The following is a 44,787-nucleotide window of genomic DNA, read 5'->3' on the forward strand; positions in this document are numbered from 1 at the left end:
TCGCTTCCTCCTGACTCCAGCACCGCTGAAGCCAGGATGATCACGAGACCACCGACCGGCCCGCTTTTGATCCGCTACCCGTGGCCCTCATTTCAACCGTCGCCGACAGCGGTGGCCGGCGGCAGCTCCTTGCCCGAGCCTGCCCACTCGGCAGCACTCGGGAGGCAGCGCTTGACCGGGGCCATCGAGACCCCGTCGATCGCGTGGGCAGCCTCCGATAACGGGATCTGCCCCCGGCGTGCCTGTCGGCCTCGCGCGTACAGCAGCGTGATCAAATGGGGCATGGCATCGTCCTGGACCGGCAATCGGGTACGCCTGCGCGCCGTCGAGCCCGACGACTGGACGGCATTCGCGCGTTTCGCCGACGATGACGGGCCGCGAGGGGGCCGGCTGGATCTGCCGAGGTCTGCCGAGAGCTACCGCGCTTGGGCGAAGGAGCAGGCCGTCGCCGAGTGCGATGACGACCGCTTCCGGTTGGCGGTCGAAGCGACGGCCACGAGAGAGCTGGTCGGTACAGTCGGCTCACATCGCACCGGCCCTCGCTCGGGCTGGTTCGAGTTCGATATCACCATCAGCGTCGGTCACCGGCGCAAGGGGTACGCGACGGAAGCCGTAGTGCTCCTGATGCGCTTCATGTTCGCCGAGCGGCGCTATCACAAATGCCTGGCGGCGGTTTTGGCCCACAACGAGGCCTCGCTGGCACTTTTCCGGGGGCTCGGCTTCACCGAGGAGGGGCGCTTGCGGGAACACGTTTTCTTCGCCGGCCAACACCACGACCTCGTCATGATGGGCATGCTGCACAACGAGTTCGACCGGCGACACACAATGAGCGAACCATGAGCCGGTGATCCGAGTGCGCGTCGAAGGGCACTCGGACTTGATCGAACTTCGTTGTTCGCCGGTGGAGGCGGCCTGCCACCGTAAGCAGGACTTCCCTCAGCCGCGCAAGGTCGCACGCAGGTGCAGGCCGGCGGTTGCGAGGCCTTCGAAGGTGGTGACCCGGTAGCCGGGTTCCGTGCCGGGCGGCTCGCTCAAGTGGTAGCGGCGGGCTGTCTGCGCGGTCATGAGAGTGAGCATGGCCATGGCCAGGGCGGCTCCCTCGCAGCCATGCGGCCCGGTACCGAAGCCGAGGAAGACCCCGGGATTCGCCGACGAGCCCGAATCGTCGAGCCAGCGTTCGGGCCTGAACCGGTCCGGTTCGGTGTGTTCCCGTGCATCGCGGTGGGCGGTGTAGGGGCAGACGAGAACGGTGGATCCGGCGTCGATGGTGTAGTCGGCGAGCTCAGTCTGTCGCGGGGCGCGCCGGGTGAGCAGCCAGCTCGGGGGGTGCAGCCGGAGCACTTCGCGTACCAGCGCCTGGGTGTACTGCAGGTTGTCGAGGTGGGTGCTGGTCGTCGTGGCCGGGTCGTCGGGCAGCAAGGCGGCTTCGGCCGCTACGCGGTCCGCGGCCTGGACGTATCGGGCCAGGTGGAGCAGGATCCATCCAGCCGCCCGGGAGGGTGTCTCGAAGGTGGCGACGGTGATTCCGGGGAGGGTGTCGAGGATGACTTCTTCCGACAGCAGGCCGTAGCGGGACGAGGGCCGGAGCATCTGTCCCAGCACGTCATCACCGAGCCGGCCCGAGGAACGGCGCCGGCGGACGATGGGCCGCAAAGCGTTGGTGAAGGCGACTTGCCGCCGTGTGCGGAACCGCCGTGCCGGTGTGGGGACCCAGCGCGGCAACACCCAGCGAGAGGGGCGTACGAGCACCTCCCGGGCCACGAAGAGCTGCCAAGCCAAAGGCAGCAGGGCGGGAGCGTCCTCGGAGAAGAGGTAGCGCACGCCGATCTCTGCCAGGACGGGCCGGACCAGGGGCAGAATCTCGACGTCCCGGCCCACGGGCCACTGGTCGGCAAATCGAGCGGTCCCGGGCGCGATCTCACCGATCCGGGCCGCAACCGCCTGCGGGCGCAGTCCGCGCATGCGGCAGGCGCGAGCGTGCACCCGCTCCTCGGGAGTCGGCGCTCCGCCGGCCCGCTTCAACGGCGGGAAGAGGGGGGAGGACGGCTTGGGGAAATCCTGCGCGCGGCGCAGGACCGCTTCGCACACCCGCGCCGTAGCGGCTACGTAGACACCCGGCTCCAGCTGCCAGACGTCCCCGCACTCGTCAGCACCACGGCACACCAGTCCGAGCCGGTCGCGGCTCCAGGCCGCGAAGCTTCCTCCGGGCAGCCGTGGCGGCTCATTCGCTCGGCCCATGGGGTCGCCCCTGACTTCTCGTACCAGCCAGGCCGATTTCGTCGGCAGCATGACCAGGAGCCGGCGGGAGCCCGGGGCGCCCGCCGACCTGGAGGTCACACCCTGTCATCGACGGTGTGCGTGCCCCAGTCGTGGGCCCCGTACGCACCGTAGTTCCGGGTGAAAGACAACTTGGCGAGCAGCTTGGCGATCATGAGGCACTCCTCTCGCTTGCCTTCCAACTCCCTCTACCATACGTCCAACTTCTTCGTATATGGCACGTGGATGAACGGCGCGTGCTTGAGGCCCGGACCAGCCTGCAGCCTGCCGGCATCGCCCCCGGTGCCGGCGGTCCGACCCGCCCCCGCGGGGCGCGAGGTGTGGCGGCGCCGAGCACCTCAAGACCGGTCGCACAAAGCCCCGAAGGAGCGACTCCTCGCCCTGACCGCCGCCATCTGACACAACCACCATGCGAGCCAGCCAACCCTGCGCTCGCTGACCGCCTACACCACTGACCCTTGGAATCGATCACCTAGTAGGGGTACTCGGCCGACCCGTTGGTGACAGTGCTGGCCGGTGCTTGATCAGGCAGGTCCTCCGGGCGTAGTGGAGATTGCCGTCTTCACTCACTTCGTAGGTCCTGGTGGCCCACGCTAACGCCCGGCTGACCTTCCACGGCAGGTGCCTGCTCGTGCGTCGTGTCGTCCTCGACGGGCGGCCGTTTGCGCACGTGGCGACGGAGATGGGGGGGGGTCTCCCGGCAGTGTGCTCATTGCTGGGTCAACCGCTTCCGGGCCGAGGTCTGGGCCGGACTCCACGACTGCAGCAGCCGCCCTCACCAGTGCCCGCGTCGCACACCCGTGGCGGCCTGGCAGCAGGATGGCTCCGATCGGTCGCCGGGGCTTCCTGCTGGGTTCTCGCGGAGGCCTGGGGCGTGTGTGGGCTGGTCGGGGGGTTTGGGCGGCCGCGCGCGTGGGGTGGGCACCCGTGTGGGGGCCTTGGGGTGCCGATCAGGGAGGCGCCTGGTTTTGGTCAGCGGCGCTGCTCGCCGCAGGGGCACGGGCAGACGGTCGCCATCAGCGGGGGCTCGCCCGGCTTGGCGCTGGGGAGGGTCACGATCTCGACGCCGCGGCAGTTGCGGTGCTCGCTGCTGTAGGTGTCGGGCAGTTGTTTGGCCAGGGCGCAGAACTCACACAGCCGGGGTGAGGGGCGTTTCATGTGCTGAGTGGTTTGCGTTGCTGGCGCACCGCGGGTCGGCAGGGAGGGCAGGCGTACAGGACGAAGCCGCCGCCGGACTGGCCGTAGGCCTCGCGTACGGGGGTAGGTTCGGTGGTGAAGGTCTGGCAGCGGCAGCAGTATTGGCCTTGGACCTCGGCGTCCGGGGTGCCGTCGTCGGCGCGCTTCACGTGCTCGGGCAGGGCCTCCCACTCGCGGCCGCCGGTCTCGGGGCGCAGTTGGAAGTAGGGCCCGACGTGTCCCATCAGGATGCCGTTCCGCTGGCGGAAGGTGTCCCGTACGAGGGTGCCCGGCGCGATGGCCGGGATCTGGGTGCGCATGAGGCCTCCGGGGACCACGGGCGCGTGCCCTGTGCCAGCGCCCTGTCGTCTTGCAGACGACGGTAGGAACGGGCCGGAGGCGCCCGCCACGACCTTGCACAGGCTTGCACGGGTTCACCCGAGAGCGGCTATGGCTCCTGCGATCAGGACCCGGGCTTCGGTGCCGTAGACGGCGAGGGTCTGCAGCTGGCCGAAGGCCTTCAGGTAGGTGGCGATCTCGCCGGGGGCGGTGACGTTGACGAATGCGCTCAGCAGCTCGACCTGCACCGATGCGTCGTCGAAGATCATGAAGGTTTCCTGCGGCCACATGCCGCGTTGGGCGGTGAAGGGGATCACGCCCAGGGAGACGGACGGCAGGGACATCACTTCCAGCAGGTAGCCGAGCTGGCCGGCCATCACCGAGGGCGAGGCGATCCGGTAGCGCAGGACGGACTCCTCCACCAGCAGGGCGAACCGGTGTTCTCCCTCGCGGATCACGCGGGATCGGTTCACCCGCGCTGTCACAGCCTCGGCGACGTCGTCGGGGGTGCCCTGGAACGCGGTGATCGTCGACAGGAGAGCGGTGGCGTAGCCGGAGGTCTGCAGCAGGCCGGGAATGACGTTGGAGCAGTAGACGCGGAACAGGCGGGTCCGTTCGTACAGCGGCAGGTAGGACTCCTGGCTGCGGCGCATGCCGCTGCGATGGATCCGGCGCCACTCGACGTACAGGGAGTCAGCGGCACGGTTCGCGGCGATTAGGTCAGCGACCTGGTCGACGGCGTCGCAGGCCTGGCACCAGGCCCGGATATCCGCGTCCGAGGCCGGCGTCCGGGCGTGCTCGATCCGGGACGACTTGGATTCGCTCCAGCCGCACCTGGCAGCCAGCTCGCGCCCGGTTAGGCCGGCGTCCCGGCGCAGCTCGCCCAGGCGTGCGGCGAGGGCCTGACGGGCGGCCTGGGCGGCGGAGGATGGGGATGCGGGCATGGGCTGGCTGTCCGGTGTCGCAGGGATCAGACGGTGTAGTCGGCGTGCGGCGTCGCACGTTCCCAGACGGCGTCAAAGGCGTCGGCGCACAGCTTGGTCACGGCCGGGTCCTCGGAGTATGTGGGGTCGACGACCGCGCCATCTCCGGAGAACAGGTTGAAGCGTACGGCTCGGCCATCGATGAGCCAGAAGTCGGCGCCGGGAAGCGCGAGGTCGACGGCCCGGCGGCGCGGCAGCCAGCGCACGTCCTCGCCGGCACGCAGGTTCCACGCGGTGATCGCGTGCTCGAAGCGGATGTAGTCCGTGACGGGTTCGGAGACGATCCGGGCCCGGCGGACGACGACGCCGCGGGCGACGATCTCGCCGACCAGGTCCAGCCAGGGCTTCCAGTTGGCCTCCGCGCGCTCGCCGGTCCAGGGCCGGCCAGTGCGCAGGAAGTGCCCCACTTCCTCAGCCTCCTCGGCGACGCCGTACGCGTCCCGCATCTCCAGGTGCAGGGCCGAGCGCGTGGCCGAGCGCAGCAACTCAGGGAAGTCAGGCACCGGGGCGGACTGCATCCGCGGCCTCCTTCAGGATCGCCGCCATGCGGGCCGGGATACGGACGACGGTCTCGTGGCCTGGCAGCGGCCCGGTCTCCAGGACCTGCGCATGCGTCGCCTCGTCGACGACCTTCCAGCCTCGGATGACGACCTCGCCTCGTTCCTCGTCGACCCAGACTGTCGGACAGTTCCCTTGTCCTGTGTCGGGGTCAATGCCAATGAACCGTAGCGCCATCAATACCTCCTGTGCCGACAGGCTTGCTCCACCTTGCACGGAGGGGCCTTGGAGGGTCAGAGGGCAGGCATGATTGTGACAGTCGCGGGGGCTCTCGAAGACGCCTACGAGCCTATAGTCGAATGCGTGTACGATCTGCCGCCGGATGTGCCGCGCCTGTGCCGGCCCAGCCCGATCCGCCGGTTTGACTCGGGATGGCCGGCACTCTGAGCGCAGAACAGCGCCAGGTAACGGCGAACAGGCCGGCCACCACCGAGGAGGGAACTACGTGCGGGAACCGTGTCTTGAGGAGAGGTGTCTCAGCGACGTGAACGTCTGGGCTACTTCTCCTCGTGCGACTCGCCAGGGGAAGCTGCTTACCTGACTGCTCTCTTACGCCAGTGGCTGAGGTTTCCACGAGTTGCGGTGGTGCGGGGGTGGGCCAGCCCCAGAGCGCGAATGTGATCGTCCAGGAGCAGTTCGAAGGCTGTAACCGCCCCACGAGCGTCTCCAGCCTCGCCCTGCCAGTGCGCAAGATTCCCTCGAATGTGCAGGGTTTCCAGATGATCTGGGCCCAGTATCTGGCGGGCGTCCGCCAGCAGCTTTTCGAACTCCGCGGGACCGATGCCTGGTTCGTGGACACCACCGGCGACGTAGTCGTCACAGCCTCCTATCGTCAAGACGGGCATCAGTTGCCGGAGCCAGCCGGGCGCCGTGGGTCAGGAAGCGCCGTACTGGGCCGTCACCGACGCCGATGGACGCGATGTACACCGCTTCGAGTCAAGTGATCCGCTCGAGGCCATCAAGGAGTACCAACAGCACCCCGCCGTGCAGTCAGCGAAGCCCAACCTGCGCCGCATCAGCCTGCGCCGCCTGAGCACCGATGAGCTGGCCTTCCGGTCCTGCCGCCGGCGATGCTCAGCTCCCGGACCCTGGTCTTCTCCTCGCTGGTCGGGTCCTTCGCCAACGCCGCGATCGTGGGCATCGTCCTCGCTCTCTTCCTCAAGCCGGCACCGAAGACCGGTGAGGGCGCCGGTATACCCGACACCGCCAACGACGCCGTCCCGGCTCGGCGAGTAGCGTCAGGCCTCGCCTGCGGACGCCGGAACCGCGGCTTATCCGGGTCGGTGCGTCGACCCGGACGCCGTGCTCCGGTGGTGGCTCAGGCGAGTACCGGATTCAGAAACGTGAGTACGCCCGCGTCCGCGTCGAGCCTGGCCGGGGTGCCGATGGGGAACGTCTGCTGCGGTACGCCGTGACCGATGTCCGCGCCCACCAGGACCGGGATGCCGAGATCGCCGAGCCGGTCGTGCAGCAGTTCGTCGACTCGCTCGCGTGTGCCGCAGTCCGTGAAGGTGCCGCAGACGATGCCGGCGGCGCCGTCGAAGTATCCACTGCGCCGTAGCTGGGTGAGGAACCGGTCGAGCCGGAACGTCTCCTCGTCCACGTCCTCCAGCAGGACGATTCCGCCGCGCGCGGGCAACGAGGTGTCGGTGCCCAGGGAACAGGCGAGCAGGGTGACCGTGCCCCCGAGCGTGACACCCTCCGCCGTGCCGCCGGCCAGGGGGCGGGAGTCGGGGAAGCGCAGCTCGTTGACGGACGCCGGATCGGTGAGCAGCGCGGCAAGCCCGTCGAAGTCGGCGCGACCCGGCCGGAAGCCACGGATGGCGGGCATCGGCCCGAACAGCCCCGTCCAGCCCAGCTTCACCGCTACCGCTTCCAGCAGCGCCGTGACGTCGGAGAAGCCGATGACGGTACGTGGGGTGGGCGTGCCGACGGCGTCCCAGTCGACCAGCTCGAGGGTGCGCTGGGCGCCGTAGCCGCCTGCCGCGCAGAAGACGGCCGCGAACGCCGGGTCCGTGAGTGCCGCGGTCAGGTCGCGGGCGCGCAGCGCGTCGTCACCGGCGAGGTACTCGCCGCCCGCTTGGGCGGAGGCGAACACCTCGGGCTGGAGGCCGAGCCCGCGCAAGGACTCGAGGCCGACCTTCAGGTTCTCCTGGTTGGGCGGCCCGCTGGCGGCGATGACGGCGACGCGGTCACCGGGCTTGGGCGCTGCGGGGCGGATGAGCCCCCCGACGGGCAGGGTGGGCATGTGGCTCCTTGGAAGAGGGTGGGCGTGCGGAGTCGAGGCCGGCGGACGATGTTCGACGTCAGCCGTCGCACCGGACGCCGGAACGGCGGTCAGTGGGCGTCGAGGAAGGCGGCGATCAGGGCCGCTCTTTCCAAGAGGGAGGACAGCGAGGCGTGTTCGTCCTCGCCGTGGGCGCCGGCGCCCGCTGGTCCCAGACCGTCGACCGTCGGGATGCCGAGCGCGCCGGTGAGGTTGGTGTCGCCCGCGCCGCCGGAGGAACCGAGGGGAAGATCCATGCCCAGCGTGGTGGCGAGCACGATCAGTTCCGCCGCGAGGGGGTTTTCGGGGTCCATCGCCCAGGCCGGGCGGTGGGAGAGCATCTCTGCGGACAGGATGGCCCGCTCGCGCACCGCGGTCGGTTGCAACAGGGCATGGAGCAGCGCTTGTTCGGTCTCGGGCGTCGCATAGCGCAGGCCGATCTCCGCCTCGGCGCGGTCGGCGACCACGTTGGCGCGTGTGCCACCCGTGATCGTGCCGACGTTCAGTGCGGCGTCGGGGAGGGAGGCGGCTGTTGCCCGCAATACGGCCAGTTGGTCGACGAGTTCGTCGATCGCCGAGACGCCGAGGGCGGCGTCGAGACCCGCGTGGGCGCTGACCCCGCGCACGCTCAGCCGTACCCGGGCGACCCCGCGCCGGCCGGTCTTCAACGCGCCGCCAGGCAGCGGCGGTTCGAGACCGAGGACGGCATGTGCGCCCTCGGCGTGCCGGGCCACGAGGCGGCTGCCGTCGGGGCTGCCGATCTCCTCGTCGTTGACCACCACCAGGCGTACCGGACGCCTGGGCGTGGCGCCCGTACGGGACATCAGGTCCATGGCCAGCTCGACGGCCACCAGGGAGCCCTTCATGTCGAAGACCCCGGGGCCGGTGACCGTGTCGCCGTCCTCGGCGAGGGTGAACGGGCGTCGGGTGATCGTCCCGGCCGGGAAGACGGTGTCGCTGTGGGCCACGAGCAGCGTGTGTCCCGGGGCCCGGCCGTCTCCCTCGTCGTCCTTCGTCTCGCGGCCGTTCCAGTACGCCACGAGGTGGGCGCCGTCCGGGCCCGGCGGGTGCCGGACGCTGTCGGCGGTGGCGGCGAGACCCGCGGCGAGCCGCTCGCCGAACACGGCCGCACGCCCGGCGTCGCCGGACGGGGTCTCCAGCGCGACCAGGGTCTGCCAGCGTTCCAGGACCGGGTCGGCCATCGTGCGGGCCAGGGCGAGGAGTTCGCGGGGCTCAGCCATAGCAGTTCTCCACGGCCGACGTGACCACCCGGGTCAGGGCGCGGAAGCAGCGGACCGCCTCGTACATCGTCGGCAGGTTGAACCGTACGGTCAGCGGGTCGGTCTGGACGACGCCGGGGATGTAGCTCGCGGCGGGCGCCAGGTGGGCGGCGTCGAAGGACACCTCGTAGGTGTAGCCCGTAGTGGGCGGGGACGTCGGCCGGGTGCCGGCGGGCAGGGAAGAGAGGCCCTCGCGCGCGGCATCGGTGATCCGGGGGCCGCTCACCTCGGGCGGCAGGCAGATCGCGGAGTAGCGGTCCACGCAGGTCTTCACCACGGCGTGGGCGGCGTGCGGCGCCCAGTCCCGGGCGTCCTCGCAGCACAGGTCGTCGCCGGTGACCAGGACCACCGGGACGCCGTACTCGTCGGCGAGCAGCGCGTTCATGCGGCCCTCTGAGGCCGGCTCGCCGTTGATCCGCACCGCGGTGATGGTGTTGGGCAGATAGGTGTGCGCGAGGACGCCCGGCTGGCCGGCACCGGTGTGGTAGCCGACGAAGGCCACCGCGTCCGGGGAGCGGTCGATGCCCTCCATCATGCCGAGCGGCTTGTGCGTGCCGATCAGCAGCGTGGCCCGTTTGTCGAGCCGGTCGAGGAGCAGGTTGCGCTGGTCGGCATGGGCCTCGTTGACGAGGATCTCGGTGGCGCCGGCGGCGGCGAAACCGGCGATCGCGGCGTTGACGTCCGCGGTGAGGAACTGCCGGTTGTACTCCCATCGGGCGTGGCCGGGCTCGCAGTCGTCGGGGAAGGTGACGCCGGTGACGCCCTCCATGTCGGCGGAGATCAGGACCTTCATGCTGCCTTCTCCTCAGAGGTGGTGAGACGGGCGCGGGGACGGATGGTCCAAGTGCGCATGGTGTACCGGCCCAGCTGGTCGAGGTCCACGTCGAGGCCGATGCCGGGCCGGGACCGGGGCACGGGGACCATGCCGTCCACGGCGCGGATCGGCGGCGTGACGATGTCCTGCCGGTAGTACTTGTCGGAGCCGGAGACGTCCGAGGGCAGGGTGAAGCCGGGCAGTCCGGCGAGCGCGAGGTTGGCGGCCCTGCCGATGCCGAACTCGTGCATTCCGCCGCACCACACCGGCACCCCGGCGTCCAGGCACAGGTCGTGCACGATCTTCGACGGGCCGAGCCCGCCCAGCCGGGACACCTTGATGTTGACGACGTCGGCCGCTCCCAAGTTGAGCGCGGTGCGCAGCACGTCCGGGGTGGTGATCGATTCGTCCAGGCAGACCGGGGTGTCCAGAAGGGCGGCGAGCCGGGCGTGGGAGAGCAGGTCCGTCGCTGCGTACGGCTGCTCGATCATGAGCAGCCCGCGTCCGTCCAGTTCCGCCAGGACCGCTTCCTGCTCGGGCAGGTACGCGGTGTTGGCGTCGACCTGGAGGGCGACGCCGGGGAAGGCGTCCTGGACGGCGCGGACCGGCTCGAGGTCCCAGCCGGGGCGGATCTTCAGCTTGACGCGGCGGTAGCCGTCGGCCACGTGCCGGGAGACCTGGGCGAGCAGCGCGTCGATCGTCGGCTCGATGCCGAGGCTGACCCCGGCGGGCACGGTGCGGGCGCCGGCGCCGAGCAGGTCCGCCAGGGGCTCTCCCCGTCGCTGGCCGTACAGGTCCCAGCAGGCCATGTCGAGACCGGCTCGGGCGAAGTGGTTGCCGCTGACCTTCGCGGTGAGGCGGGCGGCGTCGTCGGGGTGGTCCCAGGGGCGGCCGAGCAGCATCGGGGCGAAGTACTCGCCCAGCACCTGCCAGCAGCTCCAGGTGGACTCGCCGCAGTAGTACGGGTCGGTCGGAGAGGCGCACTCGCCCCAGCCGACGCTGCCGTCCTCGGCAGTCGCGCGGACCACGATGTGCTCCAGGTACGACTTGCGGTGCGAACTGGTCTCGAAGGAGTGGACGAGATCGAGTCGGACCAGCGCCAGCTCGATCTCGGTAAGGGTGACGGTCATGTGTGCGGTCGTCCTACCGTGCGGGGCCCCGGTCAGGGGCGAGGGTCCGTGCCGTGTGCGGCGGCACGGGAGATGAAGCGATAAGCGGCGAGCCCGCCCGGCAGGCGTACGCACGAGACGACCGTGCGGTCGGCGAGCAGCCGGGCGAACGCGTCGGTCAGGCGGCCGCGCAGCCGGGCCGCGTGCTCCGGCCCGGCTTCGGCGCGCAGCCGGGGCCAGTCGTCGGGCAGCACCACGATCCGGTCATCGCCCTCGTCGTACACCCCGCCGACGCTCCAGCCGTCCGGCGGCGGCACGGGACGGGGCGCGGCGGGCCGTGCCGGGGTGTTCAGGTGCCAGGAGACGATGAAGCGGTCGGTGGACTCGCCGGTGGCGGCGCCGAAGCCCGATGTGCCGTACATCGCGGGCTTGAAGGCGTCCACCACCGCGCCCAGCACGTCCAGGTTGAAGTGTGCGTTGCGGGTCTGCATCGGGTCGTACGCCCAGCGGATCAGCGTCGTCCCCTCGGCGAGGCAGCGGTCGCGCTGGCCGAGCTTGAGCAGGCGTCCGATGCCCAGCCCCTGGCGTTCCTGCGCCACCACGGCCAGCTGCGAGTACTGGTACAGGCGCGGGGCCTGCCCGTCGGCGCCCCGCTCCCGGGCGAGGAAGCTGTAGGTGAAGCCCACCAGCGCGTCCCCGAGATAGGCGCCGACGACCAGGCCGCTGTTGTCCTGCAGGGCCGTCAACAGACGCGGATTGAGGCTGCCGTCGTCGCGGCGCAGCCCCATGACCTGCTCGTACAGCGCGACGCAGTCCGCCATTTCCAGCGGGCCGTCCACGTCGCGCACGACCAGTGGCGGACCTTGCCGGGCGGTGGCGGCGGACCTCGGTGTCGCGGTCGAGTTCACGACGCGCCCGTGAGATGGCACGCGGCCTGACCGCCGGCCGGAGCCTGCGGGGGGAGGACCGGCAGCGTCCGCCGGTCGCAGCCCGCCTCCGCGCGGCCCGCCGTGTCGAGGCCGGCCCAGACGGGGCAGCGCGGGTGGAACCGGCACCCCCCGGGTACGGCGGTCGGGTCCGGTGGCTCGCCAAGGAGGAGCTGGGGCCGCTCACCGCGCCCGCCCTCCGCCGACACCACCGACAGCAGCGCCTTGGTGTACGGGTGCTTCGGCGCCAGCAGGACCTCCTCGACGGTGCCCACCTCGACGATGCGCCCGAGGTACATCACGGCCACCCGGTCGGCGATGTTCCAGGCCAGGCCCAGGTCGTGACTGACCACCAGGGAGGAGAGGCCGAGATCGCGGCGCAGGTCGAGGACGAGCTTGAGGATCTCGCCGCGTACGGAGGCGTCCAGCGATGCCACTGGTTCGTCGGCGACGATCACCGAGGGTTCCAGCGCCAGCGCGCCCGCGATCACCACGCGCTGCTGCTGACCGCCGGACATCTCGTGCGGGAAGCGCGAGAGGAACTGCTCCGGTGGGCGCAGACCGGCCTTGGACAGGGCGGAGTGCACGCGCTCTTCGAGGCCGTCCTTCATCCGGTGCAGCCGGGGACCCTCGGCGACCGCGTCGAAGACGTTCTGGCGCGGGTTCAGGGCGCCGCCGGGGTCCTGGAGGACGAACTGGACCTCGCGGCGGTGCGCCTTGATCGCGGCGCTCGTGTAGCGCAGCGGCACGCCGTCGCACAACACCTCGCCGGACGTGGGCTTCACCAGTCCGGTCAGGGCCCGTGCCAGGGTGGACTTGCCGCAGCCGGACTCGCCGATCAGGGCGAGGATCTCGCCGCGGCCCAGTTGGAGGTCGACGCCGTCCACCGCCCGGGCGGGGCGGCGGCCGGCTCGGGGCGGGTAGGTGATGTGCAGGTCGCGGACCTCCAGGGCGGGCGCCGCGGTCGGTCCGGTGACCCTGCCGGTGGTGGCGGTCATGAGCGGGCTCCTTCCGTGGACGGTCCGGTGGGGTCCGAGGCCGTGGAGACGGTCGGGAACCCGGGCAGCACCCGCAGGCACGCCGACTGCCGTCCGGGGCCGGCCGGCCACAGCGCGACGGGGGAGCTGTCGCAGACCTCGTGCACTTCGGGGCAGCGGGCGGCGAAGGGGCAGCCCGGTCCGAGTGCGGCCGGGTCGGGCGGGTCCCCGGGCAGCCCTGCCGGCGCCATGCGGGACGCGGGGTCGCCGATGGTGGGGAAGGCGCGGGACAGCGCCCGGGTGTAGGGGTGCCCCGGGTCGTCCAGGAGCAGGCGTGAGGGCCCGGACTCGACCAGCTCACCGGCGTACATCACCGCCAGCCGGTCGCACATCTGGCCGAGGACGGACAGGTCGTGGCTGATCATGATGACGCCGATGCCCTCCTCGCGGACCAGGTCCGTCAGCAGGTCCAGGATCTGGGCCTGCACCATCACGTCCAGCGCCGTCGTCGGCTCGTCCGCGATGATCAGGTTCGGGCGGCAGGCCAGCGCCATGGCGATCATGATGCGCTGGCGCTGGCCGCCGGAGAACTCGTGCGGGTAGTTGCGCATCCGCCGCGCCGGGACGCCCACCGACTCCAGCAGCTCGGCAGCACGGGCGCGGGCCTGCTTCTCGGTGATCCGGCCGCCCCCCTCGCCGACCCGCCGGCCGTGCAGCAGGATCGGCTCGATCACCTGGTCGCCGATCGAGTGCACCGGATTGAGGGCGGTCATCGCGCCCTGGAAGACCACGGAGGCTTCCGCCCAGCGCACCGCCCGCATCCGGCTCCACTTGGCGGTGAGCAGGTCCTCGCCCTGGTACAGCACCTGGCCCGTGACCTCGGCGGTGGCCGGCAGCAGCCGCAGCAGGCTCATCGCCAGGGTGGACTTGCCCGAGCCGGACTCACCGGCCAGGCCGAGCGTCTGCCCGGCGTCCAGGGTGAGGTCCACCCCGCGCACGGCGGGCACCGTGCGCCCGCCGCCTCGGTAGGTGACCTTGAGGTCCCTGACCTCCAGCATCGCGTTCAACGTGTCTTCACCGACCTCGGGTTGAGAATGGTCTCCACGGCGCGGCCGGTCAGGGTGAAGCCGAGGACGACGATCAGGATGGCGACGCCCGGCGGATACAGGTACCACCAGGCGCCGGAGGTGACGGCACCGCCGCTCAGCGCCGAATTCAGCATCGCGCCCCACGAGATGCCGGTCGGGTCGCCGAGACCGAGGAAGGTCAGGGTCGCCTCGGACAGGATCGCCGAGGCGACGGTCAGCGTGGAGGAGACCAGGATCAGGGGGGTGACGTTCGGCAGGACGTGCCGCAGCATCACCTGCGGCCCGCCCGCTCCCAGTGCCCTTGCCCGTTCGATGAACGGCTTCGCCTCCACGGCGAGGGTCTGCGCCCTCACCAGGCGGGCCGTGGACGACCAGCTGGTGACCGCGATGGCGATGGTGATGGAGGCGGTTCCCTGCCCGATCACGGCCGACAGCGAGATCGCGAGGGGCAGGCTGGGCAGCGCGATGAACCAGTCGGTGAGGTGCATCAGCGCCTTGCCGATCCAGCCGCCGTAGTGCCCGGCGATCAGGCCGACGGCGCTGCCGAGCGCCACCGTCAGCACGGTCGCCATCAGTCCGATGGACAGCGAGGAGCGGGCTCCCCAGATGACCAGCAGCAGGATGGAGCGCCCCTCCTGGTCGGTGCCGAGTGGGTAGCCGTCGGTGGGGGAGTGCAGGGAGGGCCCGTCCACCTTGATGACGTCCAGGTCGTCGCCGGAGATGAACAGCGGTGCGCACAGGGCGAGCAGGCCGAATACGAGCAGGATGCCGAGGCCCGCCACACCGGACCGGATGCGCACGAAGGACCGTGCGAAACCGGCGAATCCGTTGCGGCGCGGCTTCGCCGCGACCGGTGCGACCGGCACGACCGGGCCGGCGCCCGCCTGCGGCGGCACGGCGACCGCTGCGTCGGCCTTGGTGAGGGGTTCGTGGTCGGTCACTGGGCACGCACCCGGGGGTCGAGGAAGCGGTAGATCACGTCGGCGAGGAGGTTCATGAGGATCACCGATGCGCTGAACACGATGAACGTTCCCTGCAGCAGCGGCAGATCGGGGACCTTGAGGGCCTGGTAGCTGAGCTGGCCCAGGCCCGGCCAGGAGTAGACGGTCTCCACGGTGATGGCACCGCCGAGCACGGTCCCCAGGTGCATGAAGATCATGGTGACCGAGGGGAGCAGGGCGTTGGGCACGGCGTGCCTGCGCCGTACGTCGTCGTCGCGCAGTCCCTTGGCGCGCGCCGTGAGCAGGTAGGGGCTGCCCAGCTCGTCGATGATCGACGAGCGCATGACGGCCACGTACTGGGCGAAGACCACCAGGACCATGGTGAGGCAGGGCAGGATCAGGTGTTCGGCCACGTCGAGGACGTGGTCCAGGCCGCCGGTGATCGCGGGGTCGGTCATGCCGCCTGCCGGCAGGAAGCCGGGGAAGGGGCCGATGCCGACGCTGAAGGTGATCAGCAGGATCATGCCGAGCCAGAAGGTGGGGACCGACCACAGCGTCAGCGAGGCTCCGGTGGCGATCCGGTCCAGCCAGCTACCCTGCCGCCAGCCCGACCTGACGCCCAGCCAGAGGCCGAGGAGCACGGAGATCACGGTGGCGGTGCCCATCAGCAGCAGGGTCGGCCACAGCCGGTCCCCGATGAGCGAGCTGACCGGCTGCTGGAACTCCCAGGAGGTGCCGAGGCGGCCGGTCAGGGTGTCGGTGACGAAATGGAAGAAGCGTTCCGGCACCGACTGGTCGAGGCCGAGTTGATGGCGCAGCCGGGCCATCTGCGCGTCGCTGGTGGGACGGCCCCGGGTGATGGACTGGACGGGGTCGGCCGGCATCAGGCTGAACAGGACGAAGCCGATGACGAGCGTGGCCAGGAAGCTGATCGCCGCCGCCGTCAGCTTCGTGACCAGGTAGCGCCCGAAGCCGGAGCCGCTCCGGTGCCCGTCGCCCGGGGCGCCGTCGGGCTTGGCCGCGACGGCGCCGGTGACGTCGATGGTGTCTGACACGGCCTACTCGCGGTCGTCGGAGGAGGAGCGGCGGCGCGCCAGGAACACGCCGCCGGCGGCCAGGACGACGACCACGGCCGCGGACACGCCGATCACCGTGCCGGAGTTGCCGCCGGAAGAGGACGCCGAGGCCTTCACCGGGGCCGCGTTCAGGTACTGGGCGAAGGAGACCTGCGCGGGGAAGGCTCCCGCGGAGTTCGCCTTGCCCGTCACGATGCCGTCCACCCGGTCGGTGCGGTACGCGCCGAGGCCACTGGCGTTGTAGATCATGATGTTCTCATTGGCCTTGTACAGGATCGCCTGCATCTGCTTGAGCAGATCGGCGCGCTCCCCGTCGTCGAAGGCGCTCTGCTGACGCAGGAACAGGTCGTCGTAGTCCTTGTCGCAGAAGAACGAGTCCGTGCTGCCGCCCTCGCCCTTGCTGTCGGGCAGCGCCGAGCAGGTCTGGATGCCCAGCAGGTACGTCGGGTCCGGCCCGGTCGACCAGGAGTCCATCAGGATGTCCCAGTCGCCCTTGGCCAGATCGGCGTTGAGCTTGGAGGAGCTCATCGCCTGGATGTCGGCCTTGACCCCGATCTCCTTGAACCAGCCCGAGAGATAGGTGGAGACCTTGGCGTCCGCGTCGTCGTCGGAGTGGATGCCGAGGCGGAATTCCAGCTTGCGCCCGGACTTCGGGTCGACCCGGATGCCGTCGGATCCCTTCTTGTAGCCCGCCTCGTCGAGGGTCGAGTTCGCCTTGGCCGGGTCGAAGCCGAACTTCTCCGATTCGGAGGGCTGCCAGGCGTACTGCGGGAGGGACGGCGGCAGGTAACTGGCGCCGACCTGCGCCAGGCCGTCGCGGACCTTCTTCACGATCGTCGCCCGGTCGATGGCGAGGGCCAGCGCCTCACGGACCTTGACGTCGCCGAGGGCCGGGTGGCCAGTACCGATCTTCTTGCCGTCACGGGTGCGGGCGCCGCCGTTGACCTCGATGCCGTTCCAGCGGTTGCCGACAGCCTCGAACGCCTTGATGCCGGACTGGCCCTTGAGCGCCTTGTACTGGGTGGGGTTGAGGCCGCTGACGTAGTCGAGCTGACCGGATCGCAGTGCGGCCACGGCGGCGTCCGTGTTCTTGAACGCCTGCTGGATCATGTGGTCGTACTTGGGCGCGCCCAGCAGGAAGTCCTTGTTCGCGTCGAACTTCACGTACTGCTCGGGCTTGTAGTCCGTCAGCGTCCACGGGCCGTAGCCGACGATCGGGAACGAGTCGTTCTTGTAGGTCTTCAGATCCGTGACGTGGGATTCCCATATGTGCTTGGGCACGATCGGGATGCCCGACACCGGGATGCTGACCGAGAGCATCGTGGCCTGCGGCTTCTTGGTCTTGACGACGAGCGTGGTGTCGTCCGGTGCGGTGACCGAGGCGAAGTTGCCGACCAGCGAGCCGTTGGCGGTGGCCGCGGTGGAGTTCGTCATGATCAGGTTGAAGGTCCAGGCGGCGTCCTCGGCCGTGATCGGCTTGCCGTCGCTCCACTTCAAACCCTTGTGGATCTTGAAGGTCCAGGTGAGTTTGTCGCTGGAGGTCGTCCAGGAGTCGGCGAGGTACGGCTTGACGGTGCCGTCCTGCTCCACCGTGTCCAGGGCGGGGTAGATGCCGGAGAAGACGTCCAAGCTGCCCGCGAAGTAGGCGAGGAACGGGTTCAGGGAGTCGATGCCGATGCCCGTGATCGGCATCCGCAGCGTCTTGCCGCCGTCGGCGGCGGAAGCGGCCGGCGCGGCGAGCAGGCTCGCGGTGGTGCCGAGCAGCAGAGAGGCGGCCAGCGCGGCGGCGGCCGTGCGGCCGCTTCTGCGCGAGGGGCTGGACGTGGTCATCGTGAACTTCTCCAGGAGATGCAGGCGGCGAGGCCGCGTGGGGACGAGAGGGGGATACGAGTGAGGTGAGCGGTGCGGGCGTGTAATGGGTGTATATGGCATCAGTTGGTGCGAGCGGCTGCGTGTGTGCATGGTGGGGCGGGGTGTGCGCGTGCGGGCCGGGACTGCCGAGACCGTCCCGCAGAGGGCGTCCGGCACGGACGTGGTCGCGGTGCGGCCGGGCGGTTCAGGGGGTACGGGACCTGGTCACCGGTCCGTGCGGGCGGCGAGCGGGTCGCTGCGCAGGAAGTCCTCCATCACCCGCACCCCGAACTCCAGGCTGCTCACCAGGACCTGCTCGTCGACGCCGTGCACGTACCGCCAGGCGTCGAAGCCGGGCGGGGTCAGGCCGGGGCCGAAGCCGTAGCACTGGATGCCGAGCCGGGCGAACGCCTTGGCGTCGGTGCCGCCGGACATGATGAACGGAAGGACCAGCGCCTCGGGATCGGCCCGGCGCAGCGCCGCGGCCATCGTCTCGAACTCGCGGGACGCGTGGTCGGCGAAGACCGGGGCGGCGAAGCTGTGGAACGAACGGGAGACCTTTTCGCCGAGCAGCGCGTCAACGACGGCGAAGAACTCCTCCTCCGCGCCTGGCAGGATGCGGCCGTCCACACCCGCCGTCGCCTCGCTCGGGATCACGTTGTGCTTGTAACCCGCCTTCAGCATGGTCGGGTTGAGTGTGTTGGCGACGGTGGCCTCGACCAGCTTCGCCGCCTCACCCAACTGCGCAAGCGACGCGGGATCCGCGGGGTCGACCGTGATGCCCAGGTGGGCGGAGAGGCCCTCCAGCAGGGCGGCCACCGCCGGCACGATGCTGACCGGCCAGCGGTGCGCGACGAGCGCGGCCAGTGTCGAGGCCAGGGTCGCGACAGCGTTGTCAGGCCCGGGACGGGAACCGTGGCCGGCCGCGCCGCGCGCGGTCAGGTCCATCCACGCACTGCCGCGCTCGCCGACGGCGATCGGATAGAGCCGGGAGGCGTCCGGCAGGTGGACCGAGTAGCCGCCGGACTCGCCGATCGCGGTGGCCACTCCCTCGAAGAGGTCCGGATGCCGGTCGACGAGGAAGCCCGCGCCCAACTCGCCCGTGTCCTCCTCGTCGGCGACGAAGGCCATCACGACGTCGCGCGGAGGACGCACGCCACGGCGCGCCCACGAGCGGGCGACGGCCAGCATCATCGCGTCCATGTCCTTCATGTCCAGCGCGCCCCGGCCCAGGATCGCTCCGTCGTGTATCTCCCCGCAGAACGGGTCGAAGCTCCAATCGGCGGGCTCGGCCGGGACCACGTCCAGATGGCCGTGGACCAGCAGCGCGGGTGCGGAGCGGTCCTCGCCGGGGATGCGGACCACCGTGCTGGCCCGGCGCGGCGCCGACTCCAGCACGACCGGCTCGTAACCGAAGTCGGAGAGCAGTCCGGCGGTCCACTCGGCCGCCTCCCGCTCACCGCGGGAGTCGCCTGCGCCGTAGTTGCTGGTGTCGAAGCGGATCAACCGGGCGCACAGCTCGGCGACTTCCCTGGTCAGGGCGGCGTCCTCGGCGGTGGAGAGAGCGGCGCTGTCCTGATGGTTGGAGGGATCGTTCATAGGGAGAGGACCGGATGCCTTCCCGGCGGCTGGGGCTGAGGGCGAACCTCGCGCCGCCGATGGCTCCGCGCGGCGGGCACGCGGAGGTGGGTGAACGGGTGGGGCAGGGGACGAGCACGGGCAGAGGGGACGGGGACGGTCACTGCGCGGGCGGGCGCCCGTCGCCGGGCGAGGAGGGGGAGGAAGGGGTGTCCGGCGGGTGTGCGCCGGGGGTGTCGGCGGTGTGTCCCGGGAGGCCGGGGGTGCCGCCGGTGCCTCCTAAGGTGTCCGGAGCCGCGCCCGGAGCCGTCTCCGGAGCCGCGTCCGTGGCCGGACGTCCGAGGCCGTAGCTGCCCAGGGAGCGGAAGACCTCCGTCCGGCGCTTGCCGCGACGGGCGGCGCCCTTGGCGCCTGCGGCGGCCAGGGCCGCCAGCACATGGGCCGCGGCCACCACCGCCGTCGGGGAGTGGTGCGGCGACTCGCTGCGCGTGTCCACCGCGAGGACGTGCGAGGCGAAGGAGCACACCGGGCTGGTGTAGCTGTCGGTCAGCGCGATCACCGAGGCGCCCAGGACATGGAACTCGCGTGCCACGTCCACCGTCAGGCGGCTGTAGTTGCGGAAGCTGAACACGACCAGGGCGTCGTCCGCGTGCGCGTCGCTGATGGCGTTGACCGCCGCGCCCGTCGCCGGCTGCACCAGGAACACGTCCCGCATGCTGCTGGTGAGGTCGCTGGTCAGCAGTGAGGCGTAGCCGGCCGACTTCAGGTCGCCCAGCACCCACCTCCGCCGCGCCCGCAGCAGAGCCGCGGCCGCCACCTCCAGGGCCCCGTTGGCCTGGAGATCCGCCAGCGTGCGGCGGAGGTTGCCCTCCTCCGTGGTGATCATCCGGCGCAGCGCCGACCGCTCGCGCGGCTCGGACTGCGGCTCACGGCTGGTGAACCGCAGATCCGGCTCGGCCAGCCGCAGACCGTTCTCCCGGGCCGCCAGCATGCGCAGGTCGTCGGTCGAGGCGACTCCGGCCGCCGCGAGGAGTCCGTCCAGGTCCGCGGCGGTCGCGCGGGCAGCGCGCAACAGCTGTCCCGGACGGCGCTCCAGTGAGGCCGGGTAGTCCTCCGCCAGTACGGCGAACAAACGCTTGGCGGTGGGCCCGCACAGCTCGGCCGCCGCACGCAGCAGCTCGAGGGTCGACGTCGGCGCCAGCGGACCGGTCACTGCTCACCTCTCCCACTCGGGGCGGCCCACGCCCGGATGTCCGGGTGCTGAACGGCCTCTCTGCTGACAGTTAAACGGCGGTGTCAGATTGCTTGATCTAAGTGATGGGTGAGTCTTACTGTCGCCACATGACCTCGTCAAGAGTCACGGGGGCGGAAAAATCCCCGGCCGATTCCCCTGCCCCGGACCGGACTTCGCGCCAATCCGCTGACGATCCGGGACAACAGCACACCGAACCGGCCAGAGGGGCAGACACGGCCGACCCCACCGGATCCGGTCGCGCCACGGCCCCCGGCAGCGCCGACACCGTGGACGTGCTCGCGGCCTCCGTCGCCCGTGTGCGCCGGGCCGCCGGCCTCACCCTCAGCGCGGTGGCCGCACGGGCCGGTGTCTCACCGGCCTACATCTCGCAGATGGAGTCGGGCGCCGCCAATCCCACGGTCCGCACCCTCTGCCAGATCGCCGACGCCCTCGGTGTCACTGCCGCCGAACTCCTTGGCGGCACCCGGCCGGACACCGCCGCCGCCCCGGGTTTCCCGCCGCGGTACGCCCCCGCTCCGCTTCTCGCCCGCGCCGACGGCCACCACGGCATCTGGGACCTGACCGCTCCGGGCGCGAGTCGCGTCGGCGCCCGGCTGCTCCACGCCGACCTCGGCGACCACGACCGCCCCAGCGCCCACCCCGGCGAGGAGTTCGTGCTCGTCCTCGCCGGCTCCTGCCGGGTGACGGTGGCGGGCACCGTACGGCTGCTGCGCACCACCGACAGCTGCCACTTCGCCGCCACCGACGAACACCACTTCACCGACCCGAGCGACGACCTGCTGATGCTCGTCGTCCTCACCGAGGAGTAGCTCCGTGTCTTCCGCTCCCTCCCTGCCCACGCCGCGTGCGGGGACCCGGCTGCCCGACGGACTGGCCGCGGCCGCCCCACCCGAGACGGCCCCCGAGGTATGGCCACTGACCGCCCGGACCGTCGAGGGCCGACTGCACGTCGGAGGGGTCGCCTTGGACGACCTGGCCGAGGCCTGCGGCACGGCGCTGTACGTGGTGGACGAGGCCGACTTCCGCCATCGCGCCCGGCAGTGGCGCGAGTCCGGCGCGGACCGGGTGCACTACGCCTCCAAGGCCTTCCTCTGCGCGGAGATGGTCCGCTGGGTCGACTCCGAGGGGCTGCACCTCGACGTGTGCAGCGGCGGCGAACTCCAACTCGCCGTGGACACCGGCTTCGACGCCGCCCGGATCGTCTTCCACGGCAACAACAAGTCCGTCGCCGAACTGGAAGCGGCCGTCGCCCACGGCGTCGGCGTGGTCGTCGTCGACTGCCTGGAGGAGATCGACCGGCTGGCGGCCGCGGCGGGCGCGGCCGACCGGCTCCAGGACGTCTACGTCCGGATCGCCCCCGGCGTCGCCGCCGAGACCCACGACTACATGGCCACGGGCGGTGACGACGTCAAGTTCGGCTTCCCGGTGCGCGGCGGCCACGCCGAGCAGGCCGTGCTCGCCGTCGCGGCACGCCCCTCGCTGCGGCTCGCGGGAGTGCATTCCCACATCGGCTCGCAGATCACCGCGACCGAGGGGCTGACCCTCGCCGCCGAACGGGTCGGCGCCTTCGTCGCCATGCTCGGCGAGCGGCACGGCATCACGGTGGCGGAGATCGATCTGGGTGGCGGCGCTGGCATTCCCTACCTGCCGGGCCAACCCCGCCTGGATCCGGCGGCGTTCACGGCCGCGCTCCGAGCCGGCCTGGAGCGAGTGCTGCCCGGCTCCCCGATACGGCTCGCCGTCGAACCCGGCCGGTCGATGATCGGCACGGCCGGGGTCACGCTCTACCGCATCGGCGCCGTCAAGGACGGCCTGCGCCGCCGGTTCGTCTCCGTCGACGGCGGTATGAGCGACGCCCTGCGCCCCTCCCTCTACCTCGCCCGCTACACCGCGTGGACCGCCAACCGCCGCGCCGATGGAGAACCCGTACACGCCGTGGTCGTCGGCCGCCACTGCGAGAGCGGGGACGTGGTCGTGCCTGACATCGCCCTGCCCTCCGGCGTCACCACGGGAGACCTGCTGGCCGTCCCGGCCACCGGCGCCTACCACCACGCCATGGCCAGCAACTACAACGCCCAGCCGAGGCCCGCCGTCGTCGCCGTACGGGACGGCCGCGCCCGCCTCATGGTCCGCCGGGAGACACCGGCCGACCTGCGCCGCCGCGACGCCCACGGCGATCCGGTGCGGCTGACCGCCGTCCCCGGGCCCGTCCGCTCATCGGTGCCGAGCCGTCATCGGATCGGATCAAGTGACACCCGTCTCCCATGACGTGTGTGCGCGATGCCCCACGAGTGCCCCCGGCCGGTACGCCACCGGAAGCACCCACTCAGGTCGGTGCGCGCACAGACCCGCACCCGCGCCGGCCCATCGCCCGCACCGCCGACCCACCCCCTGCACTTGGAGTCCCCCATGTCCACCGCTCCTCGCCTGCCCTACGGCACCTGGCCGTCCCCGATCACCGCCGAAGCGGTCGCCGACGCCTCCGGATCTACCGCCTGGCCCTGCGGAGCAGGCGACGAGAACTGGTGGTGCGCCTCCGACCCCGCCACCGCGACCGTACGGCTGCTGCGCAACGCCCCCGGCCACGAGAAGCCCGTCCCGGTGCTCGCCCCCGGCGTGTCCGTGCGCAACCGCTCCCTCGGCTACGGCGGCAAGCCGTACTGGGTACGCGCCGCGGCCCCGGCCGCCGACAGCCACCTGCTGGTCTACACCGACCACCGGGACCAGCGGCTGTACCGCACGGAGGTGCCCCGTCTCGGTTCCACCGGGGACGACGTGTTCCCCGTGTCCGTCCCGCTCACCCCGGCCGACCCGCCCGGCCGCGAGACCTGCTGGGCCGATCCGGTGACCGGGCCGGACGGGAGCGAGGTGTGGTGTGTGCGCGAGACCACGCGCGCCGCCACCGGACCCCACGACGCCGACCCCGCCGTCCGCACCACTCGTGAGATCGTCGCCGTACCGCTGTCCGGCGCCGCCGCCCATGACCCTGGCGCGCTGCGCGTGGTCACCCGCTCGCACCACTTCCTGTGCGGACACCGACCCTCACCGGACGGCCGGCGGATCGCCTGGATCGGCTGGGACCACCCTCACATGCCCTGGGACAGATCCGAGTTGATGGTTGCCGACCTGCACGACGGCGTCGCGGTGGAACCGGTCCGGCTCCTGGGCGGCGGCCACGACGGCACCGAGGTCTCCGTTGCCCAGGCCGCATGGGCGGACCCCGACACCCTCTACGCCATGGCCGACCCGGACGGCTGGTGGAACCTGCACCGCGTAGACCTGGCCACCGACCGGCCGGCAGCCACCGCGATCACCAACGTCCTTCCCCTTCAGGAGGACTGCGCCGGCCCCATCTGGCGGATCGGCGCGAGCTGGTTCACCGTCACACCACACGGCGTGGTGCTTCCGCACGGCGACGGCGCGCAGCGGCTCTCCCGCTGGTCGCCCGAGGACGGCGGACTTACCGAACTCGCCGCCGGCTGGGACAGATTCCAGGGCGACCTGTGGTCGGACGGCGAACGGATCCTGGTCCGGGCCGCCGCCCCGGCCCTCGGCTCGGCCCTGCTGTCGGTGCCCGTGGCACCCGGTTCCGGTCCGGTGCAACGCACCAGGCCCGAGTCAGAAGACCCGCTGGCCCCCTGGCAGCCCTTGCCCGAACGCCGCACCGTGCACGACGCGCAGGGCCGACCCGTCCACTTCGTACTGCACCGGCCCACCCATCCCACCGTCACCGCGGCCGAGGGTGAACTGCCACCGCTGCTGGTGCAGGTGCACGGCGGCCCGACGAGTTCCACCGGCGTCACCGCAGACCTCGAGTACTCCTTCTTCACCAGCCGTGGTTTCACCGTCGCGGACGTCGACTACGGCGGGTCCACCGGCTACGGCAGGGCCTACCGCGACCGGCTGCGCGGGCAGTGGGGAGTGGTGGACGTCGACGATTGCGTGACGGTCGCCCGCGTACTGGCCGAAGAGGGCCTGGCCGACCCCTCCCGCACGGCCGTGCGCGGCGGCTCGGCTGGCGGCTGGACCACCCTGGCCTGCCTTACCCACACCGACGTCTTCTGCGCGGGCACGGTCCTCTATCCGATCAGCGAACCGGCGCGTTGGCGGGCGGATCAGACCCACGACTTCGAGTCCCGCTACGTGGACACCCTGGTCGGCGACCTCGTGCAGGACCGGGCGCGGTTCGACACGATCTCACCCGCCGCGAACGCGGACCGGATAACCGCGCCGTTGGTGATGCTCCAGGGCGCGGATGATGTCATCTGCCGCCCGGACCAGGCCACGCGCATCGTGGACAATTTGGCCGAACGGGGAGTGTGGCACCGCTTCCTGCTCTTCGACGGCGAGGGACACGGCTTTCGCCGAGCTGGCAGCGTCCGCCGCTCGCTGCTGGCGGAGGTCGCCCTCTATCGCGAAGTCCTCGGCGCGCACATCGCCCCCGACGTCCCCCTGGACGCCGATGCCCCGTGATCCGGGACCGGCCGGGCGACGGCCCGCCGGTCCCGCGGTACCGAACGCAGACGGTCAGGTGACTGAGGACCTGGACGCGTCCGCCGCACGCCACCCTCGAGCAGATCGAAGCAGCGGGAGAGTCGATCCTGAATCGCGACAGCGACCGCGCCGGCATGATCCGCCAGGGACTGAAGGCCAAGGTGCAGGACTTTTTGCCCGGGGGCCGGCACCGCGAGGAGCGGCCCGGCGCCGAGGACAAGAAGTGAGCGACGACCCGGTCGTGGAACGGGTGGACACCGCGGTGTTCACCGTTCCCACCGATGCTCCCGAGGCGGACGGCACACTGACCTGGGACAGCACCACGCTCGTCCTTACCACCGTCCACTGCGGCGACGTCACCGGCCTTGGCTACACCTACGCGCCCGCCGCGACGGCACGCGTCGTCGACGGCTTGCTCGCCGACGTCGTGATGGGCCAGCTGGTGCTCGACGTACCGCACACGAACGAGGCCATGCAGCGCGCGGTGCGTAACGCCGGGCTGCCCGGTGTGGCCGCGCAGGCGATCGCCGCCGTAGACATCACCTTGTGGGACCTCAAGGCCCGCTTCCTCGGCCTGCCGCTGGTCCGTTTGCTCGGCGCCGCCCGCCAGGACGTGCCTATCTATGGAAGCGGTGGTTTCACCACCTACGCAGACGAGCAGTTGAAGCGGCAGCTGCGCGACTGGGTCGAAGAGGAGGGCATCCCCCGCGTCAAGATCAAGATCGCTGAGTCCTGGGGGAGGTGCGAGGAACGCGATCGGCGGCGCGTGGCCCAGGCCCGTACCGCCATCGGCGACCAGATTGATCTGTACGTCGATGCCAATGGCGGCTACAGCGCCAAGCAAGCTGTACGCGTCGGCCGGGCTCTCGCCGACGAGGGCGTGACCTGGTTCGAGGAGCCGGTCTCCTCCGACCATCTCACCAGCCTCGCCGAGATCCGCGCTCAGGTCCCTCAAGAGGTGACAGCGGGCGAGTACGGCTACACCCTGCCCTACTTCGAACGCATGCTCGCCGCAGGCGCCGTGGACTGCTTGCAAGCCGATGTGACCCGGTGCGGCGGCATCACTGTATGGATGCGGGCGGCTGCTCTGGCTCAAGCCCGCGGCATCGATATCTCAGGGCACTGCGCCCCGCATGCCCACGCGCACGTCGCCGCAGCGGTCCCCAACCTCCGCTACCTGGAGTGGTTCCATGACCACGTGCGCGTCGAGCGCCTCCTTTTCGACGGCACCTTAAGCCCCGACGGCGGCAGCATCACACCCGCGGCTCACGGCGCGCCCGGGCGGGGGTTGACCCTCAACACCGAGCGCGCACCGGTCTACCGCGTGCCTTGACACCAGGAGGCAGCACCCGATGAGCCCCACGGCTTTTCCGCCGCACGCGCTGCACGACTGCGCGCTGCTCGCCGACGGAGAGCGCGGCGCCCTGATCGGACCGGACGGTGCCGTCAACTGGCTGTGCGCTCCCACCTGGCACGACGACGCCGTCTTCGCCTCCCTCATCGGCGGAACAGGCGTGTACGCCGTGACCCCGAAGGCCCGCTGGGTCCCCGGCGGCTACTACGAAGACGGCACCATGATCTGGCGCAGCCGCTGGGTGACCACCAGGGGTGTCATCGAGTGCCGCGAGGCGCTTGCCTTTCCTGGCGATAAGAGCCGCCTGGTCTTGCTTCGGCAGCTGCGCGCCATCGACGCAACCGCCCACGTGCGCGTTGTTCTCGACCCTCGCGCCGACTACGGCCGCGCCCCCCTCTCGGCCACGCACCGTGACCACGATGGCACCTGGCACCTAGGCACCTGCAACCGAACAGGCCTGGCGGGCGACCGTCCCCGCCCTCGAGCACACCATCGCGCCCCGTGACGCCAGACGTTCCTACGCCCTGCTGCGCGGTCTCACCACCCACGGGGGCGGCATGGTGGCCGCGACCACGACCAGCCTGCCCGAACGCGCCGAAGCGGGCCGCAACTATGACTACCGATATGTATGGATCCGCGACCAGAGCTACGCCGGGCAGGCTGCGGCCGTCGTGAACGCCCCCGAACTCCTCAACAGCGCAGTGCGATTCGTCGGCGAGCGGCTGCTGACCGACGGCCCGTGCCTCGCCCCCGCCTACACCGTGCACGGCACGCCCGTACCCGGACAGCAGGAGCTCGACCTCCCTGGCTACCCCGGCGGCTTCAGCCGTATCGGTAACCACGTCAAGAAACAATTCCAGCTCGACTGCTTCGGCGAAGCCCTCCTCCTCTTCGCCGCCGCCGAGCGCCAGGACCGACTGGACACCAGTGGTTGGAAGGCCGCCGAGACCACCGTGCGGGCCGTGGCCGCACGGTGGCGGGAACCGGACGCGGGCATCTGGGAGCTGGACAACCGGCCCTGGACCCACAGCCGACTCACCTGCGTCGCCGGGCTGCGCGCCCTCGCCGACGCGGCACCGAACCTGCCGCTGGCCGGCACCTGCATCGAACTCGCCGAAACCTTGTTCGCCGAAACCGCGGCGAGCAGCGTGCACGGCGACGGACACTGGCAGCGCAGCCCCCACGACCCCGCAGTCGACGCGGCTCTGCTGCTGCCTCCCTTGCGCGGTGCGCTGCCCGCCGACGATCCACGCAGCCGTGCCACCCTCGCCGCTTGCCGCAGGGAACTGACCGGCGATCACTTCATCTACCGCTTCCGCCACGACGACCGGCCCCTTGGGGAAGCCGAGGGTGCATTCCTGCTCTGCGGATTCCTCATGGCACTGTCCGAGTATCAGCAGGGCAACACGGTCGACGCCCACCGATGGTTCGAACGCAACCGCAGCGCCTGCGGAGCGTCAGGTCTGCACGCCGAGGAATTCGACGTCGCCCAACGCCAGGTGCGCGGCAATCTCCCGCAAGCCTTCGTACATGCACTGCTGCTGGAGAGCGCCGCCCGGCTGGCCCACGACCCTGAGCCGCATGATCCCCGCCAGTGAACAAGGAGCCGACCCATGCCCCAGACGGTCGTCATCACCGGCGCCAGCGCCGGCATCGGACGCGCCACCGCACGCCTGTACGCCAGCCGCGGCGCCAACATCGTCCTGGTCGCCCGCGGCCGAGCAGGGCTGGAGGCGGCCGCCACAGAAGTTGAGTCTCTGGGCGGCCGGCCGCTGATGCACGTCGCCGACGTCGCGGACCCAGAACAGATGGAGGCTGCGGCCATCGCAGCTGCGGACCTGTTCGGCCCCATCGACGTGTGGATCAATTGCGCCTTCAGCACCGTGTTCGCGCCATTCGAAGAGATCACGCCCGAGGAGTACCGGCGGGCGACGGAGGTGACATACCTCGGCTTCGTCAACGGCACCCGAGCGGCACTGAAGCAGATGCTGCCCCGCGACCACGGCACAGTGGTGCAGGTCGGATCCGCGCTCGGAGAGCGGTCGGTGCCTTTGCAATCCGTCTACTGCGGAGCCAAGCACGCCATCAACGGCTTCACGTCGTCCCTGCGCACGGAACTCCTGCACCGCGGTAGCAACGTGCACGTCACCGTCGCGCAAATGCCCGCCGTCAACACTCCACAGTTCTCCTGGGTGACCTCTCGGCTGGCCAAACACCCCCGACCCGTCCCGCCGATCTACCAGCCGGAAGTCGCCGCGCGCGGGATCATGCACGCAGCTGACCACCCGGGGCGCAAGCAGTACTACATCGGTGCCACCACCGTCGCGACCATCTGGGCCAACCGCCTGTTCCCGGCCCTGCTCGACCGCTATCTCGCCCGCACCGGCTTCGACTCCCAGCAGACCGATCAACGACCCCCGACCGGTGCGAGCAACCTCTTCGACCCTGTTGACGACATGAAGGGTAATGACCACGGAGCGCACGGCATCTTCGACGATGGGTCACACCGCCGCTCCTTCCAGGCCGCATCCCGCCACCCGGCCGCACTCGCCACCGTCCTCGCCATCGGCGCCGGCGCCGCTACGGGGGCCGTGCTGGCCAGGCACGGCCGGGCGAAGACCAACTGAGGACAGCGGGATGACCGCATCGACCGCGAGGTCTGCCGGGGACATCCAGGCGATCCACGGCGGGTTCGTGCCTTGGTGGCGTGGTCGAGTTCGGACTCGACCGTCGCCCGCGGGTGCGACGAGCTGAGGCCGGGGCGAAGGTGCCGGGACGGGTGCGGGTATCGGTGGCGGGCGCAACTGGGTCCAGGCGGCCGGAGCGAGCCGGCCGCGGGGGACGCCGGGCGGAGGTACCCACCTCTCTGTGTCAAGCGAGCCAATCAGAGAGGTATCCCAACGTAATGGATCGGCAGCGGAGATCGGGGTCTGCAGTGGCGGATTTGGGTGATGGCTATGACGTGCAGGGCGGAGTTCCTGGTCGCCTGCTCGTGCAAGTCGGTGCCGCTTCACGCGCACGCGGTGACCCGGTCGGCGTCTGCACTACCCCCAACGCCTCGTCCAACCTCACGCTGAAGTACGAGGTTGTAAGGCTTACAAACGTTGCGTCGCCCCACTGTCGCTCCTGCGTCGCGATACGAGCACCAGCACGGTAACCACGATAACGGCCCAGGAGATGACCAGCGTCCAGACGATCGGCGCGGAAACGAACTGGACGGTGCTCAACGGCAACGCCAGTATTCCCAGGACAGCCTGGCCACGGCCGAAGCGCTCCAGGGCGACATCGTGGCCGAGACCGTGCTGGTTGGTGCGTACCCGGGTGCCATCCGGCATACGACGACTGTTGAGTTTCAGCCCGAGCGCATGGTTGAGCAGGCCTCCGACAACGAGGCCCACAGCCATACCGCCGAGCGGTACTCCGCCGTGGTCGATGCCATTGTCTCTTTGCGCGGCGATGTCCCACAGGAGGAGGGTCCCCCCGAAGGCACAGCCGAGTAGGCAGAGGATCATTACGGGGAGCGCGAGGATGCCCCACCCGTACCACCTGATCACTGCGGTCCTCCCCTGTCTGTCTGCCTGGCCCGTCCCGCCAGCACCTCATCATCTATTCAACTCGTTTGTGAAGAGTTGAGTTCGGGGCATCCTACTGCGAATTGCTTTCACGCGGAGTGGGTGCAACTTTCAGCGCGAAGCGCAGCATCGCCGAGCCCGTGGAACTCCCGAGTCGCCGTCGCGCGGCGCGCTTGTCCGATGGCCGATGAGGCTCTGCAGGCGCTGCTCGCCCATGTCCATGACGGACTGGACGACTGCACACCACCGGTGACGTGCTCGTTGCGTTGCGAGATGGGCGGTGACGCCTTGTCCGATCGCTCGGGTGCAGTGGCCGAGCCTGCGCGGACCCGCAGACTGACCGATCAGAAGGACAGAGACTGCAGCAGATCGTGCGCCTGGCCGCTGTGCGCTACATGCGACGATGCTGCTGCTGGCCTCGTCGGCGGGAACCGCGTCCGGTGTTCGCGCAGTTGCCAGGCCGACGACAACGCCTGCCAGACGTTGGGCGGCGGCCCGCACTTCGGCGGCGGCGTGCCCGACGGTGAGGGACACGTACAGCCGCGTTGGGTGCCGCCGCCAGTGGCGGCCGTACCGTGTACGGTGCGACATCACCGGCTGCCGGGTCGCGGGCGAGCCCGAACCGACCTCGGTGACTCTGCCTTCCCGGGCGTTGATCGACAGCGCGGGACTCACGGCCTCCGTAGCAGCTGTGGGGCTTGGCATTTGTACGGGCCGTGGCCAGTGTGAACGCCGCCGGGGCAGGGACGGCCCCCGGGAAGCCAGTAGTCGTCATGGCGGGTGAACTTCAGCTTGACGCAAGGCGACGGCGCCCTCGTCCGGCGGTGCGGCACCGCCGGGCGCCGGCTCACTGAAGGGGATATCCGCCCGGACCGGCGAAGACCGCGTCGGCGACGGCACGTTCCTTGCCGTCCGACGGGGTGTTGGCGAGCGCGTTCTGCCATGCCAGGGTGGTCGAGCCACCACCGTCCATGTTCAGGGCGTCCACCGCGCCGAGGTCGTGGAGCAGGTTGGCCAGCTCCAGGCGGGTCGCTCCTTTGCTGGCGCTGCCCCGGTCGACCGTCACGAGCATCATCCGACCGTAGCCGTCGGTGCCGATGGCCGTGCGCGCCACGGCGGAGTCGGTGGTCCCCGCCGGCTGGACGTACTCGACCGCGGTGTTGCGTACCAGCAGGTCGCCGCCCGCGGTCGCGTTGAGCGAGGCGCTGAGGGGGATGTCGTCGCCGAAGCGTGTGTCGACGAGCGTCTCGGACACCTTCAGCTGGGAGCCGACGGCAGCGTTCGCGCGGAGCCAGACGGCTCCCTCGCCGATGCCCTGGAGGATGCGGCCGCCAGCGGGGACGGTGCGGCCACCGCGAGGCTCGTAACGAGCGAGACCGTGTCGTTCACGTCCAGCACGACTTCGATGCCGCCATCGATGCTGATCGTTCCGGGCTCGTTCGGATGGTCGGGGTCGTTCCCCAGGGCCTTCACGGCGGTGGTGGGCGTGTTCGCGCCGTATTCGGGGGTGAAGGAGACTATCTCACTCGGATCGGTGCAGACGCCGTTCTCGTAGCGCTCTCCCTCGTCACCTTCCGCAGCCCCCTCGCAATGGGCGTTGCGGCCGGGGAAGCGGTTGATGCCGTCGAGTTGCCGCGGCGCGACGGAGCCGTCCTTCGGTTGCACCGTGAGGGTGGTGCTCAGCTCGGTGATGTACACCCGGCCGTGCTGCAGTACCAGCGCGGAGCCCACCGGCTTGTCGCCCTTGCCCCTGACGGCCTCGCTGAGCAGCCGCCCGTTGCGGATCACGACGCCAGCGACGTCGCCGCTGTAGGGCGGAGCGGACGGATCGGTGGCGTCGATGTCGAAGAAGCCCCCGTTGACCCCGACCCGCGGGCGGCGCAGCAGGTTGGTGGACACGCCCTGAAGCATCGAGGTGGTGGTCTGGGCAGCAGCCATGCCGCTGCCGTACGTCCCCTTGAGGGTGAGCGGCGCCTTGTCCGGGTCGATGAGCACCACGTTGACCTTGTAGGGGCCCGAAGTGCCGGTGTAGGTGTAGGTCGTTCGCGTGACCCCGGGGACGCTCGTGTCGTCGTTGTGTGTGCCCGAGTCCAACAGGGCGAGGGTGAGGGTCGTCTCCGCCTGGGCGCCCGAAGTCTGGGCTCCGGCGGGTGCGGCCACCGTTGAGGAGGCCAGGATGAGCGCGGCGGCACTCAGGCCCGCCACCCGGCCGGCGTTTAGTCGTCCGCGGTTCAGCATGCGCTCGTCCCCTCGACCAGCTTGTGGGCGGAGAAGCTGCCCGCGTACGGCTGCGGTATCACGGTGGCGTCAGTCTTGAGCACCACGTAGGTCCGGTAGGTCGTGCCCGCGTCGGTCCACGACCCGCCGTAACCGGCATCGCGGTAGAAGCACACGTGCAGGTTGGTGTAGTTGGCGACGGACACCACACGGTTGTCCGACGAGGCGTCGTACCGGTCGAGGTTGCCCTGGGACGTCGTCATGGCGCCCCGGCCGCTGGGCTGCGCGAAGAGGCAGAGATTCCCGTCGGGACACCGCTCGAAGCCCGTGAAACAGCCGCTCTTGGACTTCGCCGACTTCTGCGAACTGACCCGGTCGTCGAGCTGGGTGCTGGTGTCGGCCAGGTTGCCCTGGAAGCCGGGCCGGATCGCCTGGACGACACCGCCGTAGTAGGTGTCCTCGTACAGGCAGGCCCAGTACGGCGAGTTGTTGTGCACGGAGCTGATCTGGTTGTCCCACTCCGTGGTGTGGACCTGGACCGCGGCGTCCGGCGCCGAGGCAATTTCCCGCCCCTGGCCGTCGGTGTCGGTGTAGACGCAGACCCGGCCGTCGGGGCAGTCCTGCCATTCGGCGGCGCTTGCCTGGAAGCCCCCGAGCGCGGTCAGGAGCAGGGCCACGAGGGAGACCCCGAGACCCGCTCGGGTCAGTGTTGGTTTCACAGGAAAGGCACTCTTCCTTCGTCAGTGTGAGGCGTAGGACGCTCGCCGGTGAGACCGTCCGGGCGGCCGACGACGACCTGGCGGCGGAGGGTGTCAGGACATGGCGCCGCTTCCCGGCATGATCACAAACGAGTGTTCGGGCCGCACCTTACCGTGCGGGGCAGGGCCCTGACGGTGCGAAGTCGCCTTCGCGGGAGTTGGCATGGGCGAGTACACGAGGCCCTTCGGGGCCACTCCCGGCGGATGCGTGTTCGACGATCAGGCGTTGCTCAGCACGCGATCCCCCGCATACGGGGCCTTCAAGGGCGCCCACGCAGCAAGCCCAAGCGACTGTTCGCCGACTGCGGCTACGACTACGACAAGTACCGCCGGCTGCTATGGAAGCGCGGCATCAAACCCCTGATCGCCCGGCGCGGCGTCGCCACGGCTCCGGCCTGGGCAAGATCCGCTGGGTCGTCGAGCGCACCTTCGCCTGGCTCCACCACTTCAAACGACTCCGGACCCGCTACGAGCACCGCGCCGACCTCCACCAGGGCCTCCTGGAACTCGCCTGCAGCATCATCTGCCTCCGACGACTGCGCACGTCATTCTGAAACGATCAGTTAGGCGCACAGCTATCGAGGCTGCCTTGCCGGCGCTCACTTCGAACGACCTGGTCTACGTCAGGATGACGGTGCACGTGCCGTCTCCGGTATGCACCACCGGGGGCCTGCCGGAAACAGTGACCGTGCAGGTGACGAGAACCACGCTGACCGTGTACGGATCGACGGCCGGGTTGTCGACCGTCGCGGTGAGTGACATGCCGGTGAGCGATCCTTCGGGCACTCGTTCCCACTGGTTCCACGGGGTCAGCGCGGGGACCGTGACGGTCTGACCTCTGAGTGAGTCCTTCGTGGAGTAGGTGATATGTGAGGTCGCCCCCGGGTTCGCCCCGGCCACCTTCACGTCGTAGAAGACCGACTGGTCGCCATCGAGCGTGGCAGACGGTGATGGGTCCGGGCCGCTTAGGCTCGGCGCGTTGCTCCCACCCGTCCCAGTCCCACAGGCCGCGAGCAGCCAGACGAGAACGACCAAACCTGCCACGAAACGACGCACTCGTCCCCCAACACCCGCGCAAACGGCATACGTTCCGCTGCTCCGACGCCTTGGATTCGCGCCGACCGCGCAAGCGTACGGCCTCGAACGCCTCTTGTCCCTGTCCTGAGGCGCTACATGCGGGCGATGCTGCTGGCCTCGGCCGGCGGGAATCCCCTTCCAGCCGTTGGGCGGCGGCCCGCACTTCAGCGGTGGCATGCCCGACGGCGAGGGACACAGACAGCCGCGTAGGGTGCCGCCAGTGGCGGCCGTACGGCGTCGTAGCCAACGGCACCAGGATCATGCTGTAACCGGTGCCCATGCCCCGGCAGCGCCGATCGCCAGAATGCCGTTCGGTACAGAAGTAGCCGCCCGGGTGCCTCTCCCGTCGCTCCGGTCATGACCTGAAGGTGGAGTCCGTCCGGCGTTCCCGCGCGCCCTCGTGCCCTGCGAGAGTACGAAAGGAAGTGCCGGACTCTTTCGGAGTGTGCCCCTACAGCGTCGGTGGCAGAAGGGTCTCGTCGACCGCTGCGCAAGGATCGGCGTCGGTGGGATGCTGTCGACGGTCTCGCGGGGGGAACACAGGGGGAGGGGGGACATGAGGCGCAGAAGGGCCAGCGTGGTGGTGCAGCTTGGTGTTCGGGCTCGGGCTGCTGAGCGGGTGCACCCCGGCGAATCCACCCCTTTGCCGCGGTGTGGTTGGGCCCGGAAGGCCAGCCGTTGGCACTGGTGCAGCCGTGCTGGGAGGCCATGCCACGCGTCGACGGTGCGCTTCGTCGGGAGGGGAGCGTGGCCAGGTCCTCATCGAGGCGCACGACGGTCCGGCCGTCCGGCCGCTCCCACACGCGAGCGATTTCCCCATCGCGCGCATGAACTTGGCGGAATCCGGTGTGCTCCTTGGTCGCCGAGTGGAGGTGGACGGGCAGGCTGACCAGGCCGAAGGTCACGTAGCCGGTCCAGATCGCGCGCATACCGTCAGCGTCAAGCCGGGGGCGGTATGCCCGCGCGGGGTGATGCTCCGGCACGGTGGCGGCACTGTTATGGATGAAGCATGTTTATTGGGGCTATTCGGGGCAACCCGGGCCGTGAGGATGCACATCCCCATCCGAGGAGCCCGTCATGATCATCCAAAAGATGCACGGCATGGGCGTACGCAGCGAGCACGCGTACCTGGCCGGCATGGCGTCCATCGGCTTGTCCATCGCCGCTTGGGCCACCAGTCTCACCGCGGAACCCGGCGTCGGCCTGGCCCGCGCCGACCGCTGGGGAATCTACGTGGGCGAATGGGCCCCGACCTTCTTCGCGCTGGGCCTGGCACTGAGCCAGTACGAGCAGGCGGATGGCACGCTCAAGGAGAGCGATATCCATCACCTCAAGGACAAGGTGCAGCAGGCAGCCGCCTGAGGCGCCCAAGCTCGCGGGCAGCCTCCAAGCGGGTCTGCCCGGTCGTACGAGTGGCCTTCCGCCTGCCCTTGGCTGGCCCTCGAAAGCGCTCTGTGGCTGGTCAGGGCGCAAGGTGGATAGTGCGGGCCCGTTCGTCACCCGCCCTGACCGACGGGCCCGCCCGGCCCCCTAGTAACCGTCCCGTGCCCGTCTGGGCGCTACGTCACCGGCGGAGTTCGCATCGTCGCGCCGCCTGAGCTGGACGCAACATGAGGAACCAGACCCGAGGGGTTTCGGTGAACTGCGGAAGGTGAGACGACCCGTCGGAGCCACCGCACTCCATCCCGGCCGTGCCGGTGGCTCCCCGAGGGGCACTACCGCCCTCGGCGATCGGCGCCCTCGCCGATCGGGCCCTTTCCGGGCCCCGATCGGCGAGGAGGACCTGATGAACGAGATGACACGCATGCACCGCCCCGGGGAGAAAGTCCCGGTCAGCGGCACCTACGAGTGCACGTGCGGCGAAGGGCACCGCTTCACCGTCACAAGCACCAACGTGCAGGGCCACACCTTCCCGCCCGTTCCGGAAACCTGCTCCGGCGTCGGCTGGAACCTCCTGATCCCCGCTCGCGCGGAGCAAAGCCCGTAGCCCCCAGCAGCCCGTCCGGCTACGTGGTGAGGGCCGGGCGGGCGCATGCGCGGCCCCGCCGATTAACTGCCTGACGCGGCGGGGCCGCCCCCGATCCCGGCGCGCACCGCTCGCGACCGGCGAACACATTGGAACTGAGACCCCGCTGGACGTACTCCCGCCCGTATCCCGCGGGGCCTTCTACTGTCACGTTGTGCGCGAGCCCGCCCTCGCGCGTTAGGCGCCAGGCCGGTCGAAGCACACGGTCAGCGAACCGGGGAGCCTCTTGCATCTACGAGGCGGTCGACAGCGGTCTCGCCTCCCGACCGGCAGGCAAGTTACGGACTGCAGAGCCGTGCCACCGCAACGGGACCGCTGCGTTGGAGCCGACTCAGGGACGGACAACGACTTGCTCGAGCAGGTCTCGCAGGACGCGCCGCTGCTGAGCGTCCAAGCCGTCCAGCGGTGAGTCCTGGGCGAGGACCTCCAGGACCTGGTCGCGCAGGGAACTGCCCTCGGCGGTGAGGACGAGGTGCTTGGCGCGGCGATCGGTAGGGTGCGCGCGTCGTTCGACCAGGCCCTGTTTCTCGAGCTTGTCGATGACAAAGGTGGTGTTTGAGGGTTCGCAGCTCATGCGTTCGGCGAGCTCTCGCATGGTCATCGGCCCGGTCATCTCGCGGAGTGCAGTCACCTGGGGGACGGTGAGGCCCAGTGTGGCGGCGCGTACGCGTACATGATCGTCAATCTGCTGGGCCAGCCCCTTCACCAGGCCGCACACCCTTCGCTCGGCAGCGGCCTGCTCCAAGGGATTCGTCATGCCGCCCACTCTACCAAATCCATCAAGCCAGAACCGTTCAAGTTTGCATTATTCTAGCTTGATGCTTACGGTGCTGTCATCGCCTCCTGGGCGACGCGACGACGATCTGACATCGAGGAGTGACCATGGTGTATTCCACGGCCGACCTGCACGAGCGGCTGCAAAAGCCGGCGGGTATCCGGTCCGTACGACTGGGCGACCTGAGGGTGACCTATGTGCCGGACGGAGCGGCGCGGCTCAGGCCGCGCGATCTGCTTCCCGGCACCCCCAGCGAGGTGTGGGCCGCGCGACCCGAATTCTTGGACGGGTCCGGCAATCTGGCTGTGAGCATCGGTGGCCTGCTGGTGGAGAGCGGCGACCGCGCATTGTTGATCGACGTGGGGATCGGGCCGCACGACTCGCACGCCTCGAAAGGCCCGGTCGCCGAGATGTACGGGGGTGCGCTCCTGGACGGCCTTGCCGACCTCGGCCGCAGGCCCGAGGAGATCGAGGCGGTGGCCTTCACTCACCTGCACCAGGACCACATCGGTTGGGCCTGGCATCCCGCCCCGGACGGTGACCGGCCTGCATTCGCCCATGCTGACTACCTGGTGTCCGAACCGGAATGGGCCCAGCGCGCTGTGCTGCAGGCCCAGGGCATGAGTAGGGAGATGGCCGGGCTGGCACCGCGCGTCCGCACCGTGTCGGACGGGCAGGAGATCTTCCCGGGAGTACGGATGCGGATCGGCGCCGGCCACACACCCGGACATGCTGAGTACGTCATCACCTCGGGCGGGCAGCGGCTGATCGCCTTCGGTGACGCCATGCTCTCACCGATCCAGGTCGAAAACCCCGAATGGTCCTTGGCCTTCGACGGCGACCCCATCCCGGCAGCCGACTATCGCCGCCGTCTCGTCGCCGCGTTGGAAGAGCCCGACACGATCGGGTTCGGCATCCACTTCGCGGACGTGGTGTTCGGCTACGTCCGGCGCGACAGCGACGGCCCCGCTTGGCGTCCCCTGGACGCTTGACCTGCTGGCGACGACCGGTGAGGCCCTGTTCCGGTACAGCCACCACCCGCTCTGCGGCTCGACGTAGCGAAGAGCGGATCAGGGCCCGCACTGCTGCCCTCCCCGCCCAGGGCCGATGATCGACAAGGTGATGAGCCACGGCGCCCGGGGGCAACGCCAGTGATTCCTGCACTGCCAGAGAAATGAGAGAACTGCGATGAAGCACATCAAGCTGGGGGACCTGGATGTCTCCCGTATCGGTCTCGGCCTGGTGTCGATGTCCTACGCCTACACCGGCGCCAACACGGACGACGCCGAGTCGATCCGCGCCATCCGCCGGGCCCTCGAACTGGGGGTCACGTTCCTCGATACCGCCGAGGTGTACGGCCCGTACATCAACGAGGAACTTCTCGGCAAGGCGCTCAAGGGGCGTCGCGACCAGACCGTGGTGGCGACGAAGTTCGGCATGATCTCGCATACCGGCCGGCCGTCCGGTCAGCTCGACAGCAGCCCGGCCAGTATCCGCACGGCCGTGGAGGGCTCGCTCAAGCGGTTGGGCACCGACTACATCGACCTGTACTACCAGCACCGGGTAGACCCGAACACGCCCATCGAGGACACGGTCGGGGCGCTGGCCGAACTGGTCAGCGAGGGCAAGGTCCGCCACATAGGTCTGTCCGAGGCCGGGCTTGAGACCATCCGCCGTGCCCACGCCGTGCATCCGATAGCTGCCGTCCAGTCGGAGTACTCCTTGTGGGCCCGGGATCACGCCGAGGCACGGGTCCTGCCGCTGCTGCGGGAACTGAACATCGGATTTGTGCCCTACTCGCCCCTGGGGCGCGGCTTCCTCACCGGGCAGATCCGCTCCACCAGCGGCTTCGACGACACCGACCTGCGCAAGAACAACCCTCGCTTCACCGGTGAGAACTTCCAGCACAACCTGCGCATCGCCGACGACATCCAAGCCATCGCCGCTGAAGTGGGGGCCACCCCGGCGCAGATCGCCCTTGCCTGGCTGCTGGCCCAGGGCGACGACATCGCCCCCATCCCCGGCACCAAGCGCGTGGCACGCGTCGAGGAGAACACCGCCGCCGAGACCCTGGAGCTGACGACCGAACAGCTCGAAAAGCTCAACAACCTTCCCCCGGCGGTCGGCGACACCCACGACGAAGCCCAAATGCGCTTGATGGAACGGTGAAGCCAGCCCGGTTGTGATCATGCGCGCGCGTTCGGCAAAGCAGGCTGTCACAGACCAACCGCTTCCACGCAACGGGAAGCAGGCGGTCGCCGACGACCAATCGCCCTACGAAACTGCCAGGCACCGAAGCTGCCGGCGTGGCGATAGCGGCCGCCGGGCTTGCGCCAGCGGGGCGGCCGAGGACACGCTACGAACGCCGTGCCTGCCTCCACCAGGGCCTCCTCAGACTCGCTTGCAGCATCATCTGCCTCCTACGACTCCGCACGTCATTCTGAAACAATCAGTTGATACTGCAACGATCGTTGGGTGGCCGGTTCAGCACTCGTCTGCCATGAAGTGCTCGGCGAGGGGCGTGCCAGCAAGCTTCCCCCGCATCAGGCGGGAGAAGAGCAGCAGCGAGTGGCGCGGACGGTGGAGCATCGCGAGGTCCTGGGCCTGACCTGCGTCGTTACGGGTGACCGTGACGACGACCTTGATGGGTTCGCCCTCGACCGAGGCGTCGTAGATCTCGAGGTAGCCGTTGTCGCCGAAGCCGTCGGTGTAGCTGAAGTCCTGGAACTCGTACAGTTCGCGGGCCTTCACGACGATGGTGCGCACCGCTTCCGCGCCGCGCGCGGTGCCGTTCATCGCCCCGCCTTCGAGCGTGGCGTCGTCGGCCAGGTTGTCAAGCCACCACGGGTAGTACCGGCCCTCGGGGGTGCGGTCGCCGTTGTTACCGGTGTTCGACATGTCGGGTCTCCTTCGGGATCCGCCCGCGGGCCGGAGCGTGTGTGGGGGAGGGGCGAGTGCCACCGGCCGGAGAGCTCGCAGTCAATAGGAGCGAATACTTGTGTTGCCGATGAGGAGTAAGCGCGAGGGCTTGATGGGTGGTGACTCCATCCTGGCCCCTCTTCCGTTGGGAGTGGTGCTCCTAACGGCTGCCGGAAAACCACCTGCGGTATGTGCACGGCGAGTCCTCCCCACCGGGACATGCGGAGAGCGCGCCTCGGACCGCGCGGGAGCTCCCTCGGAGGCACACGCCGCATGCGCCGACGCGCATCTCACGGCCGACCCGGTCGTCACCAGCGACCGGCCAGTCCGCGCTCAGGCGGCTGGGTGCAGAAAGGTCTGTGGTGCTGCCTGAGGGGCGGCACCACGGGCGCTATCGGGCAGCTCGTGGGGCCGGTTACTTGGTGGTTCCCCAGAGCTGGCCGGCGGGCACGTGGGAGCGGTTGCCCATCAGCCTCTCGACCCGGATTTGGTTGGGCGCGGCGGCACAGTGGCCGGTGTGCCTGTGACCTGCGTGCGTGTGCCCACCGCTCTTAAAACGCGTTGTGAGTGAAGGTCATGGCATATGGGTGGTGGGTAGCGGGAAGTGCCCCTGCGGGGTGGTGTCGGGCGGTCGGTGGTGTCGATGATCCAGACGGTCCTGGTGGACATGCCGCACTTTTGCAGGGTGAGGCCCTCGTCCTGATAGGCGGTGTGGGCAAGGCCCGCGCACAGGCCGGTGCGCATGCCGTGCGGGGCGTACTCGACCTCCGCCGCGCGCGGCTTGCCGTAGTGCTTGTTCACCTCGGCGGACACCAAGCCGTCCTTGTAGAAGTCGGTCACCGTGCCGGAGCGGTGACCGACGATGTCGCCGGCCCCGTGGGACGTGCTGACGGGGTACATCGTGGTGGGCTGTCCGACCCTTGCAACGCCCCGGTAGACCGTCTCGACGAGGGTCGGCCGCTCGGGGGTGCCGAACCTGGCGCGCTGTAGATCTTGATGCAGCCGTTGCCGCACTCGGAGTGGCGGCGTTCGCGGTGAGCGTCGCCCCCGCACTTGCGGCGCCCACGATGGTCGCCACCGCCACCGCGGCAAGCACGCCGTTCTTGACGTTCTTGAAAGACATAAAGGATTCCCTCACTTGAAGCACACCGCACCCTGCGCACTGTTCCGACGGACGGGGCGGCCGCAGGCACACACATGCCCGACCGGACGACGAGCGACACCGGTTGCGCGCGTCCGAAGGCCTCGGCGACATCGCGCACGAGCGCATGGCCGTTCCGTCCCGCGGTGTGATCGTTCGATCGCCCCGCGGGACGGAGTACGGGCCTCTGGGTAGCGGGAGGCGCCGCGTTATGAAATGCGAGCGGATGCGCGTATCGGCATGACGGCAAGGCCGGCCGTCCATGTCGCGATCGGCGCGCCACGTGGCGAAGCGCACCATCGCCACCCGAGAACATAGGTGCGGGGTCTCCTCCGAGCCTGGTCGAGGATGCCGCGGATCTTCGCACCGTCAGCTTCTGATGATCAGGACTGCCGCGGGCATATGACGCTCACGAGTCAACGCCGCCGGCACGAGGGAGGGGGTGGCCAGGGGGCGCTTCGGCCCTGGCTGCGTCGGCGAGGGCCGCGGCGGCGGCTTGTGCGGCCTGGGCCGTGTCGCTGGCGGCCTGGGCAGCCATGTCGTCCGAGGGCTTGTCGCGGGTGGCCGGTGACTGGGGCAGCGCCTCGCTGAAGGCGCGGGAGACGCCCTGGAGTGCGGAGGTCACCTCACTGGGGATCACCCAGAACGTGCTGCCCGGGCCTTGCGCGAGCTGGGGCAGCATCTGGAGATACTGCCAGGCGAGGAGCTTGGGGTCGGGGTCGTTGCGGTGCACGGCCTGGAACACCTCGTCGATGGCCCGGGACTGGCCCTCGGCCTGGAGGATTGCAGCCGTTCGGTTACCCTCAGCGCGTAGGACGGCGGCCTGCTTGTCGCCTTCGGCGGTGAGGATCTGCGATTGTCGCTGGCCCTCGGCCCCGAGAATCGCGGCGCGTTTGTCTCGCTCGGCTCGCATCTGCTTCTGCATGGCGTCCTTGATTGACTGCGGAGGGTCGATGGCCTTGATCTCCACCCGGTTGACCCTCAGCCCCCACTTACCGGTGGCCTCGTCCAGCACCCCCCGCAACTGGCTATTGATGGTGTCCCGTGAGGTGAGGGTCTTCTCCAGGTCCATGGACCCCACGACGTTGCGTAGGGTGGTGACGGTGAGCTGCTCGACCGCCTGGAGGAAGTTCGCGATCTCGTAGAAGGCCGCTCGTGGGTCGGTGACCTGGAAGTAGAGGACGGTGTCGATCTCGACGACCAGGTTGTCCTCGGTGATGACCGGCTGCGGCTTGAAGGAGACGACCTGTTCTCGCAGGTCGATGACGGGATGAACGCGGTCTATGTAAGGGATGACGAGGTTGAGACCGGGTTTGAGAGTCCGGTGGTAGCGGCCGAGGCGCTCGACATTGCGAGCGCGTGCCTGGGGCACGATACGGACCGCCCGCACCACGGTGAAGACCGCGAACAGTGCGACGATCAGGCCGGCGATCAAAAACGCCGTGGTCTCCATGTTTCAGTCCCTGGGGTAGACGATTGCGGTGGCACCGCTGATCTCGATGACGTCGACGGTCGCTCCGGGAGGAATCACCAGCGTTTCGTCGTAGGCGCGGGCTGTCCATTCCTCACCGTCGATACGGACCCTTCCGCCCAGGCCCGTCACCTCGGAGACGACATAGGCCCCCTTGCCGATCAGTGCGTCCACACCGAAGCGCTCTGCTTGGGGCTGGAGGACATGGCGCAGCGCGATCGGGCGCACGAACAGCACGGTGACTGTGGCGACGATGGTGAACACCAGGAATTGGAAGGGCAGCGGTAGCCCGACCGCGGCGGACCCCGCCGTGGCCAAAGCGGCCACGCTGAGCATTCCGAGCGCCGCAGTGAGCGTGAAGATCTCCGCCACAGCCAACACTGCTGCGATGATCAACCAGATCAGCCATGGATCCATTTGCATGCCTCTTCTGACCGGTACGGGTGCGAAGGGCTATCTCTCACCATTGGACCCCGGTGAGGTACCGCCGCGGTACCCCTAGGAGGAAACGGCTGGTGTGGCCAGGCGCCCCTTCCGGGTGTAGGCGTCGAGGTGTCGGGGAAGGGTGTGCCGCTCAGGTGCAGGGGATTGGGCGATGCGGTGCATGATCTCGGCCCGGGCGGAGTTGCCGGTGGCTGTCTCGATCAGCATGCCGAGCAGGACGTAATTGGCGTGTATTGCCGGAGGTGCCGGGCGCGGAATTGGGCCGGTGCCGGTTGGCCTCGGCGATCAGAGGCAGCAGCTACCTTAACGACCTGCCCGACGGCACGGCCACTGCCACATGTGAATCGGCGCCCCGCCGGAGCCGGATTAGGACTTGTCCGGACGATCATGTGACTACTCGCCGTCCGCGTCGTTGATGTGGACATGGGGCGGGGTGACTTGAGCGATGCGGAATGGGAACGGCTGCGGCCGTTTCTGCCGGTCAGTAACCGGCGTTGTGGCCGGTGGAGGGATCACCGGCAGGTGATCGACGGGATTCTGCACCGGGTGCGGACCGGGGTGCAGTGGCGTGACCTGCCGGAACGGTTCGGGCCGTGGAAGACGGTCTATGAACGGCACCGGCTGTGGTCTGCGGACGGGACCTGGGAACGTTTGCTGCAGCAGGTCCAGGCCGCGGCCGATGCCGCCGGTGAGATCGACTGGGACATCTCGGTGGACTCCACCATCGTTCGCGCTCATCAGCACGCGGCCGGCGCCCGCACCGATCCCTACCGGCCCCCGCGTCAAAGGGGGGCGAACAGGCAGAACACCAGGGCGAAACAGTGTGGCAGAGCCTGCACGCCCGCCTGGTGGAGGTGTGCAGGAAGTGAGGGCCTGGGCCGCTCGCGGGGCGGGTTCACCAGCAAACTCCACCTGAGCACCGACGGCCGATGCCGTCCGCTGTCCCTGATCGTCACACCAGGCCAGCGGGCGGACTGCACCCAGTTCAAGCAGGTGCTGGACAAGATCCGCATTCCCAAGCCCGGCCCGAGCAGGCCCCGCAAGAAGCCCGACAGCCTCGCCGCGGACAAGGCATACAGAATTTGTGATGTCGCCGGGGCTTGTGGCGAGGCCGGTGCCTATGAGGCAGCCGGTGATGATGGTGGGCCGGTACTGGATCTGGCGTAGGCCCCGGCGGACTGCGCTGACCAGGTGCGTGTAGTCGGCGAAGGCGATGTTGGCCAGGCTGGTGCGTCGCAGGCTGGACCAGATCCCTTCCACGGGGTTGAGGTCCGGTGCATAGGCCGGCAACTGGAACACCGTGAGCCAGTCTCGAGCCGTGGTCCAGGCGCGCATCGCGCGGCTGAGGTGCAGGCCGACGTTGTCCCAGACCAGCACGATCGGTCCGCCGAGCTTGGTGTGGGCGGCGGTGAGCAGGTCTCGTAAGTCCTTCCAGGAGAAGCCTTTGCGGCCGTCGACCCGCCGGTCACCGGTGTGCCGGAAGACCAACCGCGGCCGCTCGCCGGGCTTGTAGCAGCACAGCGCGGCCACGGACAGGTGACGTCTGCTGCCGCCGTTGACCCGGACTACCGGGGTGACGCCTGTGCGGGACCAGGTGCGGGCGGTGTGCGGCGTCATCGAGAATCCGGCCTCGTCGGCGAAGACGGTCCAGGCCCCGAGCGCCGCCGCGGTGGTTCCACGGCCGGCCAGGTCTCCTTCACCCACGTCGCGACCGCCTCATCGTCGCGCTGCACGACCCTGCGAGCCGGGACCTGGGGCGACCAGCCGTGCCGGTGCAGCAACAGGCACACCCCGGGCGCGGTGTAGCTCTTGTGGAACATCCGCCCGATCAGCGTCCTGATTGGCGCGAGCGTCCAGCGCTCGTCGGACCAGCCGTGCGCCATCGCCCCCAACGCCAGTGCCGCCTCCAGCTTCACGAACAACTCGTCGCTGAGCTTGGGCAAGGACGCCGGCCCCTTCGAGGCCAGGCCCGCTTCACCCCGCTCGGCCCACTCGCGCCGCCAGCGCTGTACCGAGCGCACATGCACCCGCAGCACCTTCGCCAC

Annotated in this window: 40 protein-coding genes and 5 pseudogenes; 14 read left to right on the top strand and 31 right to left on the bottom strand. The window is 69.8% G+C overall.

Annotated elements, in window-relative coordinates:
* On the top strand, nucleotides 1-840 hold an 840-nt coding region (locus ACFZAU_RS39610; protein WP_500556238.1), incomplete at its 5' end, for a GNAT family N-acetyltransferase.
* A 96-nt stretch (nucleotides 841-936) separates the two neighbouring features.
* Here the strand turns inward: ACFZAU_RS39610 and ACFZAU_RS39615 are convergent.
* Together ACFZAU_RS39615 and ACFZAU_RS39620 are read right to left on the bottom strand one after the other, a co-directional pair.
* Nucleotides 937-2,289 carry a cytochrome P450 gene (locus ACFZAU_RS39615; RefSeq protein WP_500556239.1) on the bottom strand — a complete coding sequence of 451 codons (1,353 nt, stop codon included), beginning with the start codon at nucleotides 2,287-2,289 and terminating at the stop codon, nucleotides 937-939.
* A 44-nt stretch (nucleotides 2,290-2,333) separates the two neighbouring features.
* Complete coding sequence (locus ACFZAU_RS39620; protein WP_354801293.1) at nucleotides 2,334-2,459, bottom strand: hypothetical protein; 126 nt, start codon at nucleotides 2,457-2,459, stop codon at nucleotides 2,334-2,336.
* A 401-nt stretch (nucleotides 2,460-2,860) separates the two neighbouring features.
* Between ACFZAU_RS39620 and ACFZAU_RS39625 the strand changes: the two are divergent.
* Nucleotides 2,861-3,074, top strand: a pseudogene (locus ACFZAU_RS39625) (leucine zipper domain-containing protein); the annotation flags it as partial.
* Between the two features lie 175 nt (nucleotides 3,075-3,249).
* Here the strand turns inward: ACFZAU_RS39625 and ACFZAU_RS39630 are convergent.
* From ACFZAU_RS39630 to ACFZAU_RS39710, 17 genes are all read right to left on the bottom strand, one after another.
* Nucleotides 3,250-3,435: a hypothetical protein gene (locus tag ACFZAU_RS39630; RefSeq protein WP_500556240.1), complete on the bottom strand. Its 186-nt coding sequence runs from the start codon at nucleotides 3,433-3,435 to the stop codon at nucleotides 3,250-3,252.
* A complete protein-coding gene (locus tag ACFZAU_RS39635) occupies nucleotides 3,432-3,773 on the bottom strand; it encodes a hypothetical protein (RefSeq protein WP_500556241.1) in 342 nt (113 codons plus the stop codon). Before ACFZAU_RS39635 ends, ACFZAU_RS39630 begins: the two co-directional genes overlap by 4 nt.
* Nucleotides 3,774-3,887: 114 nt before the next feature.
* A complete protein-coding gene (locus tag ACFZAU_RS39640) occupies nucleotides 3,888-4,736 on the bottom strand; it encodes a helix-turn-helix domain-containing protein (RefSeq protein WP_500556242.1) in 849 nt (282 codons plus the stop codon).
* A gap of 26 nt (nucleotides 4,737-4,762) precedes the next feature.
* The gene (locus tag ACFZAU_RS39645; protein ID WP_500556243.1) at nucleotides 4,763-5,293 is read right to left on the bottom strand and encodes a DUF6879 family protein; all 531 of its coding nucleotides are present in this window, start codon (nucleotides 5,291-5,293) and stop codon (nucleotides 4,763-4,765) included.
* On the bottom strand, nucleotides 5,271-5,510 hold the full coding sequence (locus ACFZAU_RS39650) for a hypothetical protein (RefSeq protein WP_500556244.1): 240 nt from the start codon (nucleotides 5,508-5,510) through the stop codon (nucleotides 5,271-5,273). Before ACFZAU_RS39650 ends, ACFZAU_RS39645 begins: the two co-directional genes overlap by 23 nt.
* Before the next feature lie 1,141 nt (nucleotides 5,511-6,651).
* Nucleotides 6,652-7,581, bottom strand: a complete 930-nt coding sequence (locus ACFZAU_RS39655) for a S66 peptidase family protein (protein WP_500556245.1) — start codon at nucleotides 7,579-7,581, stop codon at nucleotides 6,652-6,654.
* Nucleotides 7,582-7,670: 89 nt separating this feature from the next.
* Entirely contained in the window at nucleotides 7,671-8,840 is a 1,170-nt protein-coding gene (locus tag ACFZAU_RS39660) for a M20/M25/M40 family metallo-hydrolase (RefSeq protein WP_500556246.1), read from the bottom strand.
* Nucleotides 8,833-9,672 carry a M55 family metallopeptidase gene (locus tag ACFZAU_RS39665; protein WP_500556247.1) on the bottom strand — a complete coding sequence of 280 codons (840 nt, stop codon included), beginning with the start codon at nucleotides 9,670-9,672 and terminating at the stop codon, nucleotides 8,833-8,835. The genes ACFZAU_RS39660 and ACFZAU_RS39665 overlap by 8 nt, the downstream gene beginning before the upstream one ends.
* Nucleotides 9,669-10,823, bottom strand: coding sequence for an o-succinylbenzoate synthase (menC, locus tag ACFZAU_RS39670; protein WP_500556248.1), 1,155 nt, complete (start codon nucleotides 10,821-10,823; stop codon nucleotides 9,669-9,671). Before menC ends, ACFZAU_RS39665 begins: the two co-directional genes overlap by 4 nt.
* A gap of 32 nt (nucleotides 10,824-10,855) precedes the next feature.
* A complete protein-coding gene (locus ACFZAU_RS39675; RefSeq protein WP_500556249.1) occupies nucleotides 10,856-11,650 on the bottom strand; it encodes a hypothetical protein in 795 nt (264 codons plus the stop codon).
* Nucleotides 11,651-11,706: 56 nt separating this feature from the next.
* Nucleotides 11,707-12,726 (bottom strand): ABC transporter ATP-binding protein, encoded by a 1,020-nt coding sequence (locus ACFZAU_RS39680; RefSeq protein WP_500556250.1) that lies wholly within the window; start codon nucleotides 12,724-12,726, stop codon nucleotides 11,707-11,709.
* Nucleotides 12,723-13,763, bottom strand: a complete 1,041-nt coding sequence (locus tag ACFZAU_RS39685) for an ABC transporter ATP-binding protein (protein WP_500556251.1) — start codon at nucleotides 13,761-13,763, stop codon at nucleotides 12,723-12,725. The genes ACFZAU_RS39680 and ACFZAU_RS39685 overlap by 4 nt, the downstream gene beginning before the upstream one ends.
* 5 nt (nucleotides 13,764-13,768) lie before the next feature.
* Nucleotides 13,769-14,734 (bottom strand): ABC transporter permease, encoded by a 966-nt coding sequence (locus ACFZAU_RS39690; RefSeq protein ID WP_500556252.1) that lies wholly within the window; start codon nucleotides 14,732-14,734, stop codon nucleotides 13,769-13,771.
* Nucleotides 14,731-15,789, bottom strand: a complete 1,059-nt coding sequence (locus ACFZAU_RS39695) for an ABC transporter permease (RefSeq protein ID WP_500556253.1) — start codon at nucleotides 15,787-15,789, stop codon at nucleotides 14,731-14,733. The genes ACFZAU_RS39690 and ACFZAU_RS39695 overlap by 4 nt, the downstream gene beginning before the upstream one ends.
* A 3-nt stretch (nucleotides 15,790-15,792) precedes the next feature.
* Entirely contained in the window at nucleotides 15,793-17,640 is a 1,848-nt protein-coding gene (locus ACFZAU_RS39700; RefSeq protein WP_500556254.1) for an ABC transporter substrate-binding protein, read from the bottom strand.
* A 246-nt stretch (nucleotides 17,641-17,886) separates the two neighbouring features.
* The gene (locus ACFZAU_RS39705) at nucleotides 17,887-19,260 is read right to left on the bottom strand and encodes a M20/M25/M40 family metallo-hydrolase (protein ID WP_500556255.1); all 1,374 of its coding nucleotides are present in this window, start codon (nucleotides 19,258-19,260) and stop codon (nucleotides 17,887-17,889) included.
* A gap of 139 nt (nucleotides 19,261-19,399) precedes the next feature.
* Nucleotides 19,400-20,452 (bottom strand): MurR/RpiR family transcriptional regulator, encoded by a 1,053-nt coding sequence (locus ACFZAU_RS39710; RefSeq protein ID WP_500556256.1) that lies wholly within the window; start codon nucleotides 20,450-20,452, stop codon nucleotides 19,400-19,402.
* Nucleotides 20,453-20,760: 308 nt separating this feature from the next.
* Here ACFZAU_RS39710 and ACFZAU_RS39715 point away from each other — a divergent pair, with 308 nt between their 5' ends.
* The 6 genes and pseudogenes from ACFZAU_RS39715 (at nucleotide 20,761) to ACFZAU_RS39740 (ending at nucleotide 28,969) form a co-directional block, all read left to right on the top strand.
* Nucleotides 20,761-21,303, top strand: coding sequence for a helix-turn-helix domain-containing protein (locus ACFZAU_RS39715; protein WP_500556257.1), 543 nt, complete (start codon nucleotides 20,761-20,763; stop codon nucleotides 21,301-21,303).
* Nucleotides 21,304-21,307: 4 nt separating this feature from the next.
* Nucleotides 21,308-22,762 (top strand): diaminopimelate decarboxylase, encoded by a 1,455-nt coding sequence (lysA, locus tag ACFZAU_RS39720; protein ID WP_500556258.1) that lies wholly within the window; start codon nucleotides 21,308-21,310, stop codon nucleotides 22,760-22,762.
* Nucleotides 22,763-22,903: 141 nt separating this feature from the next.
* A complete protein-coding gene (locus ACFZAU_RS39725) occupies nucleotides 22,904-24,967 on the top strand; it encodes a prolyl oligopeptidase family serine peptidase (RefSeq protein WP_500556259.1) in 2,064 nt (687 codons plus the stop codon).
* Nucleotides 24,968-25,211: 244 nt separating this feature from the next.
* The gene (locus tag ACFZAU_RS39730) at nucleotides 25,212-26,321 is read left to right on the top strand and encodes an enolase C-terminal domain-like protein (RefSeq protein ID WP_500556260.1); all 1,110 of its coding nucleotides are present in this window, start codon (nucleotides 25,212-25,214) and stop codon (nucleotides 26,319-26,321) included.
* A 19-nt stretch (nucleotides 26,322-26,340) separates the two neighbouring features.
* Nucleotides 26,341-27,940 (top strand): annotated as a pseudogene (locus ACFZAU_RS39735) (glycoside hydrolase family 15 protein).
* Between the two features lie 15 nt (nucleotides 27,941-27,955).
* A complete protein-coding gene (locus ACFZAU_RS39740) occupies nucleotides 27,956-28,969 on the top strand; it encodes an SDR family oxidoreductase (RefSeq protein ID WP_500556261.1) in 1,014 nt (337 codons plus the stop codon).
* A gap of 468 nt (nucleotides 28,970-29,437) precedes the next feature.
* On the opposite strand, the gene ACFZAU_RS39745 is transcribed toward ACFZAU_RS39740, so the two are convergent.
* The 4 genes from ACFZAU_RS39745 to ACFZAU_RS39760 all read right to left on the bottom strand — a co-directional run bounded on the left by ACFZAU_RS39745 (nucleotide 29,438) and on the right by ACFZAU_RS39760 (nucleotide 32,850).
* Nucleotides 29,438-29,896, bottom strand: a complete 459-nt coding sequence (locus ACFZAU_RS39745; RefSeq protein ID WP_500556262.1) for a hypothetical protein — start codon at nucleotides 29,894-29,896, stop codon at nucleotides 29,438-29,440.
* Between the two features lie 865 nt (nucleotides 29,897-30,761).
* Nucleotides 30,762-31,238, bottom strand: coding sequence for a phosphodiester glycosidase family protein (locus tag ACFZAU_RS39750; RefSeq protein ID WP_500556276.1), 477 nt, complete (start codon nucleotides 31,236-31,238; stop codon nucleotides 30,762-30,764).
* Nucleotides 31,172-32,152 (bottom strand): hypothetical protein, encoded by a 981-nt coding sequence (locus ACFZAU_RS39755; protein WP_500556263.1) that lies wholly within the window; start codon nucleotides 32,150-32,152, stop codon nucleotides 31,172-31,174. Before ACFZAU_RS39755 ends, ACFZAU_RS39750 begins: the two co-directional genes overlap by 67 nt.
* A complete protein-coding gene (locus ACFZAU_RS39760) occupies nucleotides 32,146-32,850 on the bottom strand; it encodes a peptidase inhibitor family I36 protein (protein WP_500556264.1) in 705 nt (234 codons plus the stop codon). The genes ACFZAU_RS39755 and ACFZAU_RS39760 overlap by 7 nt, the downstream gene beginning before the upstream one ends.
* Nucleotides 32,851-33,126: 276 nt before the next feature.
* Here ACFZAU_RS39760 and ACFZAU_RS39765 point away from each other — a divergent pair.
* Nucleotides 33,127-33,443, top strand: a pseudogene (locus ACFZAU_RS39765) (transposase); the annotation flags it as partial.
* 64 nt (nucleotides 33,444-33,507) lie between these two features.
* On the opposite strand, the gene ACFZAU_RS39770 reads toward ACFZAU_RS39765, so the two are convergent.
* Nucleotides 33,508-33,933, bottom strand: coding sequence for a hypothetical protein (locus tag ACFZAU_RS39770; RefSeq protein WP_500556265.1), 426 nt, complete (start codon nucleotides 33,931-33,933; stop codon nucleotides 33,508-33,510).
* A gap of 1,110 nt (nucleotides 33,934-35,043) precedes the next feature.
* Between ACFZAU_RS39770 and ACFZAU_RS39775 the strand changes: the two genes are divergently transcribed.
* Together ACFZAU_RS39775 and ACFZAU_RS39780 are read left to right on the top strand one after the other, a co-directional pair.
* A complete protein-coding gene (locus ACFZAU_RS39775) occupies nucleotides 35,044-35,328 on the top strand; it encodes a hypothetical protein (protein ID WP_500556266.1) in 285 nt (94 codons plus the stop codon).
* Between the two features lie 424 nt (nucleotides 35,329-35,752).
* On the top strand, nucleotides 35,753-35,953 hold the full coding sequence (locus tag ACFZAU_RS39780) for a hypothetical protein (protein ID WP_500556267.1): 201 nt from the start codon (nucleotides 35,753-35,755) through the stop codon (nucleotides 35,951-35,953).
* Between the two features lie 370 nt (nucleotides 35,954-36,323).
* On the opposite strand, the gene ACFZAU_RS39785 is transcribed toward ACFZAU_RS39780, so the two are convergent.
* A complete protein-coding gene (locus tag ACFZAU_RS39785) occupies nucleotides 36,324-36,749 on the bottom strand; it encodes a MarR family winged helix-turn-helix transcriptional regulator (protein ID WP_500556268.1) in 426 nt (141 codons plus the stop codon).
* A gap of 125 nt (nucleotides 36,750-36,874) precedes the next feature.
* Here ACFZAU_RS39785 and ACFZAU_RS39790 point away from each other — a divergent pair, with 125 nt between their 5' ends.
* Both ACFZAU_RS39790 and ACFZAU_RS39795 read left to right on the top strand, forming a co-directional pair.
* Complete coding sequence (locus ACFZAU_RS39790) at nucleotides 36,875-37,759, top strand: MBL fold metallo-hydrolase (protein ID WP_500556269.1); 885 nt, start codon at nucleotides 36,875-36,877, stop codon at nucleotides 37,757-37,759.
* 196 nt (nucleotides 37,760-37,955) lie between these two features.
* Entirely contained in the window at nucleotides 37,956-38,936 is a 981-nt protein-coding gene (locus ACFZAU_RS39795; protein ID WP_500556270.1) for an aldo/keto reductase, read from the top strand.
* A 315-nt stretch (nucleotides 38,937-39,251) separates the two neighbouring features.
* Here the strand turns inward: ACFZAU_RS39795 and ACFZAU_RS39800 are convergent, their stop codons facing one another.
* From ACFZAU_RS39800 to ACFZAU_RS39815, 4 genes are all read right to left on the bottom strand, one after another.
* The gene (locus ACFZAU_RS39800) at nucleotides 39,252-39,665 is read right to left on the bottom strand and encodes a hypothetical protein (RefSeq protein ID WP_500556271.1); all 414 of its coding nucleotides are present in this window, start codon (nucleotides 39,663-39,665) and stop codon (nucleotides 39,252-39,254) included.
* Nucleotides 39,666-40,154: 489 nt separating this feature from the next.
* Nucleotides 40,155-40,586, bottom strand: a complete 432-nt coding sequence (locus tag ACFZAU_RS39805; RefSeq protein ID WP_500556272.1) for a hypothetical protein — start codon at nucleotides 40,584-40,586, stop codon at nucleotides 40,155-40,157.
* Nucleotides 40,587-41,236: 650 nt separating this feature from the next.
* A complete protein-coding gene (locus ACFZAU_RS39810) occupies nucleotides 41,237-42,280 on the bottom strand; it encodes an SPFH domain-containing protein (protein ID WP_500556273.1) in 1,044 nt (347 codons plus the stop codon).
* A gap of 3 nt (nucleotides 42,281-42,283) precedes the next feature.
* A complete protein-coding gene (locus ACFZAU_RS39815) occupies nucleotides 42,284-42,715 on the bottom strand; it encodes an NfeD family protein (protein WP_500556274.1) in 432 nt (143 codons plus the stop codon).
* A gap of 450 nt (nucleotides 42,716-43,165) precedes the next feature.
* Here ACFZAU_RS39815 and ACFZAU_RS39820 point away from each other — a divergent pair.
* Nucleotides 43,166-43,819, top strand: a pseudogene (locus tag ACFZAU_RS39820) (IS5 family transposase); the annotation flags it as partial.
* A gap of 174 nt (nucleotides 43,820-43,993) precedes the next feature.
* On the opposite strand, the pseudogene ACFZAU_RS39825 reads toward ACFZAU_RS39820, so the two are convergent.
* Nucleotides 43,994-44,359 (bottom strand): annotated as a pseudogene (locus tag ACFZAU_RS39825) (transposase); the annotation flags it as partial.
* Nucleotides 44,356-44,787 (bottom strand): winged helix-turn-helix domain-containing protein (locus ACFZAU_RS39830; RefSeq protein WP_500556275.1); only part of this gene is annotated, 432 nt, incomplete at its 5' end. The gene ACFZAU_RS39830 and the pseudogene ACFZAU_RS39825, both read right to left, overlap by 4 nt.

The sequence above is a fragment of the Streptomyces sp. NPDC008238 genome, from assembly GCF_042956445.1.
Classification (GTDB): Bacteria; Actinomycetota; Actinomycetes; order Streptomycetales; family Streptomycetaceae; genus Actinacidiphila.

Bases quoted from the DNA above. Each gene is read 5' to 3' on its own strand.
- ACFZAU_RS39795 (WP_500556270.1), top strand. From the start codon at position 37,956: ATGAAGCACATCAAGCTGGGGGACCTGGATGTCTCCCGTATCGGTCTC.
- ACFZAU_RS39815 (WP_500556274.1), bottom strand. From the start codon at position 42,715: ATGGATCCATGGCTGATCTGGTTGATCATCGCAGCAGTGTTGGCTGTG.
- ACFZAU_RS39780 (WP_500556267.1), top strand. From the start codon at position 35,753: ATGAACGAGATGACACGCATGCACCGCCCCGGGGAGAAAGTCCCGGTC.
- ACFZAU_RS39660 (WP_500556246.1), bottom strand. From the start codon at position 8,840: ATGGCTGAGCCCCGCGAACTCCTCGCCCTGGCCCGCACGATGGCCGAC.
- ACFZAU_RS39755 (WP_500556263.1), bottom strand. From the start codon at position 32,152: ATGCTGAACCGCGGACGACTAAACGCCGGCCGGGTGGCGGGCCTGAGT.
- ACFZAU_RS39740 (WP_500556261.1), top strand. From the start codon at position 27,956: ATGCCCCAGACGGTCGTCATCACCGGCGCCAGCGCCGGCATCGGACGC.
- ACFZAU_RS39775 (WP_500556266.1), top strand. From the start codon at position 35,044: ATGATCATCCAAAAGATGCACGGCATGGGCGTACGCAGCGAGCACGCG.
- ACFZAU_RS39635 (WP_500556241.1), bottom strand. From the start codon at position 3,773: ATGCGCACCCAGATCCCGGCCATCGCGCCGGGCACCCTCGTACGGGAC.
- ACFZAU_RS39785 (WP_500556268.1), bottom strand. From the start codon at position 36,749: ATGACGAATCCCTTGGAGCAGGCCGCTGCCGAGCGAAGGGTGTGCGGC.
- ACFZAU_RS39615 (WP_500556239.1), bottom strand. From the start codon at position 2,289: ATGCTGCCGACGAAATCGGCCTGGCTGGTACGAGAAGTCAGGGGCGAC.
- ACFZAU_RS39725 (WP_500556259.1), top strand. From the start codon at position 22,904: ATGTCCACCGCTCCTCGCCTGCCCTACGGCACCTGGCCGTCCCCGATC.
- ACFZAU_RS39655 (WP_500556245.1), bottom strand. From the start codon at position 7,581: ATGCCCACCCTGCCCGTCGGGGGGCTCATCCGCCCCGCAGCGCCCAAG.
- ACFZAU_RS39805 (WP_500556272.1), bottom strand. From the start codon at position 40,586: ATGTACCCCGTCAGCACGTCCCACGGGGCCGGCGACATCGTCGGTCAC.
- ACFZAU_RS39645 (WP_500556243.1), bottom strand. From the start codon at position 5,293: ATGCAGTCCGCCCCGGTGCCTGACTTCCCTGAGTTGCTGCGCTCGGCC.
- ACFZAU_RS39700 (WP_500556254.1), bottom strand. From the start codon at position 17,640: ATGACCACGTCCAGCCCCTCGCGCAGAAGCGGCCGCACGGCCGCCGCC.
- ACFZAU_RS39705 (WP_500556255.1), bottom strand. From the start codon at position 19,260: ATGAACGATCCCTCCAACCATCAGGACAGCGCCGCTCTCTCCACCGCC.
- ACFZAU_RS39685 (WP_500556251.1), bottom strand. From the start codon at position 13,763: ATGCTGGAGGTCAGGGACCTCAAGGTCACCTACCGAGGCGGCGGGCGC.
- ACFZAU_RS39680 (WP_500556250.1), bottom strand. From the start codon at position 12,726: ATGACCGCCACCACCGGCAGGGTCACCGGACCGACCGCGGCGCCCGCC.
- ACFZAU_RS39665 (WP_500556247.1), bottom strand. From the start codon at position 9,672: ATGAAGGTCCTGATCTCCGCCGACATGGAGGGCGTCACCGGCGTCACC.
- ACFZAU_RS39650 (WP_500556244.1), bottom strand. From the start codon at position 5,510: ATGGCGCTACGGTTCATTGGCATTGACCCCGACACAGGACAAGGGAAC.
- ACFZAU_RS39790 (WP_500556269.1), top strand. From the start codon at position 36,875: ATGGTGTATTCCACGGCCGACCTGCACGAGCGGCTGCAAAAGCCGGCG.
- ACFZAU_RS39810 (WP_500556273.1), bottom strand. From the start codon at position 42,280: ATGGAGACCACGGCGTTTTTGATCGCCGGCCTGATCGTCGCACTGTTC.
- ACFZAU_RS39800 (WP_500556271.1), bottom strand. From the start codon at position 39,665: ATGTCGAACACCGGTAACAACGGCGACCGCACCCCCGAGGGCCGGTAC.
- ACFZAU_RS39640 (WP_500556242.1), bottom strand. From the start codon at position 4,736: ATGCCCGCATCCCCATCCTCCGCCGCCCAGGCCGCCCGTCAGGCCCTC.
- menC (WP_500556248.1), bottom strand. From the start codon at position 10,823: ATGACCGTCACCCTTACCGAGATCGAGCTGGCGCTGGTCCGACTCGAT.
- ACFZAU_RS39630 (WP_500556240.1), bottom strand. From the start codon at position 3,435: ATGAAACGCCCCTCACCCCGGCTGTGTGAGTTCTGCGCCCTGGCCAAA.